Source organism: Streptomyces sp. SAS_272, assembly GCF_052543235.1.
This window is the reverse complement of record NZ_JBMNDR010000058.1, coordinates 1-57,671: the sequence shown is the minus strand read 5'-3', so window position 1 is coordinate 57,671 and position 57,671 is coordinate 1. Positions and strand designations below refer to the sequence as shown.

General features: G+C 69.4%; 41 protein-coding genes (1 of these 41 running past the window's edge). 16 read left to right on the top strand and 25 right to left on the bottom strand.

All coding sequences use genetic code 11. The features are described from left to right. A protein-coding gene (locus ACN6LD_RS28330) for a rhomboid family intramembrane serine protease (protein WP_319196193.1) crosses the window boundary here: on the top strand, positions 1-141 show its final stretch. Its footprint begins 672 nt before the window's first position; only the last 141 of its 813 coding nucleotides appear in the window; its start codon lies beyond the left edge, outside the window; the stop codon is at positions 139-141. A 1-nt stretch (position 142) separates the two neighbouring features. Here ACN6LD_RS28330 and hemE read toward each other — a convergent pair whose 3' ends face one another. Beyond that, positions 143-1,210 carry a uroporphyrinogen decarboxylase gene (hemE, locus tag ACN6LD_RS28325; protein ID WP_445044684.1) on the bottom strand — a complete coding sequence of 356 codons (1,068 nt, stop codon included), beginning with the start codon at positions 1,208-1,210 and terminating at the stop codon, positions 143-145. Between the two features lie 239 nt (positions 1,211-1,449). Between hemE and ACN6LD_RS28320 the strand changes: the two genes are divergently transcribed. From ACN6LD_RS28320 to ACN6LD_RS28310, 3 genes are all read left to right on the top strand, one after another. Further along, positions 1,450-2,076 carry a DUF3000 domain-containing protein gene (locus tag ACN6LD_RS28320; RefSeq protein WP_415924988.1) on the top strand — a complete coding sequence of 209 codons (627 nt, stop codon included), beginning with the start codon at positions 1,450-1,452 and terminating at the stop codon, positions 2,074-2,076. 243 nt (positions 2,077-2,319) lie between these two features. Then, positions 2,320-2,979, top strand: a complete 660-nt coding sequence (locus ACN6LD_RS28315) for a helix-turn-helix transcriptional regulator (RefSeq protein WP_057575736.1) — start codon at positions 2,320-2,322, stop codon at positions 2,977-2,979. 206 nt (positions 2,980-3,185) lie between these two features. Then, positions 3,186-4,472, top strand: coding sequence for a ribonuclease D (locus ACN6LD_RS28310; protein WP_319197663.1), 1,287 nt, complete (start codon positions 3,186-3,188; stop codon positions 4,470-4,472). Between the two features lie 69 nt (positions 4,473-4,541). Here ACN6LD_RS28310 and ACN6LD_RS28305 read toward each other — a convergent pair whose 3' ends face one another. The 3 genes from ACN6LD_RS28305 to ACN6LD_RS28295 are packed head-to-tail and all read right to left on the bottom strand — an operon-like array spanning position 4,542 to position 7,662. Continuing rightward, on the bottom strand, positions 4,542-5,372 hold the full coding sequence (locus ACN6LD_RS28305; RefSeq protein ID WP_319197661.1) for a carbohydrate ABC transporter permease: 831 nt from the start codon (positions 5,370-5,372) through the stop codon (positions 4,542-4,544). Beyond that, positions 5,369-6,343 carry a carbohydrate ABC transporter permease gene (locus ACN6LD_RS28300; RefSeq protein ID WP_445044683.1) on the bottom strand — a complete coding sequence of 325 codons (975 nt, stop codon included), beginning with the start codon at positions 6,341-6,343 and terminating at the stop codon, positions 5,369-5,371. The genes ACN6LD_RS28305 and ACN6LD_RS28300 overlap by 4 nt, the downstream gene beginning before the upstream one ends. Continuing rightward, entirely contained in the window at positions 6,340-7,662 is a 1,323-nt protein-coding gene (locus ACN6LD_RS28295) for an extracellular solute-binding protein (protein WP_445044682.1), read from the bottom strand. Before ACN6LD_RS28295 ends, ACN6LD_RS28300 begins: the two co-directional genes overlap by 4 nt. 171 nt (positions 7,663-7,833) lie before the next feature. Between ACN6LD_RS28295 and ACN6LD_RS28290 the strand changes: the two genes are divergently transcribed. From ACN6LD_RS28290 to ACN6LD_RS28275, 4 genes are all read left to right on the top strand, one after another. Next, entirely contained in the window at positions 7,834-10,260 is a 2,427-nt protein-coding gene (locus tag ACN6LD_RS28290) for a glycoside hydrolase family 2 protein (protein ID WP_445044681.1), read from the top strand. Further along, positions 10,257-11,294, top strand: coding sequence for a LacI family DNA-binding transcriptional regulator (locus ACN6LD_RS28285; protein WP_445044680.1), 1,038 nt, complete (start codon positions 10,257-10,259; stop codon positions 11,292-11,294). Before ACN6LD_RS28290 ends, ACN6LD_RS28285 begins: the two co-directional genes overlap by 4 nt. Positions 11,295-11,451: 157 nt before the next feature. Continuing rightward, positions 11,452-12,672, top strand: coding sequence for a thiolase family protein (locus ACN6LD_RS28280; RefSeq protein WP_319197064.1), 1,221 nt, complete (start codon positions 11,452-11,454; stop codon positions 12,670-12,672). Then, positions 12,669-14,801, top strand: a complete 2,133-nt coding sequence (locus ACN6LD_RS28275) for a 3-hydroxyacyl-CoA dehydrogenase NAD-binding domain-containing protein (protein ID WP_445044679.1) — start codon at positions 12,669-12,671, stop codon at positions 14,799-14,801. The genes ACN6LD_RS28280 and ACN6LD_RS28275 overlap by 4 nt, the downstream gene beginning before the upstream one ends. A 548-nt stretch (positions 14,802-15,349) precedes the next feature. Here ACN6LD_RS28275 and ACN6LD_RS28270 read toward each other — a convergent pair. Continuing rightward, positions 15,350-15,907 (bottom strand): DUF3291 domain-containing protein, encoded by a 558-nt coding sequence (locus ACN6LD_RS28270; RefSeq protein WP_319197068.1) that lies wholly within the window; start codon positions 15,905-15,907, stop codon positions 15,350-15,352. A 683-nt stretch (positions 15,908-16,590) separates the two neighbouring features. Beyond that, positions 16,591-17,607 (bottom strand): PLL family lectin, encoded by a 1,017-nt coding sequence (locus tag ACN6LD_RS28265; RefSeq protein ID WP_319198428.1) that lies wholly within the window; start codon positions 17,605-17,607, stop codon positions 16,591-16,593. A gap of 209 nt (positions 17,608-17,816) precedes the next feature. Between ACN6LD_RS28265 and ACN6LD_RS28260 the strand changes: the two genes are divergently transcribed. Further along, entirely contained in the window at positions 17,817-18,197 is a 381-nt protein-coding gene (locus tag ACN6LD_RS28260; RefSeq protein WP_445044678.1) for an NTP pyrophosphohydrolase, read from the top strand. A 250-nt stretch (positions 18,198-18,447) separates the two neighbouring features. On the opposite strand, the gene ACN6LD_RS28255 is transcribed toward ACN6LD_RS28260, so the two are convergent. The 9 genes from ACN6LD_RS28255 to ngcE form a co-directional block, all read right to left on the bottom strand. Then, positions 18,448-19,968: an amino acid permease gene (locus tag ACN6LD_RS28255; RefSeq protein WP_319187942.1), complete on the bottom strand. Its 1,521-nt coding sequence runs from the start codon at positions 19,966-19,968 to the stop codon at positions 18,448-18,450. A 157-nt stretch (positions 19,969-20,125) separates the two neighbouring features. After that, positions 20,126-22,045: a 1-deoxy-D-xylulose-5-phosphate synthase gene (gene dxs, locus ACN6LD_RS28250; RefSeq protein WP_319187949.1), complete on the bottom strand. Its 1,920-nt coding sequence runs from the start codon at positions 22,043-22,045 to the stop codon at positions 20,126-20,128. A gap of 202 nt (positions 22,046-22,247) precedes the next feature. Next, positions 22,248-23,621, bottom strand: a complete 1,374-nt coding sequence (locus ACN6LD_RS28245; RefSeq protein ID WP_319187940.1) for a sugar ABC transporter permease — start codon at positions 23,619-23,621, stop codon at positions 22,248-22,250. Beyond that, on the bottom strand, positions 23,618-24,409 hold the full coding sequence (locus tag ACN6LD_RS28240; protein WP_319187938.1) for an ATP-binding cassette domain-containing protein: 792 nt from the start codon (positions 24,407-24,409) through the stop codon (positions 23,618-23,620). The genes ACN6LD_RS28245 and ACN6LD_RS28240 overlap by 4 nt, the downstream gene beginning before the upstream one ends. Positions 24,410-24,722: 313 nt before the next feature. Next, the gene (locus ACN6LD_RS28235) at positions 24,723-25,811 is read right to left on the bottom strand and encodes a sugar ABC transporter substrate-binding protein (RefSeq protein WP_319187936.1); all 1,089 of its coding nucleotides are present in this window, start codon (positions 25,809-25,811) and stop codon (positions 24,723-24,725) included. Positions 25,812-25,945: 134 nt separating this feature from the next. Continuing rightward, positions 25,946-27,145, bottom strand: a complete 1,200-nt coding sequence (locus ACN6LD_RS28230; protein ID WP_057575706.1) for an ROK family transcriptional regulator — start codon at positions 27,143-27,145, stop codon at positions 25,946-25,948. Positions 27,146-27,846: 701 nt separating this feature from the next. Further along, positions 27,847-28,779 (bottom strand): carbohydrate ABC transporter permease, encoded by a 933-nt coding sequence (locus ACN6LD_RS28225; protein ID WP_319187934.1) that lies wholly within the window; start codon positions 28,777-28,779, stop codon positions 27,847-27,849. 2 nt (positions 28,780-28,781) lie between these two features. Then, a complete protein-coding gene (locus ACN6LD_RS28220; protein WP_319187932.1) occupies positions 28,782-29,708 on the bottom strand; it encodes a carbohydrate ABC transporter permease in 927 nt (308 codons plus the stop codon). Positions 29,709-29,752: 44 nt separating this feature from the next. Then, positions 29,753-31,291, bottom strand: coding sequence for an N-acetylglucosamine/diacetylchitobiose ABC transporter substrate-binding protein (gene ngcE / locus ACN6LD_RS28215; RefSeq protein ID WP_445044677.1), 1,539 nt, complete (start codon positions 31,289-31,291; stop codon positions 29,753-29,755). Between the two features lie 409 nt (positions 31,292-31,700). Here ngcE and ACN6LD_RS28210 point away from each other — a divergent pair, with 409 nt between their 5' ends. From ACN6LD_RS28210 to ACN6LD_RS28200, 3 genes are all read left to right on the top strand, one after another. Further along, a complete protein-coding gene (locus ACN6LD_RS28210) occupies positions 31,701-35,537 on the top strand; it encodes a GH92 family glycosyl hydrolase (protein WP_445044676.1) in 3,837 nt (1,278 codons plus the stop codon). A 107-nt stretch (positions 35,538-35,644) separates the two neighbouring features. Further along, on the top strand, positions 35,645-36,169 hold the full coding sequence (locus ACN6LD_RS28205; RefSeq protein WP_445044675.1) for a hypothetical protein: 525 nt from the start codon (positions 35,645-35,647) through the stop codon (positions 36,167-36,169). 80 nt (positions 36,170-36,249) lie between these two features. Beyond that, positions 36,250-38,301, top strand: a complete 2,052-nt coding sequence (locus tag ACN6LD_RS28200) for an alpha-glucuronidase (RefSeq protein WP_445044674.1) — start codon at positions 36,250-36,252, stop codon at positions 38,299-38,301. Here the strand turns inward: ACN6LD_RS28200 and ACN6LD_RS28195 are convergent. From ACN6LD_RS28195 to ACN6LD_RS28170, 6 genes are read right to left on the bottom strand one after another with little or no spacing between them, the layout of a single operon-like run. Next, entirely contained in the window at positions 38,295-40,340 is a 2,046-nt protein-coding gene (locus ACN6LD_RS28195; protein WP_445044673.1) for a beta-galactosidase, read from the bottom strand. The genes ACN6LD_RS28200 and ACN6LD_RS28195 overlap by 7 nt on opposite strands. Beyond that, complete coding sequence (locus ACN6LD_RS28190) at positions 40,337-41,047, bottom strand: hypothetical protein (RefSeq protein ID WP_445044672.1); 711 nt, start codon at positions 41,045-41,047, stop codon at positions 40,337-40,339. The genes ACN6LD_RS28195 and ACN6LD_RS28190 overlap by 4 nt, the downstream gene beginning before the upstream one ends. Then, complete coding sequence (locus tag ACN6LD_RS28185; protein ID WP_445044671.1) at positions 41,044-42,693, bottom strand: GH39 family glycosyl hydrolase; 1,650 nt, start codon at positions 42,691-42,693, stop codon at positions 41,044-41,046. The genes ACN6LD_RS28190 and ACN6LD_RS28185 overlap by 4 nt, the downstream gene beginning before the upstream one ends. Then, a complete protein-coding gene (locus ACN6LD_RS28180; RefSeq protein WP_319187921.1) occupies positions 42,690-44,345 on the bottom strand; it encodes an ABC transporter substrate-binding protein in 1,656 nt (551 codons plus the stop codon). Before ACN6LD_RS28180 ends, ACN6LD_RS28185 begins: the two co-directional genes overlap by 4 nt. Positions 44,346-44,378: 33 nt before the next feature. After that, entirely contained in the window at positions 44,379-45,293 is a 915-nt protein-coding gene (locus ACN6LD_RS28175; protein ID WP_445044670.1) for a carbohydrate ABC transporter permease, read from the bottom strand. Then, complete coding sequence (locus ACN6LD_RS28170; protein WP_445044669.1) at positions 45,290-46,285, bottom strand: ABC transporter permease; 996 nt, start codon at positions 46,283-46,285, stop codon at positions 45,290-45,292. Before ACN6LD_RS28170 ends, ACN6LD_RS28175 begins: the two co-directional genes overlap by 4 nt. A 278-nt stretch (positions 46,286-46,563) precedes the next feature. On the opposite strand from ACN6LD_RS28170, the gene ACN6LD_RS28165 reads away from it, so the two are divergent. Further along, positions 46,564-47,556, top strand: coding sequence for an acetylxylan esterase (locus tag ACN6LD_RS28165; RefSeq protein ID WP_445044668.1), 993 nt, complete (start codon positions 46,564-46,566; stop codon positions 47,554-47,556). Between the two features lie 628 nt (positions 47,557-48,184). Here the strand turns inward: ACN6LD_RS28165 and ACN6LD_RS28160 are convergent. From ACN6LD_RS28160 to acnA, 4 genes are all read right to left on the bottom strand, one after another. Beyond that, positions 48,185-49,261, bottom strand: coding sequence for a lytic polysaccharide monooxygenase (locus ACN6LD_RS28160; protein WP_445044667.1), 1,077 nt, complete (start codon positions 49,259-49,261; stop codon positions 48,185-48,187). A 720-nt stretch (positions 49,262-49,981) separates the two neighbouring features. Continuing rightward, positions 49,982-50,842 carry an RNA polymerase sigma-70 factor gene (locus ACN6LD_RS28155; protein WP_445044666.1) on the bottom strand — a complete coding sequence of 287 codons (861 nt, stop codon included), beginning with the start codon at positions 50,840-50,842 and terminating at the stop codon, positions 49,982-49,984. Further along, complete coding sequence (locus ACN6LD_RS28150) at positions 50,839-51,417, bottom strand: carboxymuconolactone decarboxylase family protein (protein ID WP_445044665.1); 579 nt, start codon at positions 51,415-51,417, stop codon at positions 50,839-50,841. Before ACN6LD_RS28150 ends, ACN6LD_RS28155 begins: the two co-directional genes overlap by 4 nt. 517 nt (positions 51,418-51,934) lie before the next feature. Further along, positions 51,935-54,652 carry an aconitate hydratase AcnA gene (gene acnA / locus ACN6LD_RS28145; RefSeq protein ID WP_319187908.1) on the bottom strand — a complete coding sequence of 906 codons (2,718 nt, stop codon included), beginning with the start codon at positions 54,650-54,652 and terminating at the stop codon, positions 51,935-51,937. 567 nt (positions 54,653-55,219) lie between these two features. Between acnA and ACN6LD_RS28140 the strand changes: the two genes are divergently transcribed. The 3 genes from ACN6LD_RS28140 (at position 55,220) to ACN6LD_RS28130 (ending at position 57,540) form a co-directional block, all read left to right on the top strand. Further along, positions 55,220-55,420 carry a DUF4236 domain-containing protein gene (locus tag ACN6LD_RS28140; protein WP_445044664.1) on the top strand — a complete coding sequence of 67 codons (201 nt, stop codon included), beginning with the start codon at positions 55,220-55,222 and terminating at the stop codon, positions 55,418-55,420. A gap of 64 nt (positions 55,421-55,484) precedes the next feature. Continuing rightward, positions 55,485-57,014 carry a UDP-N-acetylglucosamine 1-carboxyvinyltransferase gene (locus tag ACN6LD_RS28135; RefSeq protein ID WP_057575682.1) on the top strand — a complete coding sequence of 510 codons (1,530 nt, stop codon included), beginning with the start codon at positions 55,485-55,487 and terminating at the stop codon, positions 57,012-57,014. Between the two features lie 379 nt (positions 57,015-57,393). Next, positions 57,394-57,540 (top strand): DUF6000 family protein, encoded by a 147-nt coding sequence (locus ACN6LD_RS28130; RefSeq protein WP_445044685.1) that lies wholly within the window; start codon positions 57,394-57,396, stop codon positions 57,538-57,540. Positions 57,541-57,671: the final 131 nt, after the last annotated feature.

The window sequence follows — 57,671 nt, the reverse complement described above, 5'->3', positions numbered from 1 at the left end:
ACCGTGGCGTACGCGGCGCACGTCGTCGGCTTCCTCGCGGGCATGCTGCTCGCCTGGCCGCTCAAGCCCGGTACGCCGGCGCCGCCGGAGCCGCGCGGCCTGCTGTTCGGCAGGCGGGCGCGTCCCCGGCACACCTGGTGAGTCAGCGGGCCGTCCGCGTGTGGACGTACTCCACGAGCCGGGTCAGCGCGTCCGGGTCGGTGGAGGGCATGACGCCGTGGCCCAGGTTGAAGACATGGCCCTCGAGTCCGGCGGCCGCGTCCAGGACCTCACGGGCCTTGGCCTCGACGGCCTCGGCGCCGGCGAACAGGACCGTGGGGTCGAGGTTGCCCTGGAGCGCCTTGCCGGGGCCGACCCGGCGGGCGGCCTCGTCGAGCGGGACGCGCCAGTCGACGCCGACGACGTCCGCCCCGGCCTCGCCCATGAGCCGCAGCAGCTCACCGGTGCCCACCCCGAAGTGGATGCGCGGGACGCCGTAGCCCTCGACCGCGCGGAACACCTTCGCGGAGGCGGGCAGCACGGAGCGGCGGTAGTCCTCCGGGGCGAGCGCGCCGGCCCAGGAGTCGAAGAGCTGGACGGCGCTCGCGCCCGCCTCGATCTGCACCTTGAGGAAGGCCGCCGTGATCTCGGCGAGGCGGTCCAGCAGGTCGGCCCAGAGCTCGGGGTCGCCGTACATCATCGCCTTGGCGTTCTCGTACGTGCGCGACGGCCCGCCCTCGACGAGGTAGCTCGCGAGAGTGAAAGGGGCGCCCGCGAAACCGATCAGCGGGGTGGCGCCGAGCTCTGCCGTGAGCAGTCCGATGGCCTCGGTGACGTAGGAGACGTCGTCGGGGGTGAGGTCGCGCAGCTGGGCGAGGTCGGCGCGGGTGCGGATGGGGCGTTCGACGACCGGGCCGACGCCGGGCTTGATGTCGAGGTCGATGCCGATGGCCTTGAGGGGGACGACGATGTCGCTGAAGTAGATCGCCGCGTCCACGTCGTGCCGGCGCACCGGCTGCAGGGTGATCTCCGTGACCAGCTCGGGCCGCATGCAGGACTCGAGCATCGGGACGCCCTCGCGGACCTTGCGGTACTCCGGCAGCGAGCGTCCGGCCTGCCGCATGAACCACACGGGCGTGTGCGGCACGGGCTCACGCCTGCACGCCTTCATGAAGGCGCTGTCATGGGTCGCTGTCGGCTGCCGGCCCGCCGGGCTCTCGTTCGCACTCACGACGGCAAGTCTCGCACGGCGCCGGAGGCCGTGCGGCCGCCCCCTCGCCGCCCCGAGCCCGGCCCCCTCGCCGCGTGCGGGGTGCGTCGCGGGCGTGCGCGGTCCGTGCGCCTGTTCGCCCAGCGCGCACCCGTCCGCAGGCCCGGCGCGGGTGTCTTGCCCTGCGCGAAGGCCCCGTTCCCCTTAATCTTCCCCGCATGGCTGCGGCTCAGGGACGACTGTCGGACGACGCTGGCGGGATGGATGACGCGAACGAGGGGGACCAGGACGGGGGCAGGTCGGCTCCGTTGCCGTTCCGGTCCGCCGTCGACGGACTGAGAGCGGCCCGGCTGCGGCCGCAGATCGAGATCGAGCCGACGCCGGCGCCGAAGCGGCTCGCCCCGTTCGCCCACGCGCTGGAGGCGACGGTCGTGGACGGCGAGCAGGACCTCGCCGACGGCCGGCTGGTGCTGCTGCACGATCCGGCCGGGCACGACGCCTGGCGCGGAACGTTCCGCCTGGTGACCCTCGTGCGGGCGGAGCTGGAGCCGGAGATGGCCGCCGACCCGCTGCTGCCCGAGGTGTGCTGGTCGTGGCTGACCGGCGCGCTCCAGGCGCGCGGGCTGACGTACGGGGAGCCGAGCGGGACCGTCACGCGCGCGAGTTCGCACTATTTCGGAGGGCTGGCGGAGCGTCCGGCGGCCTCGCAGATCGAGATCCGGGCGTCCTGGACGCCTCGGGAGGGCCTCGGCGGAGTCCCGGACACCGGGGCGCATCTGTCGTCCTGGTGCGACCTGCTGGCGCAGGTGGCCGGGCTGCCGCCGGCCGGACCCGGCGACGCGTCCGTGGTGACCCTCCCGCAGCGCAGGGGGCCACACTCACGTTGACCATCTCTTTGTCGATACGGCCATTTTCGATCCCGTCTGACACCCACTTAAACCGACTCGATCTTCGGATGATCGATCGCGTGTCCGAATTGCACAGATTGTTACTCACTAGATCGTGATCATTCTCTAAAGGACCCCGGGTTCGCTGCCGAAGACGACTGTGACCTTGAAAGCACGGTTCGTCCCGGCTTCCTCCCCACGAGCCCCCACGAACCGGCTCCCGTCCCCCACCCAGGAGGCCTGGTGTCCGTTCTCCTCGAGCAGCCCGCAAGCCTGGTCGCCTACCGCCCGAACAAGCCCACCGCCATGGTGGTCGTGGCCGACCCGCGCGTCCGCTCCACCGTCACCCGTCACCTGTGGGCGCTCGGTGTGCGCGACGTCATCGAGGCCTCGTCCGTCGCGGAGGCTCGTCCCCGCATCGGCAACCCCCGCGACATCTGCGTCGCCGACGTCCACCTGCCCGACGGCTCCGGCCTCACCCTGCTGTCGGAGACCCGCGCCGCGGGCTGGCCCAACGGGCTCGCCCTCTCCGCCGCCGACGACATCGGCGCGGTGCGCAACGCGCTCGCCGGCGGCGTCAAGGGCTACGTGGTCACCGGCACCCGCACCAACCTCGGCCTGCCCGGCCGTCCCGGCGCCGCCCCCATGGGCTCCGCCGCCCGTATGCACCGCCGCCCCCCGGGTGCCCCGAGCCACCCGGGCGGCTACCGCGAGCTCTCCGGCCGTGAGGTCGAGGTGCTGCGCCTGGTCGCCGAGGGTCAGTCGAACAAGGCCATCGGCGTCTCGATGGGCCTGTCCGCGCTGACCGTCAAGAGCCACCTCGCCCGCATCGCCCGCAAGCTCGGCACGGGCGACCGCGCCGGCATGGTCGCGGTGGCCCTGCGGACCGGCATCATCCACTGAGAGCCCACCCGGCCCAGGCGCCCCGGACTCCCCCACTGCCCCCGCGGTCCCCGCGGACCCCGCGCCCCCCAGAAGCGCCACTCCGTCCCCACCGGCCCCTCGCATCTCCCCGCCGTTCCCCGGCCTGACCGGATTACGACCCTGCGCAGCCCGCCGACGGAACGTTCCGTCGGCGGGCTGCGTCGATACACAGATACCCTTGACAGGTGACCGACGCCCAAGAAACCGCAGCAGCCAGTTCACTGCGAACCACCGGAGGCGCCCCTCCGGACGAAGGCGGATCCACTGCTTCCGGGGCGCCGACACCTCTGCTCGAGCCACGCGAGGGCATCCCTCCCGTGATCGCCGACGAGGCCTCCCTCGCCGCGGCCGTCGCCGCCTTCGCCGCGGGCTCCGGCCCGGTCGCCGTCGACGCCGAACGCGCTTCCGGCTACCGCTACGGACAGCGCGCCTATCTGGTGCAGCTGCGCCGCGAGGGTGCCGGCAGCGCGCTGATCGACCCGGTGGCCTGCCCCGACCTCTCCGCGCTCGGCGCGGCGCTGTCCGACGCCGAGTGGGTGCTGCACGCGGCAACCCAGGACCTGCCGTGCCTGCGGGAGATAGGCATGGTGCCGACGCGGCTGTTCGACACCGAGCTGGCCGGACGGCTCGCCGGGTTCCCGCGGGTCGGCCTCGGCGCGATGGTGGAGGGCGTACTGGGCTACGTCCTCGAGAAGGGTCACTCCGCGGTCGACTGGTCGACCCGGCCGCTGCCCGAGCCCTGGCTGCGCTACGCGGCCCTCGACGTGGAGCTCCTGGTCGACCTGCGCGACGCGCTGGAGAAGGAGCTGGACCGGCAGGGCAAGCTCGACTGGGCCCACCAGGAGTTCCACGCGATCGCCTCCGCCCCGCCGCCCGAGCCCCGCAAGGACCCCTGGCGCCGCACGTCCGGCATGCACAAGGTGCGCCGCCGCCGGCAGCTGGGCGTCGTACGGGAGCTGTGGGAGACCCGGGACCGGATCGCACGGCGGCGCGACGTGTCCCCGGGCAAGGTGCTGTCGGACGCGGCCATCGTGGAGGCCGCGCTCTCCCTTCCCGCGAACGCGCACGCGCTGGCCGCGCTGGCCGGATTCGGGCACCGGATGGGGCGGCGGCAGCTGGAGCAGTGGCAGGCGGCGGTCGACCGGGCGAAGGCGCTGAGCGAGGCGCAGCTCCCCCAGCCGGGGCAGCCGGTGACGGGGCCGCCGCCGCCGCGTGCCTGGGCCGACAAGGACCCCGCGGCCGCAGCGCGGCTCAGCGCGGCCAGGTCGGCGGTCTCGGCGCTCGCCGAGGAGCTGAACATGCCGCAGGAGAACCTCATCGCGCCGGACGCGGTGCGGCGGGTGTGCTGGGAGCCCCCGGCGGCGGACCCGGAAGCGGTGACGACGGCGCTCACCGGGTACGGAGCGCGTCCCTGGCAGGTGGAGCAGGTCGCGCCGGTGCTGGCCGCGGCGCTGTCGGACAAGGGCGAGTGACCGCGACGGCGCCCTGCGCGCCACGGCGGTCGCACGGCGGCCGGCACGGCCGCCCGTCCCGCGGCCGGGTCACCTCGTCGCTCCTCTCATGAAACCGTTGTAGATGTATTTCTGGAGGGCGAGGAAGACGATCAGGGTCGGCAGGATGACGAGCACCGCTCCTGCCGAGATCGTTTCCCAGTGCGCGGCATAGGGGCCCTTGAAGCGGAACAACGACGTCGAGATCACGCCAAGATCTTGTGACGGCATATAGAGGAAAGGGATGTAGAAGTCGTTGTAGACGGCGATTCCCTTCACGATCACGACCGTCGCGATCGCCGGTTTCAGCAACGGAAAGATGATCTTGCGGTAGATCGTGAACGCGTTGGCGCCGTCGAGACGGGCCGCCTCGTCCAGGGAGATCGGGATCGATCGCACGAACTGCAGGAAAATGTAGATCGAAACGATGTCCGTGCCCATGTAGAGCGCGATCGGCGCCCAGCGGGTGTCGAACATGCCGAGGCTGTGGACGATCTGGAACGTGGCGACCTGGGTGGTCACCCCGGGGACCAGGGCGGCGACCAGGAACAGGGCGACCACCAGTTTCCGGAAACGGAAGGTGAAACGGTCGATCGCATACGCCGTCATCGAACCGATGAGAACGGTTCCGCCGACGGAGACCAGCAGAATGAAAGCGGTGTTGCCGAACGCCGTGAGCATCCCGCCGTCCCGGAACGCCGTCACGTAGTTGTCGAAGTTGAGCGGGTCGTCCGGGAGCGTGAGCGCTCCGCTGCCGGCCGCCGTCTCGTTCTCGGTCTTCAGGGACGTCAGGACGACGACGCCCAACGGGAGCAGCACCACCAGCGTCGCGCCGATCAGCGACAGGTACACGAGGGTGCGGGCTACGGCTCGGCGCGTCATACGAGGTCCACCCTGTCGTCGGGGACGAGGCGTCGCTGCACCCAGGTGACCAGCAGGATGATCAGCAACAGCACCACGGCCGCCGCCGAGGCGAGCCCCGTCTTGTTGAACTGGAAGGCCAGCTTCACGGTCTGGATCACGAAGGTCTCGGTGCCGGTCGCCCCGCCGGTCATGATGTACGGGATCTCGAATGCCGACAGGGAGCCGGAGACGGAGAGGATCACCGTCAGGGTCAGCACCGGCTTGATGCCGGGGAGGATGACATAGCGGAACTGGTGCCACCGGCTCGCGCCGTCCAGTTCGGCCGCCTCGTACAGCTCCCCCGGGATGGACTGGATCGCGCCGAGGAACAGCACGAAGTTCATGCCGAGGTAGCGCCAGATCGAGACGCCGGCGAGCGAGACGTTCGCCGACTCGGGCGTGCCCAGCCAGGCGCGGTCGGTGTGGTGGCCGAAGAGGCCCAGCACCGTGTCGAGGGTCCCGCCGTCCTGGAAGAAGTAGAGGAAGACGAAACCGATCGCCACGCCGTTCACCAGGGACGGGAAGAAGAGCACGCCCTTGAAGAAGTTCCGGAAACGGATGCTGAAACTCAGCACGGTCGCGAAGTACAGCGCGGCCACGATCTGGAGCACCGAGGCGGCCAGGTAGTAACCGCTCACCCAGAACACCTGGAAGAGGTCCTCACGGGTGAAGATCTCCGCGTAGTTCTCCGCGCCGGTGTAGTGCAGCTCGGGACTGACGCCGTCCCAGTCGGTGAAGCTGTAGGCGACCATGTTGGCGATCGGCGCGTACGTGAACGTGATCAGCAGGGCGAGCGGAGCGAGCAGGAACAGCCAGGGGGTCAGCAGCCGCCAGGTGCGCGTCCGGCGCGGCGCCGGCGGCGGAGCGGCGCTCCCCGAGGCCGGCGCCACAGCCGCGGCGGGGACCTTCCCGGCGCCCCGCGCCGGGGCGTGGGTGCCCATGTGCGTCATCGGTCGCCCACGTTCGCCTGAGTCTCGGTCCACTTCCTGCCGAGCCCGGAGAGGAAATCGTCCAGACTGCCCTTCTTCGCGCCGCGCGCGAGGTCCACCAGATCCTGGCGGTACTCGGGCTTGAAGATGCCGACCTCGGACTGGTCGTCGATCAGCTTGACCTTCGCGCCCGCGGAGTCGTCCAGCTCGATGAGCTTGACGCCCGCCTCCTCGTAGGGCTTCAGCACCGTGGGCATGGCCGCGTCCTTGAGCGGGGAGATGGCGAGGTTGTCCTTGTCGTAGCCGGACTTGTCGGTGAACCAGTCGATCCAGGCGCGGGCCGCCTCCTTGTGCTTCGAGTGCACGTTGACGGCCTGGTTGTAGTCGGGCCCGACGGTCGCGCAGTACGCCCCGTCCGTCTGCGCGGGGAACGGCATGAAACCGATGTCGTCCGGGTTCACGCCGGCCTTCTTCGCGGCGTCCTGGAACTGGATGATCGCCCAGGTGCCGAGCCACTGCGTGGCGATCTCGCCCTTGGCCGTGCGGGGCTTGGACTCCTCCCAGTTGCTGGTGGTCGGGTCCTTCTCGGCGAGGCCCTGCTTCACGATGTCGTACAGGAGCGTGTCGCCGATGCGCAGGTCGGAGCCCTGCGCCCACGGGTCGCCCTCGGCCAGCTTCGAGGTCGCCTGCGGGTCGCAGTGCACCGCGCCGTCGACGTAGGTCCACGAGGTAAGCGGCCACTGCGCGGCGAAGTTGGTGTAGTACGGCACCGCGTCGGTCTTCGCCTTGATCGCCTTGAGGCCGGCGAGGAACTCGGCCGGCGTGGTGGGCCATGCGGTGACCCCGGCCTCCTTCCAGATCCGCTTGTTGTAGACGAAGCCGGGCATCACGCCCACCGGGCTCTGGCCGTAGACCTTGCCGCCGACGGTGGTGAAGTCGGTGAACCGGTATTTCTTGCTGCGCTCGGCGGCGGTGCCGAGCGAGGCGAAGAACTTCGGGTAGTCGTTCTTCTTGATGACGGCGGGGATCAGCAGGACGTCTCCGTAGTCGTCCGTGTTCATGCGGATCTTGATCTCGGCCTCGTAGTTGGTGAGGGCCTGGAACTCCACCTTGACCTTGGGATAGGTCTTGTTGAACTCGGCGGCGTACTTCTTCATCGTGCCGTCCTGCACGAGGTCGGTCCGCACGGTGAGGACCGTGATGGATCCGCTGACCTTGGCCGGGTCGTCGGGCGCGTTGGCGTCCGCGCCTTTCGTGCTGGCTCCGGTGCCGGTGCACCCGGGGAGCAGCAGGGCGGCCGCGGCGGTCGTGGCGAGGACGTGGATGGTACGGCGGTTCATGTGCATCACTTCCGTTCGTGGGGACGGATGAGCACGTGCGGGGTGGGGCGAGCAGAGTGGGTTGGCTGATTCGGCACTCTGACAGCGCTTTCTCAACCGGTAAAGTCAGATTCCCGCCAACGAGGAAGAAACCGCGTTCAATTGTGGGCTTGACCGGTTTAGGGAGTGCGCATGCTGGAGGCATCACCACTCGACGACGGATGGCAGTTGCGGCACGAGGGCAGGACATTGCCGGCCGTGGTGCCGGGCTGTGTGCACACCGATCTGCTCGCCGCCGGGGTGATCCCGGACCCGTTCCTCGGGCGGGCCGAGACCGAGGTCGCGTGGGTGGGCCGGCGGGAGTGGACGTACGAGACGCAGTTGCCGGCGGTGCGGTCCGGGCACGAGCAGACCGACCTGGTCTTCGACGGGCTCGACACGGTCGCCGAGATCACCGTGGACGGTCGTCTCCTCGGCCGCGTGCGGAACATGCACCGCGCGTACCGCTTCGACGTGACGGGGCTCGGCGGTCCGCTGACCGTCCGGTTCGTCTCCGCCTACGCCGAGGCGGAGGCCGTGCGCGGGAAGGTGGGCGACCGGCCCGGCGCCTACCCGGAGCCGTACCAGTACCTGCGCAAGATGGCCTGCTCGTTCGGCTGGGACTGGGGGCCCACGTTGGTGACCGCCGGGATCTGGCGGCCGGTGCGGCTGGAACGCTGGTCGACGGCGCGGCTCGCCCGGGTGCGCCCGCTGGTGACGGTCGAAGGGGGGGTCGGCGTCGTCGAGTTGCGGGTGGACGTGGAGCGGACTCGGGTGGAGGCGGGGCTGGTGCTGGAAGCCCGGGTGGGGGGACGGCGGGCGCGTGCCGAGGTGATGGGCACGCACGGCGTCGTGCGGCTGGAGGTTCCGGACCCGGAGCTGTGGTGGCCCCGCGGGTACGGCGAACAGGTCTTGCACGACCTCGAACTGACGCTGCATCACGGCAGTGCGCCGCTCGACGTCTGGCGGCGGCGGATCGGCTTTCGCAGCGTCGGGCTGGACACCTCCGCCGATGCGCACGGCAGCGGGTTCACCCTCGTGGTCAACGGGGAGCGGCTCTTCGCGCGGGGTGTGAACTGGATCCCGGACGACGTGTTTGTCTCCCGGGTGACCCGGAAGCGTTACCGGAAGCGGTTGCGACAGGCTGCCGACGCGGGGGTCGACCTGGTCCGGGTGTGGGGCGGCGGCATCTACGAGAGCGAGGACTTCTACGACGCCTGCGACGAGCTGGGGCTGCTGGTCTGGCAGGACTTCCCGTTCGCGTGCGCCGCCTACCCCGAGGAGCAGCCGTTGCGGGGGGAGGTGGAGGCGGAGGCACGCGAGAACGTCGTACGGCTGATGCCGCATCCCTCGCTCGTGCTGTGGAACGGCAACAATGAGAACCTGTGGGGTTTCCGGGACTGGGGCTGGGAGGAGCGCCTCGGCGGGGACTCCTGGGGTGAGGGCTACTACCTGGGGATGCTCCCCAGAGTCGTCGGCGAGCTGGATCCGACGCGGCCGTACACGGCGGGGAGCCCGTGGTCGGGGTCGTGGGAGCGCCATCCGAACGATCCGGCGCACGGCACGCACCACTCGTGGGAGGTGTGGAACCGGCAGGACTACGCCGAGTACCGCAGTGAAGTGCCGCGTTTCGTGGCCGAGTTCGGCTGGCAGGCCCCGCCGGCCCACGCCACGCTGCGGCGGGCGCTGCCGGACGAGGAGCTGGCGGCGGACTCCCCCGGCATGCTGCACCACCAGAAGGCGGAGGACGGCAACGGCAAGCTGGAGCGCGGGCTCGCCCGCCATTTCCCTTCTCCGCAGGGCGACTTCGACCGGTGGCACTACCTCACGCAGGTCAACCAGGCGAGGGCGGTGGCGACCGGGATCGAGCACTGGCGGTCGCACTGGCCGGTGTGCGCGGGCACGATCGTCTGGCAGCTCAACGACTGCTGGCCGGTGACGTCCTGGGCGGCGATCGACGGGGACGGGCGGGAGAAGCCGCTCTACCACGAGCTGCGGCGGCTGTACGCGGACCGGTTGCTCACGTTGCAGGTGCGGGACGGGCGGCTCGTGTCGGCCGCCGTCAACCAGTCGGCCGACCCGTGGACGGGCCCGCTGTCGCTGCGGAAGCTGACCGTGGAGGGGGACGTCGTCGGTACCGCGACGCTGGAACTGGCCGTCGGCGCGCGGTCGGTGGGGGTGGCGCCGGTGCCGGTGGAGCTGGTGCCGGCCGGGGCGAAGGAGTTCCTGGTGGCCGACGCGGGGGGACTCCCCGCCCCGGACGCGTCCGGGGGCGCGGGAGAGGTCGCGGGCGGGGGCCGGCTGCGGGCCGTGCACTTCCCGGTCGCCGACCGTGACATCGCCCTTGTGCGGCCCGAGTTCGCGGTGGAGGTGACCGCGGGAGCCGTCACCGTCACGGCGCGCACCCTCGTGCGGGACCTGCTGCTCCAGGCCGACCGGCTGGACCCGGGGGCGCGGGCCGACCGGGGGCTCGTGACGCTGCTGCCCGGGGAGCAGGTGACGATCGGGGTCACGGGCTGGGAGACTCCGGACGCCGCCGCCGCCCGGGCCGCGCTGTACTGCCAGGAGCCCGCTCCATGACGGCGTCCCCCGCCCCCCGCGTCACCATCAAGGACGTCGCCGCGCGCGCGGGCGTGTCCAAGGGGGCGGTGTCGCTCGCCTTCAACCGCAAGCCGGGGCTGTCGGAGGCGACCCGGGACCGGATCTTCACCGCGGCGCGGGAGCTGGGCTGGGAGCCGAACCTGACGGCCCGCTCGCTGTCGAGTTCGCGGGTTGACGTGGTGGGACTCGCGATCTGCCGGCCGGCCCGGATGCTGGGCCTCGAGCCGTTCTACATGGACTTCGTCTCCGGGGTGGAGAGCGTGCTGAGCGAGCACTCCTGCTCGCTGCTGCTGCGGCTGGTGCGCAGCGTCGAGGAGGAGGCGGTGCTCCAGGAGTCGTGGTGGCGGGGCCGTCAGGTCGGCGGGTCGATCCTGGTGGACTTCGGGGCGGACGATCCGCGGGTGGCGGCGGTCGGGCGGCTCGGGATGCCGGTGGTCGCCGTCGGGCATCCGTCGCTGACCGGGGGTCTGACCTCGGTGTGGACCGACGACGCGACGGCCGTGACGGAGGCGGTGCGCTATCTCGCGGCGCTCGGGCACCGGCGGATCGCCCGGGTCGGGGGTGCGGCCTCGCTCGGGCACACGGTGATGCGGACGGCCGCGTTCGACGCGGCGGCGCGCCGTCTCGGGCTGGCCGGAGCCTGGCAGGTCGCGACGGACTACTCCGGGGAGGCGGGGGCGCGGGCCACCCGGTCGATGCTGACCGCCGCCGCGTCGGACCGCCCCACCGCAATCGTTTACGACAACGACATCATGGCGGTGGCGGGGCTGGCGGTGGCGGCCGAGATGGGGCTCGCCGTGCCGGGTGACGTCTCCCTGCTCGCCTGGGACGACTCGCAGTTGTGCCGGCTCACCCATCCGACGCTCTCCGCGATGAGCCACGACGTGCACGGATTCGGCGCGGAGGCCGCGCGGACGCTGTTCGGGGTGCTCACGGGGTCGGATCCGGGGTCGCATCCGGTGCCGACGCCGGTGCTCACGCCGAGGGGGTCGACGGCCCCGCCGCGGGCCTGAACCGGCGTGATCGCGCAGACTCGTCGGGTGTGACGTTCGCCGCTCCTCCCGGCAGGGGTGTGCAGCTACGTTACCCACAAGTAGCATGGGCCCTGAGCGCGTGCTCAGCGCTTGCGTGTCGCAGCAGTGCCACCCCGCACCCTGGAGGAGAGCCATCGTGCCTCGTACCGTCAGGGACGTCGTCTTCGTAGACGGCGTCCGTACCCCGTTCGGCAAGGCGGGCCCGAAGGGCATCTACCACGAGACCCGCGCCGACGACCTCGTCGTCAAGGCGATCCGGGAGCTGCTGCGCCGCAACCCCGGCCTGGACCCCGCGAAGATCGACGAGGTCGCCATCGCCGCGACCACGCAGATCGGCGACCAGGGCCTGACCCTCGGCCGCACCGCCGGCATCCTGGCCGGTCTGCCGACCTCGGTCCCCGGCTACTCCATCGACCGCATGTGCGCGGGCGCCCTGACGGCCGTCACCTCGGTCGCCGGCTCGGTGGCCTTCGGCGCGTACGACGTCGCCGTCGCGGGCGGTGTCGAGCACATGGGCCGCCACCCGATGGGCGAGGGCGTGGACCCGAACCCGCGGTTCGTCAGCGAGAAGCTGGTCGACGAGTCCGCCCTGTTCATGGGCATGACCGCGGAGAACCTGCACGACCGCTACCCCCAGATCACCAAGCAGCGCGCCGACGAGTACGCGGTGCGCTCGCAGGAGAAGGCCGCCAAGGCGTACGCCAACGGCAAGATCCAGGCCGACCTGGTGCCGGTCTCGGTGCGCCGCACCAACCCGGAGGCCGGTGAGACGGGCTGGGGCCTGGTCACCGCCGACGAGCCGATGCGCCCGGGGACCACGCTGGAGAACCTCTCCGGCCTCAAGACCCCCTTCCGTGTGCACGGCCGGGTCACCGCCGGAAACGCGGCCGGTCTGAACGACGGCGCAACCGCTTCCCTGATCGCTTCCGAGGACTTCGCGCGCGAGAACGGCCTGCCGGTCAAGATGCGTCTCGTGGCGTACTCCTTCGCGGGCGTCGAGCCGGAGGTCATGGGTTACGGCCCGATCCCGGCCACGGAGAAGGCGCTCGCACAGGCGGGTCTGTCCATCTCCGACATCGGTCTGTTCGAGATCAACGAGGCCTTCGCCGTCCAGGTGCTGGCCTTCCTCGACCACTACGGCATCGCCGACGACGACGAGCGCGTCAACCAGTACGGCGGCGCGATCGCCTTCGGCCACCCGCTCGCCTCCTCCGGCGTCCGTCTGATGACGCAGCTGGCCCGCCAGTTCGAGGAGCAGCCCGGCGTCCGCTACGGCCTGACCACGATGTGCGTCGGCTTCGGCATGGGCGCGACGGTCATCTGGGAGAACCCGCACTTCGACGGAGGCGACAAGTGAGCACCACCACCGCTGAGCTTCTGAAGGGCGCGGCCGAGCTGTTCCCGGACGAGGTCGTCACGCAGGCGCACGTACGCCACTTGGACCTGCCGTTCGGCGCGGGGCGCTTCGCCCTGATCACGCTGGACAACGGTTTCGACCACACCAAGCCGACCACCTTCGGCCCGCAGTCCCTCGCCAACCTCGACCTCGCGATCGACCAGGTCGAGAAAGAGGCCGCCGCGGGTGAGATCGTCGGCGTCGGCGTCACCGGCAAGCCGTTCATCTTCGCCGTCGGCGCGGACCTCAAGGGCGTCGAGCTCCTCAAGGAGCACAAGGACGCGCTCGCCATCGGCAAGGGGGGCCACGAGGTCTTCAAGCGCTTCGCGGGTCTCGCGGTCCCGACCTTCGCCTACTACAACGGTGCGGCGATGGGCGGCGGCGTCGAGGTCGGTCTGCACTGCCGGTACCGCACCGTGTCGGCGGCGCTGCCCGCGTTCTCGCTGCCCGAGGTCTTCCTCGGTCTGGTCCCCGGCTGGGGCGGCTGCACCCTGCTGCCGAACCTGATCGGCGCGGACAAGGCCGTCTCGGTGATCATCGAGAACTCGCTCAACCAGAACAAGCAGCTCAAGGGCGTGCAGGTCTACGAACTGGGCATCGCCGACGCCCTGTTCGAGGGCGCCGACTTCCTGGAGCAGTCGCTGATCTGGACGGCGTCCGTCCTCAAGGGCGAGATCGTCGTCGACCGCCCGGTGATCGACCGCGGCGAGGCCTGGGACCAGGCCGTCGCGCGCGGCCGGTTCGTCGCGGACAGCAAGGTGCACGGCGCCGCCCCGGCCGCCTACCGTGCGCTGGACATCATCGCCGCCGCCAAGAACGGCGACCTCCAGCAGGGCTACGACGCCGAGGACGTCGCGCTCGCCGACCTGATCATGGGCGGCGAACTGCGCTCCGGCATCTACGCGTTCAACCTGGTGCAGAAGCGCGGCAAGCGTCCGGCCGGCGCCCCGGACAAGTCCCTGGCCCGTCCGGTCACCAAGGTCGGCGTGGTGGGCGCGGGCCTGATGGCCTCGCAGCTCGCGCTGCTGTTCCTGCGCCGCCTGGAGGTGCCGGTCGTGCTGACCGACATCGACCAGGAGCGCGTCGACAAGGGCGTGGGCTACGTCCACGCCGAGATCGACAAGCTGCTCGCCAAGGGCCGTGTCAACCAGGACAAGGCCAACCGCCTCAAGGCCCTGGTGTCCGGTGTGCTGGACAAGGCCGAGGGCTTCTCCGACGCGGACTTCGTCATCGAGGCCGTGTTCGAGGAGATCGGTGTCAAGCAGCAGGTGTTCGCGGAGGTCGAGGCGGTCGCCCCGGCGCACGCCGTCTTCGCGACGAACACCTCCTCGCTGTCGGTCTCCGAGATGGCGTCGAAGCTGAAGAACCCCGAGCGGGTCGTGGGCTTCCACTTCTTCAACCCGGTCGCGATCCTGCCGCTGCTGGAGATCGTCCGCGGTGAGCAGACCGACGACGCCTCGCTGGCCACGGCCTTCGCCGTCGCCAAGAAGCTGCGGAAGACGGCGGTTCTGGTGAAGGACGCCCCGGCGTTCGTCGTGAACCGCATTCTCACCCGTTTCATGGGCGAGGTGCAGAACGTCATCGACGAGGGCACCCCCGTCGAGGTCACCGAGAAGGCGGTGGAACCGCTCGGCCTGCCGATGTCCCCGCTGGTGCTGCTCGAGCTGGTCGGCCCCGCGATCGGTCTGCACGTCTCGGAAACGCTCAACCGCGCGTTCCCGGACCGTTTCACGGTGTCCCCGAACCTCGCGGCCGTCGTCAAGGCGGGCAAGCGCGGCTTCTACGTCTACGACAGCGGCAAGCCGGAGCTGGACCCGGAGGTCTCGGCGCTCCTGCAGCAGGGCGACAGCGTCCTGACCGAGGAGCAGGTGCTGGCCCGCGTCCTGGACGCGGTGGCACAGGAGATCGGGCTCATGCTCGACGAGGGCGTCGTCGCCGAGGCCCAGGACGTCGACCTCTGCCTCATCACCGGCGCCGGCTGGCCCTTCCACCTGGGCGGCATCACGCCGTACCTGGACCGCGCGGGCGTCTCCGAGCGGGTGAACGGCAAGAAGTTCCTGGCGCCGGGTGTCGCGTCGGTGCCGGCGTAACGGTTACCGAAAGAGGTGCCGTAAGAGTTGTTGCGGCGTAACCGTCGTAACGGCTTACGACCCGTCACCGGGCTCCGGAGGCCGGGCTCCGGGCTCCGGGCTCCGGGCTCCGGGGGCAGGGCGTGGTTGCAACGGCAGTAACGGCAGTAACGGCAGTAATTGTAGAAACGGCTTACGACCTGTCACCGGTTCCCGGGGCAGGGCGAAGTGAAGAGGGCCTCCGCTCACGGCGGAGGCCCTCTGCCGTCGGGCCGTCGCCCTGACGAACGGCGGCCCGAGCGGGTGGGTCGCTGCCGGCCGAGCCTGCCGCGGCGAATCCCGCGCTCGATCCCGGAGCCATGGTTCACCGAGCTGTCCGCGGCTCCGCCCTCCCACCGCGAGCGGGTCTCGCCCGCCTGCTGGTTCTCCACCGGGCTGCGGGCTTCGCCACTGATCGGCATGCGTCAGCGCCATGCCGGCCCCGGCCGGCAGTCGCTTGTCCGAGCCGGCTGTTCGCCGTCATGCGGTCGAGGCGTTCGACAGCGAACCCGGTCGTCGAGGCCCCCGGGTCAGTGAACCTCGTCGTTCTTCGGCCCGGTCTCCCTGTCTTTCGCCGGAGTTCCTTCCGGGGTGAACGAGCGGTGGAAGGTGAACGCGTGCGGTGCGGAGCCGTGGTCGTGGAGGTGCTCCAGTCTGGAAACCCCGTCCCGCCAGATGGGCATCACGCCGTCGGGGACCCACCAGAACACGTGATTCGGGTGCTCTGTCCTCTCGAACCAGTCGTAACGCCTGTTCAGCGCGTCACGGTGCTGACCGGTGTAGACGGCGTCGAAGGCGGATCGCAGGTCGGTCCAGAGTGAGAGGGTCGCGGCCAGGGCGGTGGTCTCCCGCGTCCGGCCTTTGCTGTACCAATTCGGTACGGCGAACTCTCCCCATGCACCCCAGTCCGCCTCGAAGAGTGTGCCGCGGTCAGCGTCTGCCGCTTCGGCATGCCCGAGGTACCCGGGGTGCCGGCCGATCTTCCGGTAGACGGCCTCACCGATGTCGTAGAACTCGCGGGTGAGAGGTGCGGGTTCGGCGAGAGGTGACTTCAGGACGCCGAATGTGTACAGCGCAAGACTGGGCATGCGTCTCTCCCTGGTCGGGGGCCTGGTGTGGATCCGGTTCGGTGGCTTACGCATGGGGCGAGGATTCGCAGGCGTGACGGCTCAGCCCGTCGCGGGTGGCTCAGCCGGAAGGAACCCCCTGTGCAACCGTGAGCGACGGCGACCACCGAAGGCCAGGTGAAGGTAGCTGCCCCGCCGGTGCCCTGTCGAAGTTGCGTTTTCCCTGTCGAAGTGGCCTCTCGGCCCGGTCCCCGCGGGAGTTGAGGCGGTGGCGCCGCCTGCCGTCGTGGAGGTACGCATCGGCCCGGTCCCTGCGGGAGTTGGGGCGGTGGAGCCGCCTGCCGTCGTGGAGGTACGCATCGGCCCGGCCACCGCCGATGAGCAGTGTCGCCGGATCGGCTCACGCCGGCGGGCCGAGGCGCGGCACAGCGTTGTCGACGTCTCCGGAACGGATCGACGGCACCGCGGAATGCCCTTGGACCGGGAAGCGGCTCCCCTGTGCCCTGCCCGGCCACTCGCAGGCGGCCTCGCCGCGCCGCCGGGGGGAGGAAGCCGAGGGGCGGGACGCAGGGTCAGGCGGCAGGGGCTGGGGGCCCAGGGCCGGGGACTGGGGACTGGGGACTGGTGGCCAAAGGCTAGGGGCCGAGGGCCGAGGGCTGCGGGCCAGGGGGCCGAGGCTGGGAGCGGAGGCGGTTGCTTGCGCTTCAGACGGTCTGCCAGGCCGTGAGGGCCAGGCCCGGCTCGTCCTTGCGGCGGGTCAGGTGCAGCAGGCCGGTCGACGGGGACAGGGCGGCCGCGACCACCCGGTCCTCGTGGTCCTTCGCGAGCGCCACGCCGGCGTCGGCGGGCAGCTGGGGGCCGGACTCGGTCCACCAGGCGCCGGCCGACTCCTGTTCCGTCGGATAGGCGGCGAACGCGACGCGGCCGCTCGCGGAGCGCTGGGCGAGCAGTGTGCAGTCGTGGCCGTCGAGCCGGGTGCGGATCGCGGCGACCGGGCCGGGTCCGGCGGCGGCGAGGAGGGCGACGGGCTCAGAGCCGGAACGCCAGGCGCACAGGTCGCCGGCGTCGTCTGTGTAGTAGAGCGTGACGTGCTCCGCCGAGGTGGCCAGCGCCCGCAGCGTGCCGGGCCGGACGGGCGTCTTGAGAGGCTCCTGCAGCACCGGCTGGGCGCCCGGTTCCTCCTGCCGCCAGTGCAGGAGACCGTCGGACCCGGCGGCGAACGCCTCGACGCGGCCCGAGGTCCCCGCCGCCGCGACGGGCGGTCCCTCGACGCCCTGCCCCTTCAGGTCGCGCCAGGGGTCCCAGCCGCCCTTCTCCTTCTGGGCGACCATGGACAGTCCGGCGCCGGTGTTGCGGACGAAGACATGGGCACGTCCCTGGGCGTCCACGGCGACGGCGGGCGTTCCGGTCCGGTCGCCCTTCTTGTCGGGATGGCCGACGGGGGCCCAGTCCAGCGGAGCGAGCAGGGGCCGGAAGTGCGTCGAGTGCACCAGCACCGCCGCCTCCCGCGCGGTGGGCCGCCAGGAGGCCAGGTGGGCGTAGCCGTTCGCGCCCTGGCCGACGGCGAGCACCTGGTGCAGTCTCTGGTCGCCGCCCACTCCGCGCGGGGCCTCCCAGGGGCCGCCGGGGACGTGTTCCGCACGGCACGAGACGGCGTCGTCCGACATCAGATAGACAGCCAGCCGTCCGTCGCGGCCGCGTATGAGCCAGTCGCCGTTCACCCGATCACTTTAGGCCGGGGTCCCGACGTCGCCCGCCGGGGGTCCTGTCCGCCGATCTCGTCCGATGGTCGCTTCCAGCAGGCGCGTCCGCCGACCTCGTCCGGCGATCTGGTCCGCGGGTCGCATTCGCGGGTCGCGTTCGCGGGTCGCATTCGCACGTCTCGTCAGCGGGTCTCGTCCGCGGGGCCGTCCGTGCGACGCTGGTCCGCATGGACGACGACAACTCCGCGCCCGCGCTGCTCGTGATCGTCGACGCCGCGAACGTCGTCGGGTCGGTCCCCGACGGATGGTGGCGGGACCGGCGAGGCGCGGCGGAGCGGTTGCGCGACCGGCTGGCCGCGGACGGCCTCTTGGGTCACTCCGGGCCCGTGGACATCGTCCTCGTCGTCGAGGGAACGGCCCGCGGAGTGGAGTCGGCCCCCGGCGTACGGGTGGAAGCGGCCCCCGGCAGCGGGGACGACCGCATCGTCGAACTGGTCGCCGAGGCCGCCGGGCGCCGCCGTCTGGTCGTCACCGCCGACCGCGAGCTGCGCCGCCGGGTGACGGACCTCGGCGCGGACGTCACGGGCCCGCGGGCGGTACGCGGCTGAGCCGACGGCAGGTCGGACACCGCACGAGATCGGTCGCACGACAACACCAGTCGCAGGAGGCCGGTCGCACGACATCGGTCGCACGAGGCCGGTCGCAGGAGGACGGCGGCTGACCGCCGGCCCATGGTCGCCTGCCGCCGGGCGTAGGGGCACGGACGTGCGGGGGCGGGGTGGCTCGGACGGCGGGGGCGGGGCAGCCGCGAGCCCGGTCCCGGGCGGTCGCCGTCGGGGCCGGGCTCGGGGGCGTGCGTCACACGGGGCCGGCGCCGCCGGGGCCCGGGGTGGGGGCGGTGGACGCCTCACCTCGTCCGAGGCGGCTGTGGGAGCGGCCGTAGAGGAAGTAGACGACGCATCCGATGACCATCCAGATGCCGAACCGCAGCCAGGTCTCGGCGGGCAGGTTGAGCATCAGCCACAGCGAGGCGAGCACCGACAGGATCGGCACGAACGGCACCCACGGGGTGCGGAAGGCCCGCGGCAGGTCGGGGCGGGACCTGCGCAGGAGGACGACGCCGATCGCGACGACCACGAAGGCGAACAGGGTGCCGATGTTGACCAGCTCGGCGAGTTCGCTCAGCGGGGTGAAGCCGGCGACGATCGCGATGATCCCGCCGAGCAGGATCGTGGGCCGGTGCGGGGTCTTGTAGCGCGGGTGGACGTGGGAGAAGAAGCGGGGCAGCAGTCCGTCCCGGCTCATCGCGAAGAAGACACGGGTCTGGCCCAGCAGCAGGATCATGCAGACGGTGGTGAGGCCGACGGCGGCGCCGAAGCTGATGAAGCCCGCGAACCAGGGGTGCCCGGTGGCCTTGAAGGCGTCGGCGAGCGGGGCGGTGACGGACAGCTTGGTGTAGTGCTCCATGCCCGTGACGACGACCGACACCAGCACGTACAGCGTGGTGCAGATGATGAGGGAGCCGATGATGCCGCGGGGCATGTCGCGCTGCGGGTGCTTGGTCTCCTCCGCGGCCGTGGCGACCACGTCGAAGCCGATGAAGGCGAAGAACACCACCGAGGCGGCGGTGAAGATGCCCATGACGCCGAAGTTGGAGGGGGCCCAGCCGAACATCAGCTGGATGAGCGGGGAGTTCAGCCCTCCGCCGGCCTCGACGGCCTGCGCCTTGGGAATGAACGGGTCGTAGTTGTCGCCCTTGATGAAGAAGGCGCCGGCGATGATCACGGTCAGCACGACCGTCACCTTGATGGCGACCACGATCGAGGTCACGCGCGCGGAGAGCTTGGTGCCGAGTACGAGGATGGCGGTGAGCACCAGGACGAGCGCGGCGGCGAGGATGTCGAAGCCGAAGCCGTCGGCTCCGTCGCGGCTGCCGAGTGCCGCCGGGAGGTGCCAGCCGGCGTTGTCCAGCAGGGAGGCGATGTAGCCGGACCAGCCGACGGCGACCACCGCGGTGCCGAGCGCGAACTCCAGGACCAGGTCCCAGCCGATGATCCAGGCGGGCAGTTCGCCGAGGGAGGCGTACGAGAAGGTGTAGGCGGAGCCCGCCACCGGGACGGTGGAGGCGAACTCGGCGTAGCAGAGCGCGGCGAGCGCGCAGACGACCCCGGCCACCACGAAGGCCAGGGCCACGGCCGGGCCGGCGTTGTTCTTGGCGACCGTGCCGGTGAGGACGAAGATGCCGGTGCCGATGATGACGCCGACGCCGAAGACGGTCAGGTCGAGCGCGGACAAGGATTTCTTGAGCGCGTGTTCTGGCTCCTCGGTATCGAGGATGGACTGCTCGACCTTCTTCGTCCGGAAGAGGGTGCTGCTCACGGGGTACCTCCCACGCTGTGTCGTCCTCGACATGATCGAGAGGGGGCGTAGACCGTATGCCCCGCCGCGGGCCGGTTAACGCGAATGGACCGGTTCCACCACTCTTCACAGTGGTGGAACCGGTCCATCCGGGCGGCTCGGGTCGCCTGCGCCTACGTCAGTCGCGGGCGGGCTCCACGGACTCGGCCGCCGCGCTGCCGTACCGTCCGTCGAGCTTGGAGACGAGGCCGGTGACCTGCCGCGCGATGTCGGGCGCGGTGAGGCCGATCTCGGCCATGACCTCGGCGCGGGAGGCGTGGTCGAGGAAGCGGGGCGGGATGCCGAAGTCGCGCAGCGGGACGTCGACTCCGGCGTCGCGCAGGGACTGGGCGACGGCCGATCCGACGCCGCCGACGCGGGAGTTGTCCTCGACGGTGACGACCACGCGGTGCCGCTCGGCGAGCGGGGCCATGGCCTCGTCGACGGGCTTGACCCAGCGCGGGTCGACGACCGTGGTGGTGATGCCCTGCCGGTCGAGGAGGGTCGCGATCTCCAGGCACATCGGGGCGAGCGCGCCCACGGAGACGAGCAGCACGTCGGGGGTGTCGGTGCCGCTCTCGCGCAGCACGTCCATGCCGCCGACGCGGCCCACGGCGGGCACCGCGGGGCCGACGGCGCCCTTGGAGAAGCGGACGACGGTCGGCGCGTCGTCTACGGCGACGGCCTCGCGCAGCTGGGCGCGGACCTGGTCGGCGTCGCGCGGGGCGGCGAGCCGCAGGCCGGGGACGACCTGGAGGATCGACATGTCCCACATGCCGTTGTGGGAGGCGCCGTCGGTGCCGGTGACGCCTGCCCGGTCCAGTACGAAGGTCACACCGCACTTGTGGAGGGCGACATCCATGAGGACCTGGTCGAAGGCACGGTTGAGGAATGTGGCGTACACCGCGAACACCGGATGCACCCCGCCGTGGGCCAGGCCCGCGGCGGAGACCGCGCCGTGCTGCTCGGCGATGCCGACGTCGTAGACGCGGTCCGGGAAGGCCTTGGCGAACTTGTCGAGGCCGACCGGCTGGAGCATGGCGGCGGTGATCGCGACGATGTCCGTGCGCTCCTCGCCGAGTCTGACCATCTCGTCGCCGAAGACGGACGTCCAGTCGGCGCCGGAGGTGGCGATCGGCAGACCGGTGTCGGGGTGGATCTTGCCGACGGCGTGGAAGCGGTCGGCCTCGTCCTGGAGGGCGGGCTGGTAGCCGCGGCCCTTCTCGGTGAGGCAGTGCACGATCACGGGGCCGCCGAAGCGCTTGGCGCGGGCCAGCGCGGACTCCAGCGCCTCGATGTCGTGGCCGTCGATCGGTCCGACGTACTTCAGGCCGAGGTCCTCGAACATGCCCTGGGGGGCGATGAAGTCCTTCAGGCCCTTCTTGGCGCCGTGCAGGGTCTCGTAGAGCGGCTTGCCGACGACGGGCGTCCGCTCGAGGAGGTCCTTCCCGCGGGCCAGGAAACGCTCGTAGCCGTCCGTCGTGCGCAGGGTGGCGAGGTGGTTGGCGAGGCCGCCGATGGTCGGCGCGTACGAGCGCTCGTTGTCGTTGACGACGATGACCAGCGGGCGGTCCCCGTCGGCGATGTTGTTCAGGGCCTCCCAGGCCATGCCGCCGGTGAGCGCGCCGTCGCCGATGACCGCCACGACATGGCTGTCGCGGTCGAGGATCTGGTTGGCCTTGGCGATTCCGTCGGCCCAGCCGAGCACCGTGGAGGCGTGGCTGTTCTCGATGACGTCGTGCTCGGACTCGGCCTGCGAGGGGTAGCCGGACAGGCCGCCCTTCATCTTCAGCCGGGAGAAGTCCTGCCGGCCGGTGAGCAGTTTGTGCACGTAGGACTGGTGTCCGGTGTCCCACAGGACCTTGTCCTTGGGCGACTCGAAGACCCTGTGCAGGGCGAGGGTGAGCTCGACCACGCCGAGGTTGGGGCCGAGGTGGCCGCCGGTCTTGGAGACGGCGTCCACGAGGAAGGTGCGGATCTCCCCTGCCAGCTGGTCCAGCTCTTCCAGGCTGAGCCGGTCCAGATCGCGCGGTCCCCTGATGCGGGTCAGCAGCGGCACCCGTGCCTCCTTGCAGTAAAAGCTGATCGAGCTGTTGCCGGGCTTGTCGAGTCTAATGTTCCGCCGGGGCGGCCGGACTCCGGCCCGTGCGTCATACGTCACCCGAACGGCCGTACCCACGATTCACCGTTCCCATGACACGACTGTGCCCGGCGTCTGAACGGACGCCGGGCACAGGGGGTCGTACGGTCGTACGGAGGGACTAGCCTCGGCCGGCCGCCTTCTGGCTCTTGCGGGACACCGAGTCGATGACGACCGCGCCGAGCAGAACACCACCGGTGATCATGTACTGGATCGAGGTGTTCATGTTCAGCAGGTCGAGACCGGTCCGGATGGACTGGATGACCAGCATGCCCAGCAGGGCGGACCAGACGGTGCCGCGGCCGCCGAAGAGGCTGGTGCCGCCGATGACGGCCGCCGCGATGGCGAGCATCAGAGTGTCGCCGGCGCCGGCGCTCAGCGACGCGCCCGCCGTCTGACCGGCGAAGAACATGCCGCCGACCGCTGCGAAACCGCCGGAGATGGCGAACACGGTGATCCGGACCATCGGCACGTTGATGCCGGCCCGGCGGGCCGCCTCGATGCCGCCGCCGACCGCGAACACCTTGCGGCCGTACGTGGTGCGACGCAGCACGAAGTCCACGATCACCAGCGCGGCCAGGAAGATGACCAGCGCGTTGGAGACGCCGGAGGCGTTGTTCAGCACCGCGGCGGAGACGAACGCCGCGGCGGCGAGAGCGCCCACGCGCAGCAGGATCTCACCGGTCGCGCGGTGCGGGACGCCCGCGGCCCGGCGCCGGCGCTGCTCACCGAAGTTGCCGACCAGGGACAGCACGACGGCCAGGCCGGCCAGCAGGTAGGCCCCGATGATGGCCTGGTCCATGAAGAAGGAGTTCTGGCCGAGCAGGTGGATCGGGCCGGTGTCCGACGGCAGGTTGATCGTGCCGTTGGAGCCGAGCAACCACAGCATCAGGCCGTTCCAGGCGAGGAGACCGGCCAGGGTGACCACGAAGGCCGGTACGCCGATCTTCGCGAAGAACCATCCGTGCAGGGCGCCGATGGCGATGCCCGTGAGGACGGTCAGCACGAGCGCGAGCCATGGGTTCATGCTGTGGTCCACCACGAACACGGCGAAGACCGCGGACGCCAGACCGCTGACGGAGCCGACCGACAGGTCGATCTCGCCGAGCAGCAGCACGAACACCAGGCCGATGGCGAGCATGCCGGTGGCCGACAGGAAGTAACTGATGTTGGAGAGGTTGTCGGCGCTGAGGAAGCGGTCGTTCTTCAGCTGGAAGATCGTCCAGATGACGATGAGGCCGAGGACGACCGGGAGCTGGCCGAGCTCGCCGCTCTTGACCTTGCGCTTGAACTCGGTGACGTAGCCCTTGAGGCCCTCCTCGCGGACCAGCAGCCGCGGGTCGACGACGGAGACGGGCGCGGCCGTCGGGTCGTCGGCGGGCGCGACGGTCGTCTGGTCCTCGACGACGCCCTGGGTCTTCTCGAGCTTGGTGCCCGTCTCGGCCTTCCCGGGCTCTGTGGAGTCGCTCTTCACGGTCTTCGACGTGTCGCTCACTTGGCCGCCTCCGCGGTGCGACGCCCCGCACGACGGGTCACGGCGTTGTCCGTGGCACCGGTGATCGCGGCGATGATCTCTTCGTGGCTGGTGTCCTTCACGGGGAAGGAGCCGTTGTTCTTGCCCAGACGCAGGACGGCGACGGTGTCCGCGACCGCCTTGACGTCGGCCATGTTGTGGCTGATGAGGATGACGCCGAGGTTGCGCTCGCGCAGCCGCTCGACCAGGTCGAGGACCTGCGCCGTCTGCTCGACGCCGAGCGCCGCGGTGGGCTCGTCGAGGATGACGACCTTCGGCTCGCCGATCAGCGCACGGGCGATCGCGACGACCTGGCGCTGACCGCCCGACAGGCTCGCGATCGGGATGCGGACGCTCGGGATGCGGATGGAGAGCGTGGAGAGCAGCTCGCGGGCGTTCTTCTCCATCGACACCTCGTCGATGACGCCGCGGCGCAGCAGCTCCCGTCCGAGGTACAGATTGCCGACCACGTCGAGGTTGTCGCACAGCGCGAGGTCCTGGTAGACCGTCGCGACGCCGAGTCCCTGGGCGTCGTGCGGCTTGTCGATGCTGACCGGCCGGCCCTCCCACTCGATGACGCCCTCATCGATGGGGTGGACACCTGCGATCGTCTTGACCAGGGTCGACTTCCCTGCGCCGTTGTCGCCCACCAGGGCGACCACTTCTCCGGCGTGGACCTCCAGCTCGACGTCGGTGAGTGCCTGCACCGCACCGAATCGCTTGGAGACTCCGCGCAACGCCAGCACGGGCGTAGCGGACACGTGAACCATCTCCTTCGCCGCCTGACCGGCGGGGATGCCGCGCGCAAAGACAGGCGCGGAGGGATGTGGACGACGGCGCGGGGCGCGACGTCGACGCACGAGGTTTACAAGATGAACATGCGTGAATCCGCTGCGCTTGGCAACGGTTGTCACACTGGGCAAGGTTCCGTCCGACGCCCTCCCCGGCAGCGGGGTGTGAAGGTGGGGCGGGCGTCGGACAGGTCTCACGGGGACCGCGGGGCGGTCGGCGCCGAGGGCCGGTTCCGGGAAGCGGCGCTTGTGTGCGGCGCGGCCCGGGCGGGGCCCTCGGGACCGGGAGCCGCTACTGGAGGCCGGCGGCCTTGCAGGCGGCGGCGTACTCGGCGGTGCAGATGTCGGCGACGGTGTAGAGACCGTCCTTGACGACCGTGTCCTTGATGTTGGCCTTGGTGACCGACACCGGGGTCAGCAGCTGCGAGGGAACCTTGTCGCCGGAGCCGCTGGTGAGCGTCTCGGAGGCGGCGCCCTTGATGTCCTTGCCGTTGAGCAGGTCGACCGCGAGCTGGGCGGCGGCCTCGGCCTCCGGCTTGAAGGCCTTGTAGACGGTGGAGGACTGGGTGCCGGCGACGATGCGCTGGATGCCCGCGAGCTCCGCGTCCTGGCCGGTCAGCGGGATGCCGCTGATCTTCGCGCCCTTGAGGGTGTTGGCGATGCCACCGGCCATGCCGTCGTTGGCCGCGTAGACGCCCGCGATGTTCTTGGCGCCCAGCTGGGTGATGGCCGCGGACATCTTCTGGGCGGCGACGGTGTCCTTCCACAGGCCGGACTGCTCGTAGGCGATGTCGACCTTGCCGTCGAGGACCTTGTGCGCGCCCTGCTTGAACTGGCCGGCGTTCGGGTCGGCGTCGTCACCGTTGATCATGACGATCTTGGAGGTGGGGGTCGCCTTCGCGCCGAGGGCGTCGAGCAGGGCCTGGCCCTGGAGCTCGCCGACCTTGACGTTGTCGAAGGAGACGTACGCGCTGACCGGGCCCTGGGCGAGACGGTCGTACGCCACGACCTTGACGCCCTTGTCGACCGCGGACTGGATCGAGGACTTGATCGCGGCGGAGTCCTGGGCGGAGATCACGATGACCTTCACGCCCTTGGTGACCATGCTGCTGACCTGCTGCGCCTGCTTGGCCGGGTCGGCCGCGGCGTTGGCGTACTCGAGCTTGCAGTCGGAGCAGAGCGCCTTGACCTTGGCGTCGAAGTACGGCTTGTCGAACTTCTCGTACCGCGCGGTGACGCTGTCGGGAAGCAGCAGGCCGATGGACTTGTCGCCCGAGCTGCTGCTGCCGGAGTCGCTGGCCTTGTCGTCGCCCGCCTTGCCGCACGCGGCAATCGACAGCGCCATGGACACGGCGGTGGCGCCGATCACGACTCTACGCATCGTTGCGTTCATTGGGGTGTGCCTCCCTGACAGGGCCGCAGCGCTGCGGCCGAGGTGGCTCGAAGTCAACTCGGCCGCAAGTTCGGCGTCAAGAAGTAAATACTTAACGAGATGGCAACGGCGTCATTCGTTCTCTAAGTGAAGGCAGGTGTCGCCGCGGTCAGGGTACCGTCCAAAAGGGTCGAATCGCCCATCTCGCTCAGTGCGAGAGCGAGCGCTCCGAGCACCTCCGCACGGCCCCCAAGTGCCCCCGGGAGAACGGAGAGTTGACGCGCCGCACTCGGGATCGCATAGCGGCCGACGGACTCCCTTATCGGACCGAGCACCAGCTCTCCCGCCTCGGCGAGATCACCGCCCAGGACCACCCGGCTCGGGTTCAGCAGATTGCAGAGATTGGCCACTCCACTGCCGACGTGTCGGCCGACGTCGGCGATCACCCGACGGCAGCCCGGATCACCGTCCCTGGCCAGCCGCACCACGCCTTCCATCGTCAGATCGGTGCCGTGGCTGGACTGGAGGAGCGGGAGCACATAGCGCGCGGCCGCGAAGGTCTCCAGGCAGCCCCGGTTCCCGCAGCGGCAGACCGGGCCGGACTCGTCAAGTGTAATATGCCCGATTTCTCCTGCGGTTCCGCCGGGCCCGCGGTAGATCTTCCCCTCGATCACCAGGCCGGCTCCGACACCGCTCGCGACCTTGATGTAGGCGAGGTCGCGCACGCCCCGGCCGCTGCCCCAGACCATCTCGCCGAGGGCCCCGAGGTTGGCGTCGTTGTCCACGTGCACGGGCACGCCGAGCCGGCCCCTCATCTCCTCCGCGGGCCTGGTGCCGATCCAGCCGGGCAGGATGGCGGACGAGCCGAGCGTGCCGGACTCGAGATCGATCGGCCCGGGCACGCCCAGGCCGACTCCCGCGATCTTCGCGCGGTCCACCCCGGTGGCCTCGATCAACCGGCTGACCAGCTGTTCCGCCCGGTCGAAGCCCTGCGTCGACGAGGCGTCGACGTCCAGCGGCTCGGACTCCTCCGCGAGGACCTGATGGGCCAGGTTGCCCACGGCCACCCGCAGGTGCGTGTGCCCGAAATCGACCCCTATGACGATGCCGGCATCGCCGCTCAGACTGACGCTGCGGGCCCTTCGCCCACCGGCCGAGGTGGGCGTCACCTCCACCGTGCCGCCGTCCTTCAACTCGCGCACGATGTTGGAGACGGTCGCGGCCGAGAGGCCGGTCGCCCGGGCGATCTCCGCCTGTGTGAGGGATCCGGCCAGACGCACGGCGCGTACGACCCGCTCCAGGTTGGCTCGGTGCAGCGACGACTGCGACCCCGGAGTCTCCACGACGACCTCCTGCGCGCGGGGCCGCATCGATGAGACCCCGTCTATGTCCAACTAGTGAACTCTAAGCTGAGCCGTTCGCGTTGCCTCCCGTCAAGAGGTTGAACAGTATCCGCCCGGTTGCAGAGAGACACGGACCGTGGCGAAACGATCGGTAACGGACAGTGTCAGGGTGGGCGCGAGGGGTTGCGCAAACGGGTTGTGCGCAGGCGCGCGGAAGTGCGGGACGCGGGCCTGGACGGCCGCCGCAGGGCGAGCGCCGGTGACATCCCGGGCGCGGGCGGGCCCTGGGGCGGGACCGTCGGACGGTCGCGTCGCGGCAGAAACGGGTGGGGACTGATCGGGTCGGCCGAACCGAGTGGGCGGACCCGGGCGCGACGCGTGCTTCGCGCAGGCTGCCGGGGGGACTTCCCCGCAGACGGCGGGGAAGTGCCCCGCCCCGTCGGGCTGCGGTGCGGCGGAACGGCACCGCGTCAGTTCGAGGGAAGTGTGCGCCAAGGCCACGCCGGAACGCGGCGGGAGGGAGAGGTGGACCCCGGGTGTCATCGGTACACGGAGGGGGACCAGGGACTCGTCCGCCCGCGAGGGACCCCGGCCTCGGGCGCGGGTGGGTGTGCGCGTCCACCGCAGCGCAGGACGTCGTCCGGGATCGGGTCGCGGTCCTGCGCCGTCCCGCTCCGGGTGAGGCCCTGCTTCGATGCGCCCTACTTCAGTGCGCCCGCCGTCAAGCCCTGTACCACCTGGCGCTGGAAGACGATGTAGGCGGCGAGCACCGGCAGCATGGCCATCACCAGGCCGGCGAAAAGGCCGGACCAGTCACCCTTGTAACCCTGGCTGACGGCGAGTTGCACCAGGCCCTGGGTCAGGACGCGCTTGTCGGGGTCCGTATTGAGGACCGTCGGCAGCATGTACTGGTTCCACTGGCCCAGAAAATTGAAGATGCCGACGCTGATCAGGCCGGGCTTGGCCATCGGCAGCATGATCTGGAAGAACGTACGGCTGTGCGAGGCCCCGTCCACGAAGGCCGCCTCCGCGACCGACGAGGGCAGCGTGCGGAAGAAGGCCGTCAGGAAGAAGACCGTGAACGGCAGCGAGTACGCGATGTAGACGAGGATCAGGCCGTGGATGGTGTTCAGCAGCCCCATGTTGTTGACGACGTAGAACAGCGGCACCAGCGCCAGCATGATCGGGAAGCTCATGCCCCCGACGAACAGAAAGTAGATGAAACGGTTGCCCGGAAAGTCGAAACGGGCCAGCACGTAGGCCGCCATGGAGCCGAGCGCCAGCGTGCCGACGAGTGAACCCCCCACCACCAGGACGGTATTGAGGAAGTAGTCGCCCATGTTCGCCTCGGTCCAGGCCCGCGACCAGTTGTCGAAGTGCAGCCGGTCGGGCAGCGACCAGGGCGAACCGAAGATGGAGCTGTCGTCCTTGAAGGAGGTCATCACCGCCCAGAGCAGCGGCAGCACGACCATGACCGCCCAGATGACCAGAACACCATGAGAAAAGACGTTGAGGACGTTTCCTTCCGGTTTCTCCTTGGCGGGCGCTCTCCCGGACGGCACGTCGACCATGGTGACGACGACGCCGGAGCCGGACTCGGCCGGCAGGGGCGCGGGGCTTTCGGTCGTCTTCATCGTCAGTACTCCAGCCGCTCGCGTCGTCCGAGCCGCATCACGACCGCGGCGAAGGCCAGCGTCACGACGAGCAGGGCGACCCCGATGGTGGTGGCGTAGGCGGCCTGACCGTCCCGGAACGCCTTCTGGTAGACGTACAGGACCATCACGGTGGTCGAGTAGTCGGGGCCGCCCGGTCCGGTCGTCATGATCTGCACGACCGCGAACGACTCGGCGCCGAGCGCGAGGATGCCCATGTAGACCCAGCCCGACTGCACCGTGTCCCACAGCAGCGGCAGGGTGATGCGGAAGAAGGTCGTGGCCCGGTTCGCGCCGTCCAGCAGGGCGGCCTCGTACAGATCGGCCGGGATGGACGCCATGCCCGCCGAGAACAGCACCACGAAGAAGCCGACCGTGGACCAGACGAGCACCGCCATGACGCACCACAGGGCGAGGTCCGGATCGCCGAGCCAGAGGGGCTGGAGGCCGTCCAGCCCGACGCCGCGGAAGAACGAGTTGATCGCGCCGCTGTCCGGGTTGTACGCGAAGGCGAACAGCAGCGCGACGATGGCGATCGACAACACCTGCGGAAAGAAATACACGATCTTGTAGAAGGAGGAGCCCCGGACGCCCGAGACCACCGGACCCCCCTTCCTTCTGCGTCCACCGATATTGATCATGAAGGCGAAGAACAGCGCCAGACCGATCGTCACCAGGGGCAGCACGAGCGCGAACAGCAGACTGTGCTGAAGGGACTTCCAGAAGATCTCGTCGTCCAGCATCCTCCGGTAATTGTCCAGGCCGACGGTCTTGAATTCGGGGCTCAGGCCGGTCCAGTCCGTGAACGAGTAGTAGATCGACTGGACGAACGGCCACACCACGAAGAGCGCGTACAGTCCCAGGGGCGCCGCCAGGAACCCCACGATGAACCGGTACTTGCCGTGCTGCATCGCCACTCCGGTGCTTTATGGATGCTTCGCCGTGATGCTCGCCGTCACTGATGCCGGTAATGCTTGATCGACGTGTCCTTGGCAGCCTCGTCGGCGTATCCCTGGATTTTCTTGATCGCCTCGGCCGGGGTCAGCCGGCCGGCCATCATCTCGCCGAGTCCGGACACCCCGATCTTCTCCTTCTGCAACTGGACGTACCAGTCCTGCAGCCGTGGATTCACCACGTTGTCGCCCGACTTCTCGAGCGCGGCCACGCCGGACTTGAGGCCGGGGGTGAGGGTGATGCCGTCGGTGCCGCCGTTGTAGGCGGTCAGCGACTTGACCTTGGAGGTGAAGTTCTTCGAGGACCCCTCGCTGAGCATGATGCGCAACTGCTCCATGCCGCCGGGGGCGTTCCTCGCCCTCGCCGGGACGACGAACGGCTCGCCTCCGGAGGCCCAGATGGTGCCGAAGGGCATCTTGTCGGAGGAGTCGATGCCGGTGGGCGCGGAGACCGCCAGGCCGAAGTCGGCGGGGATGACGTTCGCCGACTCGTTCTCCACCCAGGAGCCGTTCGGGAGGAACAGGGCCTTGCCCTTGGCCCAGGCGGTCTGCGACTGGATGTGGTCCAGTCCCGGGGTGCCGTTGAGGACGTAACCCTTCTGGTAGAGCTCGTGATAGGCGTCGAAACACGCCTTCACGGCCGGGTGCTTCCAGGCGTTCGGCTCCAGGTTGTCGATGGCGTCGAGAACCTCGCGACCACCCACCTTGCCGATCATCGCGTACAGCGAGAAGGGAAGGTAGTACGGGTATTTGCCCGCGTATGTCCAGCCTGCGATGCCCTTCTTCTTCGCCTTCTCGCAGACCGCGAGCATCTCGTCCCAGGTCTGCGGGTACGTGGCGTCGAGCGAGTCCAGGGCCTTCTGCGAGTACCACACGCCGTAGACCGTGTAGGCGTAGTACATGATCCAGACCGGGTCGCCGTCGAACTGGCCCATCTCGACGATGCCGGGACGCAGGGTGTCGCGCACCTTCTTGCCCGGATCGTCGTACGACGGCGCGTCCAGCAGCGGGGTGAGATCGGCGAGCTGGTTCTTGCCGACCAGGACGCCCATGTCCATCTGCTCTGCGCCGGAGTTGTCGATCAGGTCCGGCGGGGTGCCCTGGTTGAACCGGGGCTGCAGCGTCGACTGGATCTTCTGAGTGGCCGAGAACTTCACCTTCGCCTTCGGGAGGTTCTTCTCGTAGATCTTCACGGCGTCCTCGGCGTACTCCTTGCCGAAACCACCGTCGAAAACGACGAATTCCATCTGAGCCGTCTCGTTGACCGCGAGAGGGTTCTTCCCGGTCTTCTTTCCCGCCTTGGCCTTGTCCTCGTCGCCTCCGCCGCTGCTGGCACAGGCGGACAGGAAACCCATCGACGGAACGGAGACCAGACCGAGCGCCGCCACTCTCCTCAACAGCTCCCTGCGGCCGACACCCGTGGAGCCGTCGTTCGCGTAACCGCTTGTACCGAAGCCGGTGATCTCGGAGCCGTGCGTCTCAAAACCGTGCGTCTCAAAACCGTGGCTCATGGAACCGTTGCTCTCGGAGGGGGATCCCATGCTCAGGTCCTCGCCTTCTCCAGGACTCAGGCGGTGAACCGGATCCTTCCCGGCACCGCGGTCAGGTCAAGCAGGATCGTACGGATGGAACGTGGCGCGAAGGTCTCGACGGATTCGGCGGACTCGACAGACTCGACGGACTCGACGACGAGTGCCGACAGGTATAGTCCATTCCTTACCGACGGGGCAAGATCGAATGCAAGGTCGGCCTTGGGTCTTTTCCGAGTTGAGACCTCACGGAAATATGAACGGCTGCTGGACGCCTTGCCGGAAAATTGCACGATATGAACCCCGTTCGGCGCAACCAACAACCTTGACATCACTGTCCACTTGACCCCCTACTGATTCCTGCGCGGCAGGAGGACAACGTTGTCCGGAGCGTTGTCCGCAGGCGGGAGGATGCTCACGCATGCAGCGGTTGAGGCGGTTACGGACGGCAGTGGTCACGGCCGCGGTGGTCGTGGCGGTCGGCGCACCGGGGACGGCGACGGCGCTGCCGCCCCCCGCCCCGCTCCCCGGCCGGGAGTTCGCCTCGTCCTTCGAGACGGGAGAACCCGCCCCCGACTGGCGAAGCGCCGTCGATTCCACGCCCGGCGGCGACAGGCGCGCTTCGGGGGTGGACGGCGGATACGGCGGCGGGCTCCCGGGCGACGTGACCGACCGGGTCACGGACGTCCGGGCGAGCGCCGAGAACACCGCCGGCGGCGAGGTGAAGGAGAACCTCCTCGACGGCGAGGCCGGCACCAAGTGGCTGGCCTTCGCGGCCACCGGATGGGTCGAGTTCGACCTCGACGAACCCGCGTCCGTCAGCGCCTACGCCCTCACCTCGGCGAACGACGCAGCCGAACGCGACCCCGCCGACTGGACCCTCTCCGGCTCCGCGGACGGCGCCGAGTGGACGCCCCTCGACACCCGCACCGGGGAAGCGTTCTCACAGCGGTTGCAGACCCGCTCGTTCGCTCTGACCGCCCCGGCTGCTCACCGCCACTTCCGGCTGGACGTCACCGGGAACCACGGCGCGGCGATCCTGCAGCTCGCAGACGTCCGACTCGGCACGGGGGGCGGTGACGGACCCGTTCCGCCGGACATGCTCACGGTCGTCGACCGGGGTCCCGGCGGCTCACCGACCGCGAAGGCCGGCGCCGGTTTCACCGGGCGGCGGGCGCTGCGCTACGCGGGCCGGCACACCGCCTCGGGCCGGGCTTACTCCTACAACAAGGTCTTCGACGTCAACGTGCGGGTCGGCACGCGTACCCGGCTCTCGTACCGGATCTTCCCGTCGATGGCGGACGGCGACCGCGACTACGCCGCCACGAACGTCTCGGTGGACCTGGTCTTCACGGACGGAACGTATCTGAGCGGGCTCGGGGCGAGCGACCAGCACGGATTCCCGCTGTCGCCTCGCGGCCAGGGCGCGGCGAAGGTGCTGTACGTCAACCAGTGGAACGACGTGACGTCCGGGATCGGGGCCGTGGCGGCAGGCAGGACGGTCGACCGGATCCTCGTCGCCTACGACTCCCCCGGCGGGCCGGCGCGGTTCCGGGGCTGGGTGGACGACATCGCGCTGCGCACGACCGCGCCGGAAACGAGGAAAGCGCACCTCTCGGACTACGCGGTGACGACGCGCGGCACGAACTCCAGCAGCGGCTTCTCCCGCGGAAACACGTTTCCCGCGACGGCCGTACCCCATGGCTTCAACTTCTGGACGCCGGTGACGAACGCGTCCTCACTGGGCTGGCTGTACGACTACGCGCGGGCCAACAACGCGGACAACCTGCCGACGATCCAGGCGTTCAGCGCGAGCCACGAGCCGAGTCCGTGGATGGGCGACCGTCAGACCTTCCAGGTGATGCCGTCCGCCGCGGCCGGCGTCCCGGACACCGGACGCACCGCTCGGGCCCTGGCGTTCCGCCACTCCGACGAAACGGCCCGCCCGTACTACTACGGAGTGCGTTTCCAGAACGGTCTCACGGCCGAGATGGCCCCGACCGACCATGCAGCCGCGCTGCGGTTCACCTACCCCGGCTCGGACGCGAGCGTCGTCTTCGACAACGTCACCGACCAGGCCGGCCTGACCCTCGACGCGGCAGCCGGTGTCGTCACCGGTTACTCGGACGTCAAGTCGGGCCTGTCGGCGGGCGCGACCCGGCTCTTCGTGTACGGCGCGTTCGACGCGCCCGTGATCGAGGGTTCGTCCAGCGGGGTAAAGGGTTACCTGCGCTTCGACGCGGGTGCCGACCGCACCGTCACCCTACGGCTGGCGACCTCCCTGATCAGCGTCGACCAGGCCCGTGACAACCTCCGCCGGGAAATCCCGGAGGACACCGCTTTCGACACGGTGAAGGCGCGGGCCCGGCAGCAGTGGGACAGGCTGCTCGGCACGGTCGAGGTGGAGGGCGCGAGTCAGGACCAGCTGACCACGCTCTACTCCAACCTCTACCGGCTGTACCTGTACCCCAACTCCGGTTTCGAGAGGGTCGGCTCGGCCTACCGGTACGCGTCCCCCTTCTCTCCGATGCCGGGACCGGACACCCCGACCCACACCGGGGCGAAGATCGTGGACGGCAAGGTGTACGTCAACAACGGTTTCTGGGACACCTACCGGACCAGCTGGCCCGCGTACGCGCTCCTCACCCCCGCCCAGGCGGGCGTGCTGACCGACGGCTTCGTGCAGCAGTACAAGGACGGCGGCTGGACCTCTCGCTGGTCCTCCCCCGGGTACGCCGACCTGATGACCGGCACCTCGTCGGACGTCGCCTTCGCGGACGCCTATGTCAAGGGTGTCGGATTCGACGCGAAGGCCGCGTACGAGGCCGCCGTCAAGAACGCGACGGTCGTGCCGCCCGCCTCCGGGGTGGGCCGCAAGGGCATGGCGACCTCCCCCTTCCTCGGGTACACGAGCACGGCCACCCACGAGGGCCTGTCCTGGTCGCTCGAGGGCTACCTCAACGACTACGGCATCGCCCGCATGGGGCAAGCCCTGTACCGGCGGACCGGAGAACGGCGCTACCAGGAGGAGTCCGCGTACTTCCTCAACCGCGCGCAGGGTTACGCGCACCTCTTCGACCCGAAGGCCGGCTTCTTCCAGGGCAAGGACGACAAGGGCGCCTGGCGGGTGGCGTCGGGGAGCTACGACCCCCGGATCTGGGGCTACGACTACACCGAGACCAACGGCTGGGGCTACGCCTTCACCGCCCCTCAGGACAGCCGGGGCCTGGCGAACCTGTACGGCGGCCGCGACGGTCTGGCGAAGAAGCTCGACTCCTACTTCGCCACACCGGAAACCGCTTCCCCCGAGTTTTCGGGATCGTACGGCGGAGTCATCCACGAGATGACGGAGGCGCGGGACGTGCGGATGGGCATGTACGGGCACTCCAACCAGGTCGCGCACCACGCGATCTACATGTACGACGCGGCTGGGCAGCCCTGGAAGACCCAGGCGAAGGCCCGCGAGGTACTCGCGCGGCTCTACACCGGCAGCTCGATCGGGCAGGGCTACCTCGGTGACGAGGACAACGGCGAGCAGTCGGCCTGGTACCTGTTCTCCGCGCTCGGTTTCTACCCGCTGGTGATGGGCAGCGGCGAGTACGCCGTCGGTTCGCCCCTGTTCACGAAGGCGACCGTGCACCTGGAGAACGGCCGGGACCTGGTGGTCGGGGCGCCCGGGAACAGCGCGAAGAACGTCTATGTGCAGGGCCTGAAGGTCGACGGACGTCCGTGGTCGTCGACTTCGCTGCCCCACGCGCTGCTCGCCAGGGGCGGGGTTCTGGAGTTCGCCATGGGGCCGCGGCCCTCGGCGTGGGGATCCGGTGAGAACGCGGGTCCCGTCTCGATCACCCGGGACGACAGCACGCCGACGCCTCGCACGGACGTGCTGAAGGGCGAAGGCGCGCTCTTCGACGACACCTCGGCGACGCAGGCGACCGTGCCGGGCACGCTCGCTCTGCCGGTCGCCTCCGGCGCCGAGGCGGAGCAGTACACCCTGACGTCCGCCGACCACGCCCAGGCCCCCGGGAGCTGGACCCTCCAGGGCTCCACCGACGCGGTGACGTGGACCGATCTGGACCGACGGTCCGGGGAGACCTTCCGCTGGGACCGTCAGACCCGCGCGTTCACCGTCGCCCGGCCGGGGACGTACACGTCCTACCGGCTGGTCCTCGACGGCGCAGGGAACGGGGCGGACACCGGGGGAAAGGGAGGCACAGTGAGTCAAGTGCACCTGTCCGAGGTGGAGTTGCTGTCATGATGTGGTGACCGACAGCGATCGCCCACCGTGCCGGGCTTCATCCGTGTTCCGCGGTGGACGGGCCGCCCGCGGGCGGCGGGCGTTCCTTCATGGAGGGGCAGGCGACGATGGACTTCGTCAAGCGGTGCACGGGACTGCTGGCGGGAGCGGTGCTGGGAGCGGGGGCCCTGTTCGCGACAGCGGCCCCGGCTCAGGCGTACAGCCCGAATCCGACGTACCGCGCGTACTACTACGACACCGACGCCTGCCCCTGCAGCGGCGGCAACCTCACGGACCCGTTCGACGACACGTACTTCGCGAACGACGCGGGCGGCTACGCGGTGAAGATGGAGCTGACCGACTCGGGAGCGTTCGTCGGCAAGGTGGAGTTCCACCCGAACGACGAGAAGCTGTGGGTGTACGACACCGCCAACGACGGTGACACGTACTACGTCCGCGTCAGCTACACCTTCGGGGGAACGACGCACGCTCTGGGCACGTTCAGCCCGCCCGGGACCTCCGCGGTGCTCGACTACGAGGTGGAGGACTTCGATCTGCCCGAAGGCGCTTACGTCGACATTTCGGTGTACGACGACGCCGGGCTCACGGACCTCATCGGCGCCGCCCGTGGCTCCGGAGCAGCCATCGCCTAAAGCTCGTTCGGGGCCCTGGAAACGCGTCCGGAACCGTTTCAGGGGAGATTCCGGGCGTGCCTGCGCAGGTCGGAGAAACCATGACGATCACCGTGCCTGTTCTGCCGGTCGGGGTCGACCCCGCCTGGCTGCCGTGGGAGGCGCTGCGTCCCTTGGGAACCCGCCGAACGCTGGTGGACGGCTCGGGGCCGCTGGTGGAGACGGTGCACGGTGAGGTGACCCGGGGATGCGCCCTCCACGGCGGTGCGGTCGTACGCGGCACGGGGGGCGCGCGGGGTGTCACGGGGCTCTCGGACGGCGCCTACGATCTCGTGCTGCGTGTGGCCCGCGACGGGGGCGCCGACCGGCACACGGACCCCGCCCTCCTCGAAGACCTGGGCGAGGAGGGATTCGTCCTCGAGCGGGCCGGCGGTACGACCACGGTCACGGCGTCGGGTCAACGGGGCCTGCTGTACGGGCTGTTCCACGCCGTACGGCTCGGTGAGGACGCCTTCCGGGGTGAGCGCACGCCCGAGGCGCATCGCCCCGCGACGCGACTGCGCATGCTGGACCACTGGGACAATGTGTCCGTGCACCCGGTCATGGGCCAGGTGGAGCGCGGGTACGCGGGCGGTTCGCTGTTCTGGGAGGACGGGCTGGCCGTTGCGGACCTGGAGCGCGTCCGGGGGTACGGCAGGCTGCTCGCCGCCTGTGGGATCAACGCCTTGTCGGTCAACAACGTCAACGTGCACGAGGCCGAGGCGCACCTGCTCACCGACCGCGTCGGTGAAGTCGCGCGCATCGCCGACGCGTTGCGCCCCTACGGCATCCGGACTCATCTGTCGGTGAACTTCGCCTCGCCGGTCCTGCTCGGGGGGCAGACCTGCGCCGATCCGCTGGACGAGTCGGTGCGCGAGTGGTGGGCGGAGGCGACGCGCCGGGTGTACGCGGCGGTCCCGGACTTCGGCGGGTTCGTGGTGAAGGCCGACTCCGAGGGGCAGCCGGGCCCGTTCACCTACGGCCGCTCGCACGCGGACGGCGCGAACATGCTGGCCGCGGCGCTCGCGCCGCACGGCGGCACCGTGCACTGGCGGGCGTTCGTGTACGACCACCGGCAGGACTGGCGGGACCGCTCCTCGGACCGGGCGCGTGCCGCGTACGACCACTTCGCCGCGCTGGACGGGGAGTTCGCGGACAACGCAGTGCTCCAGGTGAAGCACGGGCCGATGGACTTCCAGGTACGCGAGCCGGTCTCTCCGGTGCTCGGCGCGCTGCCCCGCACACAGGTCGCCGTCGAGGTGCAGGCCACGCAGGAGTACACCGGACAGCAGCGGCACGTGTGCTGGCTCGGGCCGATGTGGAGCGAGGTGCTGCGGTTCCGGCCCGAGGGCGAACACGGTTCGTCAGTGGGTGAGTTGGCGCGGGGCGGCATGGTCGCCGTGTCCAACGTGGGGGACGATCCGTTCTGGACCGGGCATCCGCTGGCGCAGGCGAACCTCTACACCTTCGGCCGGCTGGCCTGGCAACCGGACGCCGATCCGCGCCGGATCCTGGACGAATGGATCGCGCTGACCTTCCCGTCCGCCGCCGAGCGCCTGGTCGACGGGCTGCGAACGGTGCTGCACGGCTCGTGGCGGACGTACGAGAAGTACACCGCGCCGCTGGGTGTGGGCTTCATGGTGCAGCCCGGGCATCACTACGGGCCGGGCGTCGACGGCTACGAGTACAGCCCCTGGGGGACGTACCACTTCGCGGACCGGGACGGGATCGGCGTCGACCGGAGCGCCTCCACCGGCACCGGGTACGCGGCGCAGTACGCCGAGCCGTGGGCCGAGCTGTACGAGTCGCCCGACTCCTGTCCGGACGAGTTGCTGCTGTTCTTCCACCATGTGCCGTACGGGCATGTGCTGAAGAGCGGGAAGACGGTTGTGCAACACATCTACGACGCGCATTTCGAGGGTGTGGAGGAGGCCGAGGAGGCCCGCCGGGTGTGGGCGGGCCTCGCGGACCTGGTCGAACCGGCGCGCCATGCGCGGGCGGCGGAGCGGTACGAGGAACAGGTGCGCTGCGCACGGGAGTGGCGCGACCAGGTGAACAGTTACTTCCTGCGGAAGTCCGGGGTCCCCGACGAGCGGGGTCGCACGATCTACTGAAGCCGCAGGACGGCCACGCCTCGCGGGTCCAGCACCAGCGCCGCGCCCTGGTCGTGCCACTCGCCGGTGAGGAGGTCGGTGCCCGCGGCGTGCGCGGTGAGGCGGGCCGGCTGGGCGCCGTGGTTGAGCAGGAAGAGGAGGCGGACGCCGTCCGGGGTGACTCGGGTGGCGGTCTCCACACTGCGGTGGCCTGCGTGGGGGCCGATCAGGTCGTGGCGGGCGAGGACACTGCGGACGACGTGGTCGACTCCGGGCTGGTCGAGGGCCGTCGCCACGTACCAGGCCTGGCCGGCACCGTGACGATTGCGGGTCACCGCCGGGGTTCCGGCGTAGAAGTCGGTCTCGTAGCGGGCCACCGCCTCGGCGCCGCACAACCGGACGATCTCGAAGACCAGGCGGGCCCGTGCGGTGACCGCGGTGAACCGCACCGGGTTCTCTGCGTTCTCGGGCCGTGCGTCCCACTCGTCCACGCGGATGCCCAGGAGCGGGGCCAGCGGGCCGGGGACGTCGGTGAGGAAGGCCCGGTCGTGGACGTCGGAGCGGGCGGTGAGGAAGGTGGCGAGCACGGTTCCGCCGCGCCCGGCCACCTCCTCGAGCCGGGATGCGAGATCCGCCCCGACGAGGTGCAGCACCGGGGCGATGACCACGTCGTACCGCGCGAGGTCCGCGGTCACGGGCACGACGTCCACGTCGGCGCCGGCTTCGCGCGCCGCCTGGTAGTAAGCGTGTACGACGTCGGTGTAGCGGACGAGTCTGGAGGGTCCGTCGGAGATCTCCAGAGCCCACCAGCTGTCCCAGTCGAACAGCAGGGCGGTGCGGGCGTGGGTCCGGGCCCCGAGTGTGCGGGGGCCCAGTGCGCGCAGCTCCTCCCCGAGTGCGGCCACCTCCCGGAACACCCGGGTGTCGTCGCGGCCCGCGTGGCCGATGACCGCGCCGTGGTACTTCTCGCTCGCTCCTCGTGCGGCGCGCATCTGGAAATAGAGGGCGGCGTCCGCGCCGTGGGCGATGGCCTGCCAGGTGGCGAGGCGGAGTTCGCCGGGACGGCGCAAGGGGTTGACGTCACGGCAGGCCGTGGTCGACGGTGTCTGCTCCATCAGCCAGAAGGGCGCGCCGCCCTTGAGACCACGCATCAGGTCGTGGCCCAGCGCCGGACGGGTGGGCGGGGCGTCCAGGGGCGGGTAGTTGTCCCAGGAGGCGAAGTCCAGGTGGGGCGCCCAGCGGTGGTAGTCGAGAGGGCGGTAGGCGCCCATGAGGTTGGTCGTGACCGGTGTGTCCGGGTCGTGCGCGCGGATGGCCTCCTTCTCGGCGGTGAAGCAGCCGAGCAGGGCGTCGGTCATGAAGCGCATGTAGTCGAGGGTGATGCCCTGGAAGGCCGTGTGATCGGAGCCGCGCCAGTGCTCGGTGAGTGCGCTCGGGGGCTCGATCTCGTCCCAGTCGGTGAAGCGGTGGGACCAGAACGCGGTCCACCAGGCGTCGTTGAGGGCGTCGAGCGTGCCGTGCCGGGCGCGCAGCCAGTCACGGAACGCGTCGGCGCACCGCTCGCAGTAACAAGCGCCTCCGTACTCGTTGTTGATGTGCCAGGCGAGCAAGGCCGGGTGTGCGGCGTACCGTTCGGCGAGACGGCCGGCCAGAGCTGTGGACAGCCTTCGGTATGCGGTCGAGCTGGGGCAGAAGTTGTGCCGCTGACCGTAGCGGTGCCGGCGGCCTTCGAAGTCGGTGCGGTTGACCTCCGGGTACTTCTTCGCAAGCCAGGGCGGGAGAGCGGCCGTCCCGGTGCCCAGACAGACCTGGCGGCCCTCGGCGGCGGCGCGGTCGAGGACACGGTCCAGGATCGTGAAGTCGTAATCGCTTTCGGCGGTTTGTGTCAGCGACCAGCTGAACACCCCGACGGTGAGGGTGTCGATGCCGGCCAGCGTGAACAGACGGTGGTCCTCGACCTGGATCTCCTGCGGCCATTGCTCAGGGTTGTAGTCCCCGCCGTACGGGATTCTTACGGTGTACGGGAGTCGGCCGTCGTCTCCGGCGCGGAGCGCGGTCATGCGGTGAAGTCCTCCTGGGTCTCGGCGATCACCGGTCGGCTGGACCGCAGCAGGGAGAGCAGCAGCGGGGCGGCCAGAAGTGCGGGCAGAGCCTCCGTGAACAGCGCGGTCAGGCCGCCCGTCAGGACGAGCAGGGAGGCCGCGGCCGCGGTGGCGCTCCCCCGCCGCAGCAGGAAGTACGCGGCGAGGCGGGCGGTGTCGCGGGCGCGGAACGTGAACAACGAGGTGAGGACGAGCGCGTGGGCCCCCCACAGGAGCGAGGCCACGCCGACGGCCCCGAGCAGTACCGCCCACCAGCCGGGCAGTCCGGTGGCGGTGAAATGGGTGAGCGTGAAGACGATCACCGTGAGCCAGGCCAGCAGGGGCGCCTCGATCCGCAGCGCCGGCAGCGCGTTGAGACTCCATCCTCGCAGGTAGACGCGGGCCGGGTGGAGGTCGGTGAGGTCGCTGCTGCGGTGGTGCAGCGCGTAGAGCGCCGCGGAGGCGGCCGGGCCGAGGGGCAGCAGGCAGACAGCGGCGAGAGGCAGGTTGGCCGGGTCGGGCCCCAGGAGCAGCAGACCGACGAACCCGGGGGCGGCCGCTGCGAGGAACAGGGCCTCGACCACGAGGAGGGTGTGCAGCAGGGCGGCGGCACGGGAGAGGGGGCCGGTTCCGAAGCCCGTGGTGCTCACCGTGCTCGTGCGACTTGTGGGACTTGTGGCACTCATGGGGCCGTCCGGCCGAGCAGACGGCGTTCGTCCCACCAGGGCGGCGCCTCGTCGACGACGGGAGTGAGTTCGACGAGGGTGATCTCGTGGCGGGCCAGGACGAGGTCCAGCTCGGCCCGGCCCTGACGCACGGGCAGCCTGCCGTGGCTGCGCGCGGGCTCGGACGCCTGGTGCAGGACGTCCAGTTGTGCGTGCGTGGGTGAACACGGACTGCCCAGGTGCCGCCAGGTGGTGTAAGCGTTTCCGCGTTCCTCGTCGACGCTGGAACGGCGGACGAAGACCTCCTGAACCTCTCCGGCCTCCTGGCCCCCATCAGTGGCTTGGGCCCTGCGCTCGCCGTTTCTCCGGGTTTCCAGGTTCCCCCGGGACCCTTCGGCTTCGTCGGCTTCGTCGCCCCAGAGGAACCCTCCTGTCCCGGAGGTCCTTCGGGTCGCGACCGGGAGGGACAGACGCAGTTCATGGCGATCGGGGCCCGCGGTCTCGCCGGTCGCGTCGACGGGCGCCCAGGCCAGGAGCGTGATCCGACCGTCGGGATGCCGGGTGACCAGGTGGTCGTCTCCGCGGGCGAGCAGGTCGGAACCCGTGCGGGCCATGAACACGTACAAGTGGTACGTGGGCTTTCTGACCTGACGGTGGGTGAGCAGTCCGAAGCCGCCGTGGAACAGGGCTGTGGGAACGCCGGCCTCCTCGAACATGTCACTGAAGGTCCAGTACGAGAAGGAGTCCGCCACGTCACCGCCGTGCGCGAGGACGGGGGCCAGGTAGGCGGCGTGGAACGCCGTGTCGTGGATCAGGTTGTCGGGGCGGTAGGAGGAGTTGAACTCGGTGATGTGCACGGGCAGGTCGGCCAGCCGGGTGCCTTCGAGGCGTTCGCGCGGCGTGGCGAACTGAGCGAGCAGGTCGGACGCCGGAGCCAGTGTCTGATGGACGCCGAAGGGGACGTGCTGGGCGGGCCCGGAGCTGTAGGCGTGCTTCGAGACGAAGTCGACGGGGGCCTCACGGTGTTCGACGAACTCCGCAAACCGTTCCAGCCAGTCGTCGGCGCCCGGGGAGATCGCCGGACCGCCGACCTGGAGACCGGCGTCGACCTCCTTCACGGTGTGCGCGGTCACCTCGTAGAGGCGGTGGTAGGCCTTCTCGTCCGCGCCCTGCCAGAAGTCGGGCAGATTGGGCTCGTTCCACACCTCGATCGGCCAGGTGCGGACCTCCTCGATGCCGTATCGGTCCACGAGATGAACGACGACCGCCCGCACCAGGTCCGCCCACTCGCGGTACGAGCGGGGCGGGGTGACGTTGCCGCGCCACCAGAAGACCGTCTGCGGTCCGGAGGCCAGGTCCTGCGGCATGAAACCGAGTTCGACGAAGGGACGCAGACCGGCCTGCAGATAGGCGTCGACGACCTGGTCGACGTAGGTGAAGGCATGGTGGACGCGCCGTGCGCCCTCGTGGTCGTACGGCCGGTGCACGCCCATCCCGTCACTGAGCAGGCCGTGGCCGCGGATGTACCGGAAACCGATGTCGCGCTGTATCAGAGCGAGGGAGTCCTGGTAGTCGCGGCGCAGGGCGAGTTCGACGCGGCCGGTGCCGACACAGTGCCGCCAGGCATCGGTGTGCCGGCCCACGGGCTCCTCGGGCACGCGGATCACGCCTTCTCCTTCGAGAACCGCTCGCGCGCCTTGTTGTGCAGCCCGACGAGGCGGTCCATGTTCTTGCCTTTGAGCTCGCTGACGAAGTCGCCCCATTCGGACATCGGGCGCTTGCCGAGGGCGAACTTGAGCGTGCTCTGGGTGACGTGGTCCCTCAGCGGCGTGTCCCAGAGGGAGGCCTGCTCCTGCTCCACGGACTGCAGCGGGTGAGCCGGCCCGACGGGCAGTTGCTCGCGTTGTGACATCGCGTCCTGGAACTTCTTCTCGTCCGGGCTGAAGGAGGACGAGACGAGCGCCCAGCTTCCGCCGTAGGTGAACACTCCGTTGAAGAAGCCGTAGTCCTTCTGCAGGTCCTTCGGTGCGTCCGGGTCCGAGCCCATGAGGCTGATGCCGGGCCCAGGCCGGTACTGCCCGTCGGAGAGGGTGTAGGTGGAGCCCTGCACACCCCATTTGGCGAACCGCTGCCCCTCGTCCGAGTACCACAACCAGTCGACGAACTGCATCATCGCGACAAAGGTGTCGCTCTTGAGGGCCTTGGTGGAGATCATGAGACCGTTCTCCAGCCGGGCTCCGCCCAGCACCACCGGTCCCGCCGGGCCCAGCGGAACCGGGATCATCTCGATCTTCGCCCCCCTGACCTGTTTCTCCAGGTTGTAGCGGTAGTTCTGGACCAGCTCCTGAGGGTTGGCACTGATCGCGAAGGACTTCTGACCCAGCATCTTCTGCACCGCGTCATCGTCGGTCTGGGTGAAGCTCTCCGGGTCCAGCAGCTTCTCGGCAACCAGTTTCCTCAGGTACTCGACCATCTGGCGGTAGCCGTCCGTCGCACCGGTGAAGACGAATGCGTCCTTCTCGGCGTCGAAGCTGATGTTGTCGTACGTCCAGCCCGCCCGCACACCGAAGGACTGACCGAGGTAGCTGCACAGCGCTGCGGCGGGGAACGGGGTGTTGGTGCTCCACCGGTCGGAGAAGGGGTACCGGTCGGGGTACTCGGCCCTGATCGCCTTGAAGACCTCGTACACCTCGTCCCAGGTGGTGGGCAGGTTCAGTCCCAGCTTGCCCAGGACGTCGGTGCGCAGCGACAGCGAGTAACCGGACTTGACCTTCTCGTGCAGGCCGGGAAGGAGGTAGTACTTGCCGTCGGACTGCCGGATGGAGTCGAGTTCCGGCTCCAGCTTCCACTTTCTGACCTTGTCACGGAAGTTGGGCATGAGATGCGTGTACTCGCTGACCGGGAGAATCGCACCCGACGAGACGAAGGCGACCTCCGAGGGGTGGTACGTCTTCGGGATCAGGAACGGCGCGTCCCCTGCGCCGATGAGGACGCTGCGTTTCTTCTCGTAATCGCTCAGCGGGACGGCGATCGGCTTCAGGGTGACGCCGGTGCGCCGGGTCAGTTCGGTCCAGAACAGCCAGCCGTCCTTCATCGGATAGACCGGGTTGTTGTTGTGCAGAAGAGAGAACGACAGCGGTTTCGACGCTTTGAACTGCTCGCCGGCGCGGTACTCCTTCATCGCTCCGTTCTGTTTCTTGGCGAGGTCCTTGCCGTCCTCGCCTTCGTCGCCGCTCCCGCAGCCGGTGAGAGAGGCGAGGCCGACGAGGGCCGCGGCCGCGAGGACTTGGCGTCGGGACAACTGACCGGCGTTCTTCACGGGTGCTCCTTTGTTCCGTAGGAGGTACGGATCTCAGCCCTTGACCGCGCCGAGCATCACGCCCGAGACGAAGAAGCGCTGGACGAACGGGTATACGCAGAGGATCGGCAGGGAGGTCAGCACGATCGTGACCGCCTGGATGTTCGCCCCGACCTGGCTCAGCTGTTCCGTGGCGGCACCGGCGTTTCCCCCCGTGGTGGCCCCCGCGATGAGGTTGCGCAGATAGACGGTGACCGGCATGAGCTCGGTGCGGTCCATGTAGAGGTAGGCCGAGAACCACGAGTTCCAGAAGGACACCGAGTAGAAGAGGACCATCGTCGCGATGACGGCCTTGGACAGCGGCAACACGATCCTGAGCAGAATTCCGTATGTGCTCAGTCCGTCGATCTCGGCTGCTTCCTCGAGTTCGGTCGGAAGGCTCTCGAAGAAGGCCTTCATCACCAGCAGGTTGAAAACGCTGATCGCGTTCGGCAGGGCGATGGCCCAGACGGAGTTCTTCAGGCCGAGGCTGGTGACCAGGACGTAGTTGGGGATCAGCCCGCCGGTGAAGAACATGGTGAACACGGCGACACCGACGAGCAGCCCGCGCCCCTTGAGGTCGGGCTTCGACAGGACGTAGGCGTAGCACGTGGTCAGAACCATGGCGAGGACCGTGGAGACGAGCGTGTAGAAAACGGTGTTGCCGTAGTTTCGCCAGAACATCGAGTCCTGGAACACGATTCTGTATGTGGTGAGGTTGAACCCCTTCGGCCACAAGGCCACTTCGCCGGCCCGGATCTGCCCTTCGCCGCTGAAGGACCGGGCGATGATGTTGACGAAGGGGTACAGGGTCACCAGGACGACGAGGGTGAGAATCACTCCGTTGACGCCTTGGAACACGCGGTAACCGCGCGTCGGCTGGTTGACGGACGTGCGCGGACGCGGGGCACGAGGCGTCAGGAGGCTCACCACAGGCTCGTCCCCACGGTGCGGCGCGACAGTTGGTTCGCGCTCGTGATCAGGACAAGGCCGATGACCGCTTCGAACAGGCCGATCGCGGCGGCGTAACTGAAACTGTTGGACTCGACGCCGGCGCGGTAGAGGTAGGTGGAGACCACGTCGGCCGTCGGATAGGTCAGGGGGTTGTACAGCAGCAGGACCTTCTCGAATCCGACCGCCATGAACGTGCCGATGTTGAGGATCAGCAGCGTGATCATGGTGGGACGGATTCCGGGCAGCGTGACGTGCCAGATCTGCCGCCAGCGGCTCGCGCCGTCGATGCGGGCGGCCTCGTAGAGGTCCTCGTCGATCGTGGTGAGCGCGGCGAGGTAGAGGATCGTGCCCCAGCCGGCGGTCTGCCAGATCTCCGAACCGACGTAGACCGTACGGAACCAGCCCGGCTCCTGGATGAAGCGCACCGGATCGTGGCCGAGCAGGCCCAGCGCATGGTTGACCGGACCGTCCGTGGCCAGCATCTGCAGGGTGATGCCCGCGACGATCACCATCGACAGGAAGTGCGGAAGGTACGAAACCGATTGCACGAACCGTCGCAGGGAACGCCGGCGCACCTCGTTGAGCAGCAGCGCCAGCACGAGCGGCAGGGGGAAACAGAACAGCAGCGTCAGCCCTCCGAGCCACAGCGTGTTGCGGAAGACCTGCCAGAAGGTGGGGTCGGTCAGAAACATCCGCACATACCGCAGCCCCACCCAGTGCTCCCCCAGGATCGAGCCGCCCGGCTCGAAGCGTCGGAAGGCGATCACGTTGCCGACCATCGGCAGGTAGCGGAAGACCACGAAGAACAGCAGAGGCAGGACGGCCAGCGAGTACAGCTGCCAGTCCCGGCGCCAAGCCCTCCGCCAGCCGCGGCGCGCAGTGGGACGCGGGGAGCGGTTCAGGGCCTTGCCCGTGGGGCCGGGGTCCTGGGTGTCGGGGGGTGGGGCCGATGTGGTGGAGGTGCTCATGCTCGGGCCTCCCGGGGCGTTCTCGAAACACTCGGATCTCAACGCGGGATCTCGAAACTTTCGTGCCCTTACCGGTAACTCTGCGGAAACGTACGGGGTCCCGGAAAGCGCTGTCAATGGGTGCTGCACGGCGGGATGGTGGGACCTCCTGTGGCGTTGAATCCCCTGCAGGCCGGGGTAGATCCCGTGAGTGAGCAGCGCTGCGAGTGCTACCGTGCTTCGCAAATTTCTGGATGACCAGCGCAACAATCGTTGGCCCGCCCCTGTGAGGAGCCCTCGTGCCTGCGTTCGACCTGCCGTTACGGGATCTGGAAAGCCACCGACCCGAACCCGACGAGCCCGCCGACTTCGACGCGTACTGGGCTGTCGCCCGGAAGGAAGCCGCGCAGCGGGACCCACTGGTGTCGGTACGGGCTGTCGAAACCGGTCTGCGACTGACCCGGACCTGGGACGTGACGTTCCGGGGTTACGCGGGCGATCCGATCCGGGCCTGGTTCAGCCTCCCGGCCGGCGCGCGCGAACCGTTGCCCGCAGTCGTCGAGTACGTCGGCTACGGACGCGGACGCGGTCTCCCTCATGAGCGTCTGACCTGGGTGAACGCGGGCTACGCACATCTGTTGATGGACAACCGCGGTCAGGGCGACCAGTACGGCAGCGGGGGTGACACCCCCGACCCGCACACCGTCGTGCCCGGCGGCCCCGGGCCGGCCGTCCGCGGACTTCTCTCCCCGCCGGACTACCACTACCGACGCCTGATCACGGATGCGGTGCGCGCAGTGACGGCAGTACGGTCACTGCCCGGCGTCGACCCCGTGCGCACGGCCGCCGTCGGAAACAGTCAGGGCGGCGGACTGGCCCTGGCAGTCGCGGGCCTGGTCCATGATCTGACGGCCGTCCTGGTCACGGCGCCGTTCCTGTGCGGGATCCGGCGGTCGCTGGAGCTCACCGACGCGGGACCGTACGGCGAGATCGCCGCCTACCTCTCCGTCCGTCGAGGCAGCGAGGAAACCGCTTACCGAACCCTTTCGTACGTGGAGGGCGTGTCCTTCGCCCGCCGCGCGCAGGCCCCCGCCCATTTCGGCACGGGCCTGCGCGACACGGTCTGCCCACCGAGCGGGGTGTACGCGGCGTTCAACCGGTACGGCGAACTGAGCGCCGGCGGGCATCCACGCAAGGAGATCCACGCCTATCCGTTCAACGGACACGAAGGGGGTGAGGCGGAGCAGGTGCGACGACAACTCGACTGGATGGATTCCCAGTTGCCCAGCTGATCGGCGTCCGCGCTCGGCGCCCGGCCGAAGCAGATGCACCGGCTCGTTCACCGTACGGCCGAGCTCCGTCCGCCCGCCGCCCGTACGACGACTACGTTGCCCGTGTGCCACGTCGCCTCGGAGCGAACAGCTCCGGAGACAGCGGCCGGTCAGCCTGTGCGCCACGGCCGCCCGGGCGGCCGTGGCCGGATGCATGGCCGTGGCCGGATGCATGGCCGGATGCACAGGCACTGTGAACATGGGCAGCCTCGGGAGACTCTTCCTGTCGCCGGTGCCGGGTCCTTTCAGGCACGCTCACCGTGCTCGTGCCCACGCCCATGCGCGCGCCCGTGCCCGTGCCCACGCCCGTGCCGGGTGCGGACACAGCTCGCCGGCCGAGGCGCGCGGCAAGGTGCGCTTGCCACCGGCCATTGGGCCGGGTGTCGAGCAGCCGCTCCGCGGAGTCGATGCGGAACCCCGGAATCGGCCCGCCCTGCCCGTCCGAACCGTCACGACCTCGTCGAGCTGCGCGGCCGACACCGTGGGCAGTCCCGCCCACGGTGTCGGAGCCGGTGGGCGCGGCTCACCAGCCCACCGGCTTCGCTCGGAGCAGCCCGTCAGGAGCGGCCCCCCTCAGAGCTGTTGTCGCTCAACCGACTCTGCAGGGAAGGCTCGTGGCGCTGTCACCTCCCGCGCCTGAGACCACGTACCCGAACGTCGCGCTCTGGCCCGGATTCAACGAACCGTTCCAGTCCGCGTTGTGGACCATCACCGCCTGCCCGTTGTAGGTCGCGTTGCCGCTCCAGAGGCTCACCACCGACTGGCCGCCGGGCAGCGTCCAGTCGACCATCCAGCCGAGCATCGGGACGTCACCCGAGTTCGTGACGATCACCTCCGACTGGTAGCCGCCGTTCCAGCTGTTGGTGGTTCTGCGGGACGCAGTGCAGGTGCCGGGAACCGGCTCGCTGGGGTTGCCCGGTTCGTGGATTCCGGTCACTTCACCGTTACCGCCGTCGAAGACGACGTCGGAGCAGGAGTAGAAAGTCTCGGCACTGTCGGAACGCTGCCACACCATGTAGATGATGTGGCGGCCGGACTTGTTGGCCGGGAGCTGACCGGTCCAGGAGTAGTTGGCCTCGACCGTGCCGGGGCTTCCGTGGAGGGGCGGGTGGTCGACGGAGAGGAAGGGCCGGTCCTCGATGTCGTTCCAGCCGAGCGTGCGGGTCGGGTCGAAGCCGTCCTTGGTGACGTAGACGTAGAACCAACCCGGGTGCGCCGCCCAGGCGTTGTAGGAGAAGTCGACGGTCGCACCCGACGTGAGGTGAGTGAGCGGCCAGTCGTTTCGGGCGGCGTTGAACCCGGTGAAGTTGGTGTTGCCGCCGCTGCACAACTGACCGTCCGGTACGAAGCCGCGGGTGCGGCCCGCTCCATCGGAACGCAGCACGGAGAACCAGTTGTAGAACGGTGTGGTACCGCTTACCTGTTGCGCGTTCTTACAGGCCGGATTGACGGGCTTGATCTCACCGGTGTTGGTCAGCGCGTCCTGCCAGCACAGGAAAGTGCGGCTGGCGGGTTTCATGGGGGTTCCATGAGCCTGGGCCTCGCCGCCGGCGGTCACGATCAGACCGAGTGCGGGAACCGTGGCCAACAGGGCCAGGAGGACGAGGAGGAGGGCTCGGGTGCGTAAGCGTGAACTTGCGCGCGACTTCGAGATTGACGTGATCATGACAGTTTTCATGCTCAATGAGTCCGCCTTCCGTGTACGGACTGTGCATGCATGGGGTGCACTGCGGATGCGGGGACGGGTAACGCGGTTCGACAGGGGTTACAGGACATTGCGGGTTGGACGCGACGCCGTCCTGGTATGTCGGCTGCGCGAAGCGGGAGCGCCCCGGCCCGGTCCGGCAGGTTCCGGTCTGCCGGACGCGAACACTATGGGAGCGCTCCCACTCCACCTGTGGCGGAAGATAGCGCCGCGAGGCCCACTTGTAAACGGTCCGCACAGCGTTTCGCGCATACGCAGAAATTTTGCGGATCGAGCCGGCGCGTGGCGCGTGTCCGAGAAGTAGGTGATCCGAGTCGCGATCCGAAGTCAAAGGGCCAACCCTTGCATCAGGGTCAGGCCTGGCCCCCCGACCGTCCTCTCGCAGGTGCCGGCCTCCGCCCTGAGCGAGGTACCGGGCGTCTCGATCACTGGCCCGACGCCGTGGTCACAAGACGCTGGTAGCACAGAGATCCGGCTTCTCCGCCGAAGTGGCCCGCAGGAACGTCTGCGCGTATGCGTCCGCGCTTGTGGAAGCGGTTGCTGACCCCACTGACCGTGGCTGCCGCTCCAAGCGCTTCCCCCAGGCGCGACGGTCGCGGCAAGGGTGGTTCCTCGACGGGCATTGTCCGCTCGCAAGCGCTCCGGGTGTGACATTCCCGGAGCGCTCGGGCTTGCAGCTGCCTACCTCATGAGATCGACCGGCTCGTCGAGTCGTGTCAGTTTGTGCGGGTTGGATGTCGCGTAGATGCGGGTGACGCGCCCGTTCTCGATCACGAAGCTGACCGTGGCCTCCAGGGTGCCGGACGCGATCCGGATCGCGGGGGCTCCGTTGAGACATACCATCGTGGTGTCGAAGGCCGCCCGGTCGGTGGCGGCGAGCATCGTCGCCACGAGTTCGGCTCCGTGGACGGGGGCTTGAGCGGCGGCCGCGATGCCGCCCCCGTCGGCGATGAGGACCACGTCCGGTGCCATGATCTCCAAGAGGTCCTGGACCCGGCCGGTGTGCAGCGCTGCGACGAAACGGTCCACCACGGCCGTGTGCTCCGAACGGCTCACCTTGACGCGGGGCTGCCGAGCGGCGATGTGGTACCGGGCCCGCCGGGCAACCTGCCGGACCGCGGCGGGAGTCTTCCCCACTGCTTCGGCAACCTCGTCGTACGGCATGTCGAAGACCTCGCGGAGCACGAACACCGCGCGTTCCACCGGTCCGAGCGTCTCCAGAACCGTCAGCATCGCAATGGAGACGTTTTCCGCGAGTTCCACGTCGTCGGCCACGTCGGGGTGGGTCAGCAGGGGTTCCGGCAACCACTCGCCCACATAGTCCTCGCGACGGCGTGCGAGGCTGCGCATGCGGTTGAGCGCCTGTCGGGTGACGGCCTGCACGAGGTACGCCCGCGGATCGCGGATCCGTGACCGCTCGACGCCGGCCCACCGCAGCCAGGTCTCCTGCAGCACGTCCTCCGCGTCGGCCGCGGAGCCGAGCATCTCGTAGGCGACGGTGAACAGCAGGCTGCGGTGGACGACGAACGGGTCCGCGGTCATGCCGTGGACCTTGCGCGGGACGTCGCCGGGCGCTTGGCCAACGGGATCTCGCAGGCGTCGGAGAAGCCCTGCGAGGTGACCCCGTTCGCCACATTCGCCCTGGTCGCCAGGTTGATGTAGGCGACGAACGCGGTGAGCTCCACCATCGCCTCCGTCCCGAGCCGCTCGAGAAGGGCGGCGTACTGCTCGTCGGTGACGGTCGGCGGCGTGTTCGTCACCGCCTCGGCATACTCCATGACGTCGCGCTCCAACGCCGTGAACGCGTCCGCCTCCCGCCAGCGCGGCACCTGGCTCGCCTTGGCCAGATCGAGGTTCTCGTTCTGCGCCTGGAAATAGCCGACGTCCAGGCACCAGCTGCAGCCGACCTGCGACGCGACAGCCATGTGCGCGAACGATTTCAGGCCGGGCTCGACCGCCTCCCAGGCCCCCGCCTTCGCACCGAACTCCAGGTTGTCCTGTGCCACCCGGGGGCTGTGCCACAGCACCTCGACGTTCTCGGGCACGGCGCCCAGCTGCTCGATCATGTTCTCCTTGAGCTCGGCGGGAAGCTCGGCCTTCGGCAGGCGCAGTGTCATGATGCCTCTCCTTGTTCGGGTCCCTGTGGGGAGTTCCGGCATGAAGACACCGCCCGGCCCACGCGTGTGACACCCAGCGCCACACCGGCGAGTCCCCACGAGGGTCCGCGTGGCACCGGCTCGGGGCCCCGCAGGCCGGCCCGTCTGCATGACGGCGGCGCTGAAGAAACCGTGTGTCGCAACAAGGAGTCGGTGGTGACTCCGGGCGGACGAACACGGCGAAGGGCCGCACCCCCGTCACCGGGGGTGCGGCCCTTGATCAGCACTTCGCACGCGTTTCATCGGCTGTTTCTGTTGCCGAACCGCTTGCTGTACCTGCTCTGACGGATCAGCTTGCCGAACCGCTTACCGCGCCTGTTGCTTACGGATCAGCTTGCCGAACCGCTTACCGCGCCTGTTACATGCGGATCAGCTTGCCGAACCGCTTACCGCGCCTGTTACTTACGGATCAGCTTGCCGAACCGCTTACCGCGCCTGTTACTTACGGATCAGCTTGCCGAACCGCTTACCGCGCCTGTTACTTGCGGATCAGGCTGCGCAGCACGTACTGCATGATGCCGCCATTGCGGTAGTAGTCGGCCTCACCGGGGGTGTCGATGCGGACGACCGCGTCGAACTCGACGCCCGTGTCGGTGGTGACCTTGACCGTACGCGGCGTGGTGCCGTTGTTGAGCTCCTCGACGCCGGTGAAGGAGAAGGTCTCCTCGCCGGTCAGACCGAGGGACTCGGCGGAGGCGCCCTCCGGGTACTGCAGCGGGAGCACGCCCATGCCGATGAGGTTCGAGCGGTGGATGCGCTCGTACGACTCGGCGATGACGGCCTTGACGCCGAGCAGTGCGGTGCCCTTGGCGGCCCAGTCACGGGACGAGCCCGAGCCGTACTCCTTGCCGGCCAGGATGGCCAGCGGCACGCCCTGCTCGATGTAGTTGCGGGAGGCGTCGTAGATGAACGACACCGGGCCGTCGGCCTGGGTGAAGTCGCGGGTGTAGCCGCCCTCGGTGCCCGGCGCGATCTGGTTGCGCAGGCGGATGTTGGCGAACGTGCCGCGGATCATGACCTCGTGGTTGCCTCGGCGCGAGCCGTAGGAGTTGAAGTCACGACGCTCCACACCGTGCTCGGTGAGGTACTTGCCGGCCGGGGTGTCGGCCTTGATGGCGCCGGCCGGGGAGATGTGGTCGGTGGTGACCGAGTCGCCCAGCTTGGCCAGCACGCGCGCGCCGGTGATGTCGGAGACCGGGGTGGTCTCCATCGTCATGCCCTCGAAGTACGGGGGCTTGCGGACGTAGGTCGACTCGGCGTCCCACTCGAAGGTGTTGCCGGTCGGGATCGGCAGCGCCTGCCACTGGGCGTCGCCCGCGAAGACGTCCTGGTAGGACTTGTTGAACATGTCCTCGCCGATGGCATTCGCCACGACGTCGTTGACCTCGGCCTCGGAGGGCCAGATGTCCTTGAGGAAGACCGGGTTGCCGTCCTGGTCGATGCCCAGGGCGTCCTTGGTGATGTCCACCTTCATGGAACCCGCGAGGGCGTACGCGACGACCAGCGGCGGGGAGGCCAGGTAGTTCATCTTGACGTCGGGGTTGATGCGGCCCTCGAAGTTCCGGTTGCCGGAGAGGACCGAGGTGACGGCGAGGTCGTGGTCGTTGACGGCCTTGGAGACCTCCTCCGGCAGCGGGCCGGAGTTGCCGATGCAGGTGGTGCAGCCGTAGCCGACGAGGTTGAAGCCGACCTTGTCGAGGTACGGGGTGAGGCCCGCCTTGTCGAAGTAGTCGGTGACGACCTTCGAACCCGGGGCGAGGGTGGTCTTGACCCACGGCTTGCGGGTCAGGCCCTTCTCCACGGCCTTCTTCGCGACGAGCGCGGCGGCGACCATGACGTACGGGTTGGAGGTGTTGGTGCAGGAGGTGATGGCCGCGACCGTCACCGCGCCGTGGTCGATCTCGTAGGTCGAGCCGTCGGCGGCCGTCACGGTGACCGGGTCGGACGGGGCGCCGTTGGGGTGGTTGGCCGGGGCGTCGGAGGCCGGGAAGGACTCCTTGCCCGCCTCGTCGGCGGAGTCGACGTAGTTGCGTACGTCCGTCTTGAACTGCTCGGCGGCGTTCGCGAGGACGATGCGGTCCTGCGGGCGCTTCGGGCCGGCGATCGAGGGGACGACCGTCGAGAGGTCGAGTTCCAGCTTCTCGGAGAAGTCGGGCTCGGCCTTCGGGTCCAGCCAGAGGCCCTGCTCCTTGGCGTACGCCTCGACGAGCGCGACCTGCTGCTCCGAGCGGCCGGTGAGCTTGAGGTACTTCAGGGTCTCGTCGTCGATCGGGAAGATCGCGGCGGTGGAACCGAACTCCGGCGACATGTTGCCGATGGTGGCGCGGTTCGCGAGGGAGGTGGCGGCGACGCCCTCGCCGTAGAACTCGACGAACTTGCCGACGACGCCGTGCTTGCGCAGCATCTCGGTGATCGTGAGGACGAGGTCGGTGGCGGTGGTGCCGGCGGGCAGCTCACCGGTGAGCTTGAAGCCGACGACGCGCGGGATGAGCATCGAGACCGGCTGGCCGAGCATCGCGGCCTCGGCCTCGATGCCGCCGACGCCCCAGCCCAGCACGCCGAGGCCGTTGACCATGGTGGTGTGCGAGTCGGTGCCGACGAGGGTGTCGGGGTACGCCTGTCCGCCTCGGACCATGACGGTCCGGGCCAGGTGCTCGATGTTCACCTGGTGGACGATGCCGGTGCCGGGCGGGACGACCTTGAAGTCGTCGAAGGCGGTCTGGCCCCAGCGCAGGAACTGGTAGCGCTCCTTGTTGCGGCCGTACTCCAGCTCGACGTTCTGGGCGAAGGCGTCGTTGGTGCCGAACTTGTCGGCGATCACGGAGTGGTCGATGACCAGCTCGGCCGGGGAGAGCGGGTTGACCTTGGCCGGGTCGCCGCCGAGCTCCTTGACGGCCTCACGCATGGTGGCGAGGTCGACGACGCAGGGCACGCCGGTGAAGTCCTGCATGATCACGCGGGCCGGCGTGAACTGGATCTCCTGCGACGGCTGGGCCTGCGAGTCCCAGCCGCCGAGGGCACGGATGTGGTCGGCGGTGATGTTCGCGCCGTCCTCGGTACGGAGCAGGTTCTCCAGCAGCACCTTCAGGCTGTACGGAAGGCGAGCCGAGCCTTCCACCTTGTCCAGCCGGAAGATCTCGTACGACTCGTCGCCCACCTGCAGCGTGCTGCGGGCGTCGAAGCTGTTCGCCGACACGACAGTCTCCTTTATTGATGTGCGCGTACCACCGCATCCTGCCGTCACGCGGACTTGGCCGATCAGCTCAGGGCAAGCTAAGTTAGGCAAGCCTTACTGGCGTGGCGGCTGCGGTGCGCCTTCGGCAGATATCTCGATGTCGAGATAACTCTAGTACATGGGCGCGGAATGGTCATGCCCGGGCTCGCCGCCCCCGCAGGGGAGAGCGGCATTCCGCGCTCCACCCGCCACGCCGACCGCTCCCGCCGGGGGGACACGAGTCTGCCGCCGGTGACGCGCGCGCCGTCCGTGATCTCCGCCACGCACCGAGCGGAAGGCGTGGAAGCGGCGCGCCCGTTCCTCTTCGCCGGCGAGCCCCGCCCAGCTGCGGGCGGCTCCCCAGCCGGCCGCGGACACCTGATCCGACCGGCCCCCGCGCGGCGTCCACCAGGGGCGGCGGAGACCTTCGGGGGCATCTCGGGTGCGCGGTGGGCACGTTGAACGATCGGCGGCCGGCCTCCCCGGCCATGGGTCCGCCGAGCCGGGGTAGACGTCGCCCAACGGACGCTTCGCGACGAAGGAGGCTCGATGCCCCTCACTTTCCGCAAGAGTTTCCGCATCCTCCCCGGGGTGCGACTGAACATCAACCGGCACTCCTGGTCGATCACCACCGGCGGCGGCCGGCACGGGCCGCGCCAGACGCACAGCAGCACCGGCCGTCGTACGACATCGATGGATTTGCCCGGACCTTTCGGATGGCGCCGTACGCGTCGCGCCAGGCGGCATTGACGACACGTCACCCGAACGGCCCCCTCAAGAGGCGCCATCTCATATGTGAGATAATCTCAGCCTCATGGCAGACGACTACCTCGTACGCATCGGCAAGCTCATCCGTGACGCCCGGCAGCACCGGGGCTGGACACAGGCGCAGCTGGCCGAGGCGCTCGCAACCAGCCAGAGTGCCGTCAACCGCATCGAGCGGGGCAACCAGAACATCAGCCTTGAGATGATCGCTCGAATCGGTGAAGCCCTGGACAGCGAGATCGTCTCTCTGGGGTACGCGGGGCCGATGCACCTGCGGGTCGTGGGCGGCCGGCGGCTGTCCGGTGCGATCGACGTGAAGACCAGCAAGAACGCCTGCGTGGCTCTGCTGTGCGCCTCGCTGCTCAACCAGGGGCGCACGGTGCTGCGTCGGGTCGCCCGCATCGAGGAGGTCTACCGACTGCTCGAGGTGCTCAGCTCCATCGGCGTACGGACGCGCTGGATCAACGGCGGCGTCGACCTGGAGATCGTGCCGCCGGCCGAGCTGGACATGGCGGCGATCGACGCCGAGGCCGCCGTGCGCACGCGCTCCATCATCATGTTCCTCGGTCCGCTGCTGCACCGCATGACCCACTTCAAGCTGCCTTACGCGGGCGGCTGCGACCTCGGCACCCGGACCATCGAGCCGCACATGATCGCCCTGCGCCGGTTCGGGCTGGACGTCGCGGCGACGGAAGGGCAGTACCACGCCGTCGTCGACCGCGCCGTCCGCCCGGACCGGCCGATCGTGCTGACCGAGCGCGGGGACACGGTCACCGAGAACGCGTTGCTGGCGGCCGCGCGGTACGACGGGGTAACCGTCATCCGTAACGCTTCCTCGAATTACATGGTGCAGGACCTGTGTTTCTTCCTGGAGGCCCTCGGCGTCCGGGTCGAGGGCATCGGCAGCACGACGCTCACCGTGCACGGCGTGCCGAACATCGACGTGGACGTGGACTACTCCCCGTCCGAGGACCCGGTCGAGGCCATGAGCCTGCTGGCCGCCGCGGTCGTCACGGAGTCGGAGCTGACGGTGCGGCGGGTGCCCATCGAGTTCCTGGAGATCGAACTGGCGGTCCTGGAGGAGATGGGCCTCGATCACGACCGCACGCCGGAGTACCCGGCGGACAACGGCCGCACCCGGCTGGTGGATCTCACGGTACGGCCCTCCAAGCTGGAGGCGCCGATCGACAAGATCCACCCGATGCCGTTCCCCGGCCTGAACATCGACAACGTGCCGTTCTTCGCGGCCATCGCGGCCGTCGCCCAGGGCAAGACCCTCATCCACGACTGGGTGTACGACAACCGCGCCATCTACCTGACGGACCTCAACCGGCTCGGTGGGCGACTGCAACTCCTCGACCCTCACCGGGTGTTGGTGGAGGGCCCGACACGCTGGCGCGCCGCCGAGATGATGTGCCCCCCCGCCCTGCGCCCCGCGGTGGTCGTCCTGTTGGCGATGATGGCGGCGGAGGGCACGTCCGTGCTGCGCAACGTGTACGTCATCAACCGCGGTTACGAGGATCTGGCCGAGCGGCTGAACTCGATCGGCGCACAGATCGAGATCTTCCGGGACATCTGATCGGCGCGGTGCCGTGCCCCTTGAAGGTAAGGGGCGCGACACCTCAACATGTCAGCTGACCTGCGAATATTCGCCTTCACGACCCTCCATTGATCACTGTTGTTTTTCAGTACCTTGTGCAACGCACGTGCAAGATGATCTTGAATGGTTGACGACACGTCAGAGATGCCTGAGTATCCGTCAGCCTTCACGGAGGGGTGCCGCCGAAGTGGCCTCGCAACGTCCGATGTCGGTCGTGTCACGCCGACCGCGTCTGGTCGACCATCGGCACCCACGTCGAAGACCCGGCAAGCCACCCCGGTAACCATCACGGTGCTGAGGAGGCGACCCTTGCCGATTTGGTAATGCCCTTCAGTCGTCGGCCTGGGGCAAAGACGCGCTGCGACGCCTCGACGCCCAGCTCGCCACCGACCACGCTAGCCGCTTCACCACCTCCGACGGCCCCTGGGAGCGCTGGGTCGACGCGCTCGAACAGCTACGGGCGATCCGAGCTTCACCCCTGATCAACAGCGCCAATGGGCGATAAGCAAGCCGACTTCACCAACGGCTGGGCACGCCCCTAGGTCCTGTCTGAAGTTCGGATCATCTGTGCGGTGTGATGCTGCGGAGCCAGAGCATGGCACCGCACAGGTGCAGTCCGGCCGCGTAGCTCTCCGG

Coding starts and splice junctions, on each gene's coding strand:
- ACN6LD_RS28290 (WP_445044681.1), top strand. CDS start 7,834: ATGCTGGAGGCATCACCACTCGACGACGGATGGCAGTTGCGGCACGAG.
- ACN6LD_RS28150 (WP_445044665.1), bottom strand. CDS start 51,417: ATGACACTGCGCCTGCCGAAGGCCGAGCTTCCCGCCGAGCTCAAGGAG.
- ACN6LD_RS28195 (WP_445044673.1), bottom strand. CDS start 40,340: ATGACCGCGCTCCGCGCCGGAGACGACGGCCGACTCCCGTACACCGTA.
- ACN6LD_RS28225 (WP_319187934.1), bottom strand. CDS start 28,779: ATGAAGACGACCGAAAGCCCCGCGCCCCTGCCGGCCGAGTCCGGCTCC.
- ACN6LD_RS28285 (WP_445044680.1), top strand. CDS start 10,257: ATGACGGCGTCCCCCGCCCCCCGCGTCACCATCAAGGACGTCGCCGCG.
- ACN6LD_RS28155 (WP_445044666.1), bottom strand. CDS start 50,842: ATGACCGCGGACCCGTTCGTCGTCCACCGCAGCCTGCTGTTCACCGTC.
- ACN6LD_RS28220 (WP_319187932.1), bottom strand. CDS start 29,708: ATGCAGCACGGCAAGTACCGGTTCATCGTGGGGTTCCTGGCGGCGCCC.
- ACN6LD_RS28295 (WP_445044682.1), bottom strand. CDS start 7,662: ATGAACCGCCGTACCATCCACGTCCTCGCCACGACCGCCGCGGCCGCC.
- ACN6LD_RS28210 (WP_445044676.1), top strand. CDS start 31,701: ATGCAGCGGTTGAGGCGGTTACGGACGGCAGTGGTCACGGCCGCGGTG.
- ACN6LD_RS28140 (WP_445044664.1), top strand. CDS start 55,220: ATGCCCCTCACTTTCCGCAAGAGTTTCCGCATCCTCCCCGGGGTGCGA.
- ACN6LD_RS28200 (WP_445044674.1), top strand. CDS start 36,250: ATGACGATCACCGTGCCTGTTCTGCCGGTCGGGGTCGACCCCGCCTGG.
- ACN6LD_RS28270 (WP_319197068.1), bottom strand. CDS start 15,907: ATGCCCAGTCTTGCGCTGTACACATTCGGCGTCCTGAAGTCACCTCTC.
- ACN6LD_RS28205 (WP_445044675.1), top strand. CDS start 35,645: ATGGACTTCGTCAAGCGGTGCACGGGACTGCTGGCGGGAGCGGTGCTG.
- ACN6LD_RS28320 (WP_415924988.1), top strand. CDS start 1,450: ATGGATGACGCGAACGAGGGGGACCAGGACGGGGGCAGGTCGGCTCCG.
- ACN6LD_RS28260 (WP_445044678.1), top strand. CDS start 17,817: ATGGACGACGACAACTCCGCGCCCGCGCTGCTCGTGATCGTCGACGCC.
- ACN6LD_RS28240 (WP_319187938.1), bottom strand. CDS start 24,409: ATGGTTCACGTGTCCGCTACGCCCGTGCTGGCGTTGCGCGGAGTCTCC.
- ACN6LD_RS28305 (WP_319197661.1), bottom strand. CDS start 5,372: ATGACGCGCCGAGCCGTAGCCCGCACCCTCGTGTACCTGTCGCTGATC.
- ACN6LD_RS28135 (WP_057575682.1), top strand. CDS start 55,485: ATGGCAGACGACTACCTCGTACGCATCGGCAAGCTCATCCGTGACGCC.
- ACN6LD_RS28170 (WP_445044669.1), bottom strand. CDS start 46,285: ATGAGCACCTCCACCACATCGGCCCCACCCCCCGACACCCAGGACCCC.
- ACN6LD_RS28300 (WP_445044683.1), bottom strand. CDS start 6,343: ATGACGCACATGGGCACCCACGCCCCGGCGCGGGGCGCCGGGAAGGTC.
- ACN6LD_RS28190 (WP_445044672.1), bottom strand. CDS start 41,047: ATGAGTGCCACAAGTCCCACAAGTCGCACGAGCACGGTGAGCACCACG.
- ngcE (WP_445044677.1), bottom strand. CDS start 31,291: ATGGGATCCCCCTCCGAGAGCAACGGTTCCATGAGCCACGGTTTTGAG.
- ACN6LD_RS28235 (WP_319187936.1), bottom strand. CDS start 25,811: ATGCGTAGAGTCGTGATCGGCGCCACCGCCGTGTCCATGGCGCTGTCG.
- ACN6LD_RS28160 (WP_445044667.1), bottom strand. CDS start 49,261: ATGATCACGTCAATCTCGAAGTCGCGCGCAAGTTCACGCTTACGCACC.